Here is a 53,807-nt window from a genome sequence, read left to right as displayed (position 1 = left end):
GTTGCGGAACCGGTCGGCCCGCCTTTTGACGGGGACCGGGCCGAGCGGTACGGGCTGGTGAGGGGCCTGGCCGTGTACGACGGGGGGCGTTCACGGCCAGGCAACAGGGGTTCCAGCGCGCGGGCGCTCGGCCCGGCACTCTCTTCTACGCGCTGTGGCGTTCCCCCGTTCACCTCGTCAGCGACGAGGTATGTAAGGAGACCTCCGCGAAGGGCCCGGGGTTGTACGGAGGGGCCCACTCCGTCTGTCGGTGTACCGCGGTCGCCTTGATCCTGACTTTCGCATCAGTCAGGATCTCATCACTGGCCGGTTAAACCCTTGAACAACGGGGAAACCGAGCCTCTCGCCAGGACGGTCCGCGGTGGCGGGATTGCGTTTATCTCAACGCGTGCTTACGGTGGCTGCCATGCAGCAACAGCCCGGAAGCCGTGTCGCCGACTCAGGCGGCGATGTGGCCGAGCGTGTGCGGCAGGTGATCGCGAAGGCTGGGTGCAGCCAGCGGGAGTTCGCGCGGCGGATCGTCATGGACCCGTCCAAGCTCTCCCGGTCGCTGGGCGGCAGCCGACGGTTCACCGCCGCCGAGCTGGCCCGTATCGCCGACGCGGGCAGCGTCGACGCGGGCTGGCTGCTCGGCTCCGGGTCCGCGCCCTGCTCCGCGCCCGACTCCGGGTCCGGTGCGGGCGCCTCCCCCGAGCACGCGCCCGTGCCGGACACGCCGAACGCGTCGGACGCACCGGGCACACCCGTGCCGCGCGTACGGCGCACGGCGGCTCCCGGCGGCGGACGCCCGCTCCAGATCGTGCGCGAGACGGTACGGCTGATCGCCGAGCACGGCTTCCACGCCGTGCGCGTCTCGGACATCGCCGAGGCGTGCGAGACCAGCACCGCCGCCATCCACTACCACTTCCCCGGCCGCGCCGAACTCCTCGAAGCCGCCGTGCGCTGGTGCATGGACGAGGACACGGCGCGCCGTGCCGCGCGCATCGCCGAGGCGGGCAGCGCGGCCGACGAGATGCGGCAGCTCATCGAGTTGCAGACCCCGCACACCGCGCAGCAGCGCCGCCAGTGGCTCGTGTGGCTCGATCTGTGGGCCGAGGCGGCACGTTCGACGTCGATCGGGCAGCTTCACGTCGAGTACTACCGGCAGTGGCGCACGACGGTCGCCGACGTGATCCGGCGCGGCGTCGCACAGGGCGTGTTCCGCGACGTCGACCCGGAGTTCAGCGCCCTGCGCCTCACCTCGCTGATCGACGGGCTCGCCGCACAGGTGCTCGCCGCCGCACCGTCGCACGCCGGAGCCCCGGACTCCCCCGACTCCCCCGGCACCAGCCCCGAGGACATGCGCACCGCGCTGCTCGCGTACGTCGAAACCGAACTGTCCGCGTAGACCACCGCTCACCCCTACAGGTCCCGTTCCGTACGGAGGAATCGCCATGCCCATGAACGACTCGGTCATCATCACCGCCGCCCTCACCGGCGCCGGTGACACCGTCGGACGCAGCCCCCACGTCCCCGTGACCCCGGAGCAGATAGCCGCCTCGGCCGTGGACGCGGCGAACGCCGGTGCCGCCGTCGTCCACATCCACGTGCGCGACCCCGAGACGGGCGCGCCCGCGCGGGACCCGAGGCTGTACGCCGAGACCGTCGCGCGCATCAAGGAGACCGGCACCGACGTCGTCATCAACCTCACCGCCGGCATGGGCGGCGACCTCGTGCTCGACCCGGACCAGCCGCTGGAGAAGGGCGCGCTGGACGGCACGGACCTCGTCGGCGGCCTGGACCGGCTCCCGCACGTCGAGGAGCTGCTGCCCGACATCTGCACCCTGGACTGCGGCTCGCTGAACTTCGGCGACCAGCTCTACATCTCCACCACCGAGATGCTCCGCAAGGGCGCCCGTCGCATTCAGGAGCTGGGCGTACGGCCCGAACTGGAGATCTTCGACACCGGGCAGCTCTGGTTCGCCAAGCAGCTCCTCGACGAGGGCCTGCTGGACGACCCGACCGTCTTCCAGCTCTGCTGCGGCATCCCGTGGGGCGCCCCGGCCGACCCCGGTGTGCTCCAGGCGATGGTCAACATGCTGCCGCCCGGCGCGCAGTGGGCCAGCTTCGCGCTGGGCCGGATGCAGATGCCGTGGGTCGCGCAGTCCATCCTGCTCGGCGGCAACGCGCGCGTCGGCCTGGAGGACAACCTGTACCTCAGCAAGGGCGTCAAGGCCACGAACGGCCAGTTGGTGGAGCGTGCCGTGCAGATCACCGAGTCGCTCGGCGCGAAGGTCGCCACGCCGGACGAGGCACGCGAGCGCATGGGCCTCCGCAAGCGCTGACCTCCGCGCACCGCCCCGCACCACACGGAACCGCCCCCGCCCCACCCCCACGCAGTGAGGACCCCCTCCCCCATGAGCACCCCGACCCCCGCCCCCACCGCATCCGCTCCCGTGCCCGTCGCGCCCGAGGACGTGCGCCGTGTCGCCTGTGTCGGCGCTGGCGTCATCGGCGGCGGCTGGGTCGCGCACTTCCTGGCCCGTGGTTACGACGTCACCGCCTGGGACCCCGCGCCCGACGCCGAGGAGAAGCTGCACCGCCTGGTCGAGGCCGCCTGGCCCGCGCTGGAACAGCTCGGCCTCGCCGAGGGTGCCTCGCCCGAGCGGCTGACCGTCACGCCGACGCTCGAAGAGGCCGTCGCCGACGCGCAGTTCGTGCAGGAGAGCGCCCCCGAGAAGCTGGAACTGAAGCGGGACCTGCTGGCCCAGCTCGACGCGGCCACCCCGGCCGGGGTCGTCATCTCCTCCTCGACGTCCGGCTATCCGATGACGGACATGCAGACCGACGCGGCCGACCCGGGACGGCTGCTCGTCGGCCACCCGTTCAACCCGCCGTACCTGATCCCGCTGGTCGAGGTCGTCGGCGGCGAGAAGACGGACCCGGCGGCCGTCACGTGGGCGTCCCGCTTCTTCGAGGTCGCGGGCAAGTCGGTCATCACCATGGACCGCGAACTGCCCGGCTTCATCGCCAACCGCCTCCAGGAGGCCCTGTGGCGCGAGGCCCTGCACATGGTCGCCAACGGCGAGGCCACGGTGAAGGAGATCGACGACTCCATCACCGAGGGCCCCGGACTGCGCTGGGCGTTCATGGGCCCCTGCCTGACGTTCGCCCTCGCGGGCGGCGAGGGCGGCATGGGACATATGCTCGATCACTTCGGCCCGTCGCTGAAGTCGCCGTGGACGCGGCTCGAAGCGCCGGAGCTGGACGCGACGCTGCGTTCGGCGATGGTCGAGGGCTGCGACGAGGCGGCGGACGGGCGCACCATCGCGCAGCTCGTCGCCCAGCGGGACCAGGGCGTCATCGACGTGCTGCGTGCGACCGGCCGACTGCCCCAGCAGGCGAACGGAGACACCAAATGACCGATCTCACCGACAAGACCGAAAACGGCACCAGCACCGCCACGGCGGACGACGAGGGCGTCGGGACGACGGCCTCCGCGACGCTGACCGGCCCGATCCCGCTCTTCCGCACGACCGTGCGCCCCGAGTGGATCGACTACAACGGGCACATGAGCGAGGCGTTCTACGTCCTCGTCTTCGGGCACGCCACCGACGCGATGATGATCGAGACCGGGCTCGGCCCGCGCTACCGCGAGCAGACAGGGCGCTCCCTCTACACCGTCGAGGCGCACGTGCGGTATCTCCGCGAGGTGGCTGAGGGCGCCGAACTCACCCTGCGCACGCGGGTGCTCGGTGCCGGCGCCAAGAAGGTCCGCTTCGCGCACGAGATGTTCGTCGGCGAGCCGGGTGACGGCACGGAGCCGGTGGCCACGACGGAGCTGCTCGGCATCCATGTCGATCAGAACGCGGGCCGCGCCGTGCCGCTGCCCGACGAGGTCCGCGAGCGCTACGCCTCCCTCGTCGAGGATCCCCCTTCCTGGGCGGGCCGCGCGATCGCCCTCTGAAACGCAGGGTCGCCCCTTCACCGGTTGCACCCCTTCACGGGGTGCAACCGGTGAAGGCCACACGGGGCGCTCGGCCGTCGGCTCTCCGTGGCAGCGCTGGGCCCGTCCGGTACGGCACCGGTCCACAGCTGGGGACAACCGAAGTGGTCACCGGCCGTTAGTTGGCCACCGGGTGGGAGGGGACGTGGTGGGGTGTCCCCGCAAGTGGTGGCGACGAGTATGTACAGGCAGCCGAAAAGCCGACCCGCACTTGTCGCCGCCCGAGGAGACACCCCACCACGGCACCGACCCCCACCACACAGCAACCCCACACGGCCACCGGCACAAGCCAAGAACCACGCGGCGCCAGCCGCGAACGCACCGCAACCACACACCGCGCCGAAGCCACCAACCCGCACCCGAAAAACGCCGCACCCCGTGAAGCGGCGCAAAAACCAGCGCGGGACCCTACGGCACCCACCACACCGGCCAACCGTCCCGCGCAACCACCCCGTGAAGCGGGAACCCCCACATCGTCGGGTTGACGGCCGACACGGCCCGATCCCACAATGACCACATGATCCCGCACACCGCCACCGCCTTCGGACGCCTCAGCGTGCCGTGGCGGCGCGGGTGTGAGCGATCCGGTCGATAGCTGCGGACGCGGAAATTCCCGCGGCGCGTTCCACGTACGGCACAGCCGTACGCGACTCGCGTGCCCACCTTCCCGTAGCCACCACTCCCGTATCGCCGGAGGATCACCATGACCATCGCCACACCCACACCCACACCCGCGTCCGAGACCCCCGCGCCCACCCTGCGTGAGGCCCGCGTGCCCGAGGGCGGCATGTTCGAGGGGCGGCGCGTGCTGCGTCGCGTGCCCGAGGACTGGACCGAGCGCCCCTACGAGCACATCACCGTCGTCCCGCAGGGCCGCGTCATCGGCGCCGAGATCCGCGACGTCGACCTGACCGGACCGCTGGCCCCCGCCGTCTTCGAGGAGCTGAACCGCGCCTTCCTGGAGTGGAAGGTGCTGTTCTTCCGGGGCGCCGACCTCACCCCCGAGCAGCAGGCCGCCTTCGCCAAGCAGTGGGGCCCGCTGGAGACCAACCCGCTGCTGGCGCGCGGTTCCTCCGACGAGGTCGCCCGCTTCGACAAGGGCAGCAGCGCCGTCCCAACGTTCGAGAACGTCTGGCACGTGGACGTCACGTTCCGCGAGCGCCCCGCCATGGGCGCGGTGCTCCAGCTCCGCGAGGTCCCGCCGGTGGGCGGCGACACCATGTGGGCCGACATGGCCGCCGCGTACGACAACCTGCCCGACGAGGTGAAGGCGCGAATCGACGGCGCGACCGCCGTGCACGACTTCATCCCCGGCTTCCGGCGCTTCTACGGCGACGAGAAGCTGATACCGCTCCAGGACGAGTTCCCGCCCGTCGAGCACCCCGTCGTGCGCACCCACCCGGAGACGGGCCGCAAGCTGCTCTTCGTCAACACGTCCTTCACCACGCACATCGTGGGCATGGACCGTGAGGAGAGCGACCGGCTGCTGGCGTATCTGGTGCGGCAGGCGCACACGCCGGAGTTCCAGGTCAGGTTCTCCTGGCGGCAGGGCGACATCGCGTTCTGGGACAACCGTGCCACGCAGCACTACGCCGTCGACGACTACTTCCCGCACCGCCGCCTCGCCGAGCGCGTCGCCATCGCGGGCGACCGCCCCTTCTGAGCCCCGCGCGCACAGAGCGCACAGAGCGCACCGCGCGCCGACGCCCCGTGGGACACGGTTTCCGTGCCTCACGGGGCGTCCCGTTTCCGGTCTACGGCGCCGTCTCGCCGACGGTCCGCCCTGCCGCGTAAAGCTCCTCGATCCGCGCCGCGTAACGGTCCACCACCCGCGCCCTGCGCACCTTCAGCGTGGGCGTCAGGCTGCCTTCCTCGATGCTGAAGTCCTCGTCCAGGACGGCGAAGGAGCGGATGCGGGCCGGGCGCGCGACCTGCGCGTTCGCGTGCTCGACCGCCTCCTCCACGCGGGCCCGCACCTCGGCGGGTTCCATGCCCTCCGTCGTCTCCGGGTCGACGGTGATGAGCGCGACGGGGTACGGGCGCTTGTCGCCGATCATCACGGCGCGGGAGACGAAGCGGGACTGCTGGATGGCCAGCTCGACCTGTGAGGGTGTGAGGTTCTTGCCCGCCGAGGTGATGATCAGCTCCTTCTTGCGCCCCGTGATGCGCAGATAGCCGTCCTCGTCGAGTTCGCCGAGGTCACCGGTGTGCAGCCAGCCGTCGGCGTCCAGGGTCTCGGCCGTGGCCGCCTCGTTCGCGTGGTAGCCGGGGAAGACCATGGGCCCCCGCGCCAGCACCTCGCCGTCCTCGGCGATGCGGACCTCGCAGCCCGGTATCGGCCTGCCGACGGTGCCGTAGCGGACCGCGTCCTTGTGGTTGAGGGAGATGACGCCGCCCGACTCGGTCATCCCGTACCCCTCGAAGACGCCGATGCCGCAGGCGCGCAGGAAGTCCAGCACGTGCGGCGCGATGGGCGCCGCGCCCGTCAGCGCCCAGCGCAGGCGGCCCCCGAGCACGCCGCGTACGAGCGAGAAGAGCTGCGCGTCGGCCGCCTCGTACCGCTCCAGCAGTTCGCCGGTCGGCTCCTCGCCGCGCGCCCGCAGATCGGCGACCTCGACGCCCGTGCGCACGGCGGCCTCGAACCGCTCCTTGCCGTCCGGGCCCCGCGCCTCGGCGAGGGACTCCACCATGGAGTAGATCTTCTCGAAGAGCCGTGGCACGGACGGCAGATGGGTGGGCTGGACCTCGGCCAGTTCGCTGACGACGTTCTCGATCTTCCCGCCGAAGTACGCGATCTCGCTGCCCACGAGGACCGCGCGCCACTCGATGAGCTGGGCGAGGAGGTGGGCGAGCGGGAGGTAGAGGTAGGTGAGGGTGCCGGGGCCGCTTTCGGTGAGCTGATCGGTGCTGTCGTGCAGCGCGGTGATGTTGCCGTGCGTGAGCTTGCAGCCCTTGGGCATGCCGGTGGTGCCCGAGGTGTAGACGATGGAGCAGACGTCGTCGGGGCCGACGCTCTCGGCGCGCTTGAGCAGCTCCTCCTGGGAGCAGGGCTTGGGCAGTTCCGCCATCGCGGACATCAGGACGACGTGGCGCAGCGCGGGCAGCCCGCCCTCGCTGTCACCCGCCGCGTCCCGGAGCCGGGCGACCTTCGCCGCCTGCACCTCGTTCTCGCAGATGACGACGGAGGTGCCCGAGTCGCCCAGCACCCAGGTGACCTCCTCGTCCCCGGCCGTCGGGTAGACGGGCACGACGACCGCGCCGGTGGCGAAGGCCGCGAGGTGCACGTACGTCCACTCGGGGCGGGTCTCGGAGAGGATGGCGACGCGGTCGCCGTGTGCCACGCCCAGTCCTCCGATGAGGCCGCGTGCCACCTGGCGTACGTGTTCGCGCAGTTCGGTGAAGGTGACCGAGGTCCACGCGCGCTCCCCGTCGGCGTCGGCGTCGCTTCGGGAGCGGTAGCGGAGCGCGGGCAGCGAGCCGTGGTGTTCACCGGCCCACTCCGCCATGAGCGCCAGTGTGGCGGGACGGGTCGGACGCCCGGTCCCAGGGGCGGACGGGGCTGACAGGGTGGACGGGGCGGACGGGGCTGACGGGGCGGGCTGCTCGGACCGATCGGACCGTTCGGACATGCGGCGCCTCCTCGGGTCGTGCGGCGACGCTAGACGACGTTAGGCAGCCCGTCTTCGTACCGGGATGACAGGAAGCGTCAGCGGGACTGACCTCTCCGCTCAACGCGGTTACCGTGCGCCGTGTGAGCAGTCACAGTGTGCACAGCGCGCACAACGGGACAACGATCACCGTGCACCGCGTCCGTGCCGCCCTGCGCGGCGCCGAGCGGCTCGCCCTCGACACCGCGCCCCTGCTCCAGCGCGCCGGTATCTCCCCGCTGCTACTGCACGACGACGGCGCACGGGTGACGGCGGCCCAGTTCGCGCGGCTGGTGCGGGTGCTGTACACGGCCACCGGGGACGAGTTCCTGGGCCTCGCCCCGCGCCCCAGCAGGCTCGGCACCTTCGCGATGATGTGCTACGCGTCCATCGGCTGCGCCGATCTGGGCGGCGCGCTGCGCCGGGGCGTGCGCTTCTACGGGCTCTTCCCGCAGGGCCCCGACCTGGACGTGGAGACCGTGGACGGCACCGTGCGCTACACGGTCCGCAACCACTTCCCCGACGACCCCGACCACTTCCTCTCCGAGTGCCTCGTCGTCATCTGGCACCGGCTCTCCAGTTGGTTCGTCGGCCGCCGCATACCGCTGCTGTGGACGGAGTTCGCCTACGCGCCGCCCGCGCACCACGCGGAGTACGAGGCGATGTTCGGCTGCCTGCCCCGCTTCGGCGCCCCCGTGACGCGTGCCGCGATCGACGCGCGGTGGCTGCGGGCGCCCGTCGTGCAGGACGAGGCGTCGCTGGAGACGCTGCTGCGCCGCTCGCCCACCGACCTCCTCAGCCGCCGCACCTGGGACACGACGGTGGCCGAGCAGGTGCGGCACGCGCTGGTACGGGCGCTGCGCGAGGGCGTGCGGCTGCCGGAACTGGGCGCGGTCGCGGCACGGCTCGCCGTCAGCCCGGCCACCCTGCGGCGCCGGCTGCGCGCCGAGGGCACGTCGTTCCAGTCGCTGAAGGACGCGGTACGGCGCGACACCGCGCTGGCCTCCCTCGCCTCGGGGCACGAGCCGATCGCCCAACTCGCCCTGCGGCTCGGCTTCTCGGAGGACACGGCGTTCCACCGCGCCTTCCGCCGCTGGACGGGCACGACGCCGGGCGCGTTCCGCCATGAGGGGCCCGCGACGGCGGCGTTCGGGTGGGAAACGGACGGTACGGGGGGACTGGCCGGAGCGCGCGGGCACGATGCCCGAAATTGAGCGGTTCCGTCATACCGGCCTCTACTGACGCGTCAGTACGGTCCGCTCACCGGGACAGCACACCGGGACCAGTCCTTCGCACAGTCCGCACAGGGGGAGAGCCGCATGCAGTCGTCGTTCCACAGCACGTTCCACGTGGCGGGCGCCCGTCCGCGCCCGCGTACCCGTCGGCTGGGCGCGGTCACCGTCGCCGTGGCGCTCTCGGCCCTGACGCTCACGGGCAGCGCCTCGCCGGGCCATGACGGCGCATCCGACACGTCCGACGCACCCGGAGGAACCCACAACCGCCCCGGCCGCCTGGTCAGCGCGGAGCCGACCGCGTTCCGCCTCGCGCCCGGCGTGGACACCCGCACCAGCGCGTGGAAGGTCCACTACCGCTCCACCTCGGCCGACGGCAGACCCAACACCGTCTCGGGCACGGTCGTCGTCCCCGACGACGGCCGCACCGGGACCCGGCCCCTGCTCACGTACGCGGTCGGCACCGTCGGCATGGGCGACCAGTGCGCGCCCTCGGCCACCTTCCCGCAGGGCCGCACGGCGGAGGCGCTGCTCATCAACGGGGCGCTCGCGCGCGGCTGGGCCGTGGCCGTCACCGACTACGAGGGCCTGGGCACCCCCGGCACCCACACCTACACCGTAGGGCGTGCCGAGGGCACCGCCGTCCTCGACGCGGCCCGCGCGGCACAGCGCCTCCCCCAGGCGCGGAAGGCGGGCGTCACGGGGAAGTCGCCCGTCGGCATCATGGGCTACTCGCAGGGCGGCCAGGCCAGCGCCTGGGCGGCCGAACTGCACCGCTCCTACGCACCGGAGCTGCACGTCAAGGGCACCGCCTCGGGCGGCGTGCCCGCCGACCTGGCGAAGGTCGCCGAGTACAACGACGGCGACGCCGACGCGGGCCTCGTCCTCATGTCGGCGATCGGCCACGACGCGGCCTACCCGAGGCTGCGCCTGGACCGGTACCTGAACGCGGAGGGCAAGCGGCTCGCCGCCTACATGAAGGACCACTGCGTCGCCGAGAACACCGCCGCGGGCAAGGGCAGGACGGTGGACGACGTCACCGTCAGCGACCCCATGGACCGACGCGACTGGCAGCGCGCCATAGACCGGAGCCGCCTGGGAACCAGGGCCACCGGCGCACCGGTGTTCCTGTACCACGGGAGCGCCGACGAGGTCATCCCGTACCGCGTGGGCCAGGACCTGCGCGCCGCCTGGTGCGCCCGGGGCGTCCCCGTCGAGTGGCACGCCTACCCCCTCCTCAACCACGTGGCCGCCGCCATCACCGGCTCGGACCCCGCGATGACGTGGCTCGCAGACCGCTTCGCGGGGAAGACGGCGCAGGGCAACTGCGGGGGGTGAGCGCGGGCGTCGCGACGCGGGTTCGCGCGGCGGTGACCAAGGCGATGGTGGTGCCGGCCGCGGTCAGGGGCTCGATGTGACGCCTACCTCCGCCGACCGGAGCGGGTCGGGGCTTGGCCTTGCACCGCTCCTGGTGACTGGTGCGAGGGACTGGAACCTTGCGCTTGATCGGCGGCCATCTGATTAGTCAGCCCAGCATTCCGCGAAACGACCGACTGGTCGGGCTCCGAAGGATAGTTCCGAACATATGCCGCGTGCGCCTCGACTGCGGTGTTGTAGGCGACCTGGGCTCGGGGCTTGGACCGTAGATCAGCTGCCGTCTGTACATTTGCACGCTGAAACTCTTGGACCGCCGTGCGGTAGTAGCCTGCGACCAGCTGAGCTTGCCGCTCGCGTTCACTCACCTCGTTGATCGCCGTCGGCGAGGCCATTTGCTCCTGAAGTTGCCTCTTAACGGCAGTTACACTATCCCGCTCGTAGCGGGCCCCTTCGTAGGAATCCTGAACCTTTTGCAAGGGGGTCTGCCGCGACGCTGAAGGACCATGAGAGGGCATCGATGTCTGCACCTTTCCCTTTCGTTCTGGATTGACAGGCAACAACGGGCCCGCTCCGTGAACGGTTCAACGACCCTGACGAACCGTCACATCGAACCGTCACCCCGGGTACAGGCTCTCGATCTCCCTCGCGAAGTCCCGGATGATCGCCGAGCGCCGCAGCTTCAGCGACGGCGTCAGATGGCCGCGTGTCTCGGTGAAGTCGCCGGGGAGTATGACGAAGCGGCGGATGGACTCGGCGCGTGAGACGAGGGTGTTGGCCTCGTCGACGGCCTGTTGGATGTTGCGGCGCAGGTCCTCGTCCACCGTCAGATCGGCCATGCCCAGGTGCCGTTTCTTGTGCATCTGCTGCCAGTGCGCGAGTCCTTCGGGCTCCAGGGTGATCAGTGCGGTGATGTACGGGCGGTTGTCGCCGATGACCAGGCACTGGCTGACCAGGGGGTGCGCGCGCAGCCAGTCCTCCAGGGGTGCCGGGTAGAGGTTCTTGCCGCCCGAGGTGATGATGAGGTCCTTCTTGCGGCCCGTGATCGTCAGATAGCCGTCCTCGTCCAGCGCGCCGATGTCGCCCGTCGCGAACCAGCCGTCGGCCGTCGTGCCCGGCACCGCCGTCCTGGTGCGCGCGTCCCAGTACCCGGCGAAGAGCTGACCGCCCCGCAGCAGGATCTCGCCGTCGTCCGCGATCCGCACGGCCGCGCCCGGCATCGGCCAGCCGACCGTGCCAAGGCGGGGCCGCTGGGGCGGGGTGGTCGTGGAGGCCGCGGTCGTCTCGGTGAGGCCGTAGCCCTCGAAGACGGACATGCCCGCGCCCTCGTAGAACGCGGCGAGGCGGCGGCCCAGCGGGGAGCCGCCGCAGATGACGTAGCGGCAGCGTCCGCCGAGCGCGGCCCTGATGCGGCGGTAGATGAGCACGTCGTACAGCCCCCGCCCGGCCCGCAGCCAGGATCCTGGCCCCTTGCCGCGCCCGTGCTCCTGCGCCTCGACGGCCTTCCCGTACCGTCGCGCGATCCGCGCGCCCCGGTCGAAGGAGGAGCCGCGGCCCATCTTCTCGGCGGTGGCGCGGGCGGTGTTGTAGATCTTCTCCAGCACGTACGGGATGCCGAGCAGGAACGTGGGCTGGAAGCCCGCGAAGTCGGCGAGCAGGTCCTCGGTCTTGATGCTGGGCGCGTGCGCCATCCGCACCCGCGCGCGCATGCAGCCGACGTGCGCCATCCGCCCGAAGACGTGCGAGAGCGGCAGGTACAGCAGCGTGGAGGGCGGCTCCTCGCTGACGTGCTTGAAGACGGGGTGGAGGAGTTCGATGGCGTTGTCGACCTCGGCGAAGAAGTTGCCGTGGGTCAGCACACAGCCCTTGGGGCGGCCCGTGGTGCCGGATGTGTAGATGATGGTGGCGATATGACGGGGCGTCACCTGCGCGCGGCGCTCGTCGACAGCGGACGGCGGCACGTCGCGGCCCTCGGCCACGATGCGGTTCACGGCCCCGGTGTCCATCTGCCAGAGCAGTTCCAGCGAGGGGAGGTTGCCGCGCTCGGCGCTGAGCAGCCGCGTCTGCTCGACGTTCTCGACGACGCACGCGCGCACGTCCGCGTCCTGGAGGATGAAGCGGGCCTGCGTGGCGGAGGAGGTCGGGTACACCGGCACCGTGATGAGCCCGGCCGCCCAGGCGGCGAAGTCGAAGAGCGTCCACTCGTACGTCGTACGCGCCATGATCGCCAGCCGGTCACCGGCCCGCAGCCCGTGCGCGATCAGGCCCTGCGCCAGGGCCCGCACCTGCGCCTCGAACTCGCGGGCCGTCACGTCCCGCCACCGCCCGTCGGGCTCCTTGCGGCTGAGGACCGGCGCGGTGGGGTCCTCGACGGCGTTGGTGAAGGGGATGTCGCCGAGGGAGCCCGTCGTGACGGCGGGGACGAGCGGCGGTACGGAGACCTCCCGCACCATCCCGTCCTCGGTCACCTTCGAGGGCTCGACCACCGGGGGGAAGTTCGCCTCGGCCCGACGTGGCACCCTGACCCCCGGCGTCCCCCGGACGCTCCGGCCGCCCTGCTCGCCCTGTCCTCCCTGCCCGCCCACGCGCTCCCCGTCGGCTCCCCGGCCCCCCTGATCCCCCTGCGCTACGCGCTCCCCCCGCACTGCACGGTCCCCCTGATCTCCGTGGCCTTCGCGATCTTCACGACCTTCGCGACCTTCGTGGCTTACCTGGTGGTGGGACGACACGAGCGGCTCCTCTCCATGACGTACCTCGGTGCTCGGCTGCGTGCGCTCCGCTCCGGGCTCCCGCACACGTCCTGCCCAGGGCCCGCCGCGACGACGCCGTCAGGCCCTCTCCAGAATCGCGGTCACCCCCTGGCCGCCCGCGGCGCAGATGGAGATCAGCCCGCGTGCGCCCGGCTTCGCGCCCTCGCGTTCGGCGAGCAGCTTGGCGAGCGTCGCGACGATACGGGCGCCCGTCGCGGCGAAGGGGTGCCCGGTGGCGAGCGACGAGCCCGCGACGTTGAGGCGGTCGCGGTCGACGGGGTCCTCGCCCTGCTTCTCCCAGGACGCGAGCGTGGCCAGCACCTGAGAGGCGAACGCCTCGTGGATCTCGAACAGCTCGAAGTCGCTCATCTCCAGGCCGCTGCGCTCCAGCATCCGCGGCACGGTGTGCGCGGGCGCCATCAGCAGCCCGTCCTCGGCCGGTCCGCCGTTCACGAAGTCGACGGCGCCCGTCTCGTAGGCGGACAGATAGGCGAGCGGCTTCAGCCCGCGCTCCCTCGCCCACTCCTCGCTCGCGAGCAGCACGGTCGCGGCGCCGTCCGTCAGCGGGGTGGAGTTGCCCGCCGTCATCGTCGCGTCCGCAGGCCGGTCCTTGCCGAAGACGGGCTTCAGCTCGCCGAGCTTCGCCACCGACGTGCCGGGGCGCAGATTCTGGTCCCTGGCCAGCCCGTTGAAGGGGATCACCAGATCGTGCAGGAAGCCGCTGTCGTAGGCGGTGGCGAGGTTGCGGTGGCTGGCGGCGGCCAGCTCGTCCTGCTCCTGGCGCGTGATGCCCCACTCCCTGGCGGTGCGCGCGGCGTGCTCGCCCATGGACAGGCCGGTGCGGGGTTCGGCGTTGCGCGGGATGTCGGGCACGAGGTGGCGCGGGCGCATCCGGGCGATCTCGCGGGCGCGCTCCTTGAACGTCTTCGCCCTGCGCGCCGCCAGCAGCACGCGCCGCAGCTCGTCGTTGAGGCCGAGCGGCGCGTCGCTCGCGGTGTCGGCGCCGCCCGCGACGCCGGACTCGATCTGACCGAGGGCGATCTTGTTGGCGACGGCGATCACGGCCTGGAGCCCGGTGCCGCACGCCTGCTGGATGTCGTAGGCGGGGGTGCGCGCGTCGAGCCGTGAGCCGAGCACGGTCTCGCGGGCCAGGTTGAAGTCGCGGCTGTGCTTGAGCACGGCGCCCGCGACGAACTCGCCGACGGCCCGCTCGCCCTGGAGGTCGTAGCGCTCGACGAGCCCGTCGAGCGCGGCGGTGAGCATGTCCTGGTTCGAGCAGGTCGCGTAGGGGCCGTCAGCGCGCGCGAAGGGGATGCGGCTGCCGCCGACGACGGCTACACGGCGCGGGACCTTGGGACTTACCAGGCTGGTGGAACTCATCCTCGCCAGACTCCTGACCTGAAAGTAACCTTACTCGGAAGTAAATTTACGCGAGCCTGAGGAGTTGGGAAATGGCCGACCGTTACCTTCGCTGGACCAACACAGGGCCCGGCCGGTTCCTCTCCCGCCGACTCGGCCTCCCCCAGCCCACACCGCTCCACCGGTGGTCGGCGGAGAGGCCCGTGCTGGAGGGGGGCCCACTGCTGCACCTGACGGCCGCGCACTCGGCGTGCGGGACGGAGGAGCTGGCAACGGCGCTCGGCGGCAGCGGACTTGAGGTCCGCCGCGAAGCCGATCCCAAGACGCGCTGTGCCGCCGTCGTGCTCGACGCTACGGGGGTGCGCGCGGTTGCGGAACTCCGGGGGGTGTACGAGGGGCTGCACCCTGTCATGCGATCGCTCGCCACCTGCGCCCGCATCATCGTGCTCGGCGCCGTACCGGACCCGCAGGACCACCACCAGGCGGCGGCGCAGCAGGCGCTGGAGGGCTTCGTCCGCTCGCTCGGCAAGGAGACGGGCGGGGGCCGCACGGCGCAGCTCGTCCGGCTCGCGCCCGGCGCCACCGCGCGCTCCGCCGAGTCGACGCTGCGCTTCCTGCTCTCGCCCAAGTCGGCGTACGTCAGCGGCCAGGTCATCGAGATCCGCGGCGCTGAACCCGTCGAAGGCCCCGACTGGACGCGGCCCCTCGCGGGACGCACCGCGCTGGTGACGGGCTCGGCACGCGGCATCGGCGAGTCCGTCGCCGCGACGCTGGCGCGCGACGGCGCGAAGGTGGTGTGCCTCGACGTGCCGCAGGCCGGGGAGGACCTGGCGCGGGTCGCCGAGCGGCTGAAGGGGCAGGCGCTGCCCCTGGACATCACCGCCGACGACGCGGCCGAGCGGATCGCCGAGGCGCTGGGCGGTGAACCGCTCGACGTCCTCGTCCACAACGCGGGCATCACGCGCGACCGCAAGCTCGCCAACATGGGCGCGGACCGCTGGGACTCCGTCCTGGAGGTCAACCTCGACAGCGTGCTGCGCACCACCGACCGCCTCCTGAAGGCGGGCGCGCTGCGCGAGGGCACGGGGCGCGTGGTGGCGACGGCCTCCATCGCGGGCATCGCGGGCAACGTCGGCCAGACCAACTACGCGGCCAGCAAGGCGGGCATCGTCGGCCTTGTGCGGGCGCTGGCGCCGCGCGCTGCGGAGGAGTACGGGGTGACGGTGAACGCCGTCGCGCCCGGCTTCATCGAGACCAAGATGACGGCCGCCGTCCCGCTCTTCATCCGCGAGGCGGGCCGCCGCATGAACAGCCACTCCCAGGGCGGCCTCCCCATCGATGTCGCGGAGACCACGGCCTGGTTCGCGAGCCCCTTCTCGGGAGGCGTCAACGGCCAGGTGGTCCGCGTCTGCGGCCAGAGCCTCCTGGGCGCGTAGCGCGGAGCGCCCGGTGGAACGGGCGGACTCGGCGCCACGGCTGAGGCCCGTGGTCCCGCGCCCCGGCGCGGGGGCGAGCCTCGCGGGGCTCGCGCCTTCGCGGGACGGCGCGGGCCCGGACAAGGCGCACGCACAGGCACAGGCACGCACACGCACGGCGAACGGTCAGGACGACTTTTCACGTCAGGGATGAGGACATGATCACGACGCAGACTCGGACACAGCGGCTCAGCACCGCACCACGGCTGGGCCCACTGCTCGCGCGGGGCGCGGTCGTGTCGGTGGGCAAGCGCGGCCCGTACGACGGCGCCCGGCTCCCCGCCACACGCCTCGTGCTGCGCGAGGCCCCCGTCGACGCGGACGCACTGCGCGCGTACGCGCACGTGTGCCGCTTCGAGGCGGGCGGCACGCTGCCGCCCACCTACCCGCACATTCTCGGGTTCCCGCTCGCCATGCGGCTGATGGCCGACCGGGACTTCCCGTTCCCGCTGCTCGGGCTCGTCCACATGGACATCGAGCTGACCCAGTACAAGGCGCTCCCCGCCACCGCGCGCCCCGAGATCTCCGTACAGGCCGAGGGTCTCGAGCCGCACCGGAAGGGCAGCAGGTTCGGGATGGTCACCGAGGCACGTCTCGACGGGGAGACCGTGTGGCACTCGCGCAGCACGTACCTGTGCAGGCACCGCACCGGGGCGCGGCCCCCGGAGACGTCCAGCCGCGACGGGGCCGCACGCACCGCCGACGAACCGCTGCCCGTACGGGACACCTGGGAGCTGCCCGGCGACCTCGGCCGCCGCTACGCCGCCGCGTCCGGCGACCGCAACCCCATCCACCTGCACCCGCTCACCGCGAAGCTCTTCGGCTTCCCCCGGCACATCGCACACGGCATGTGGACGTTCGCGCGCTGCCTGGCCGAGGCGTTCCCCGAGCACGACGGCGGGGACGGGCGGCTGGGCGCGCGGGCCGAGTTCAAGGCACCGGTGCACCTGCCCACGGCCGTCGCCTACGGGGAGCGCGACGGCGCCTTCGAGCTGCGCGGCACCGGGGAGCGCGCCCGGCTCCACCTCACCGGGCGCGTGGGCCGGGAGTCCAGCGGGACCCCTTCATCAGGTTCTCCAGACCGGCCCAGCAGAAGTTCATGAGCGTGGCCGCGGTCTCCTTCGCCGTGGGGGCGTCGTCCGTACGGGCGTTGGCCCACTCGGCGAGGGACTCCGCGGCGCCCACGAGCGCGTGCGCGAGCCCGGAGACCTCGCGTTCGGCGAGGTCGCCGTCGCAGCCCGCGTCCTGCGCCGCCTGGCCCAGCAGCGAGCGCACCAGTTCCGTGATCTCCACGCGCATCGCGGCCACTTCGCTGGCGAAGGGCTCGCCCTGGGTACGGGCCCTGTGCAGCACCGTCCAGCCGTCGGGGCAGGCGGCGGTGTGCGCGAAGAAGGCGCACAGGCCGTCCCACAGCTGCTGGTCGGCGCTGGTGCCCCGCTCGCGCGTCCCGGCCCGCACGGCTTCGACGAGCGCCGCGCGCTCACGCCGTATGCAGGCCGTGAACAGCTCTTCCTTCGACTTCAGATAGAGGTAGACCAGCGGCTTGGAGACCCCCGCCGCCTCGGCGATGTCGTCCATGGACGCCGCCTGGTAGCCGTGCCGCGCGAACCCGGTGACGGCCGCGTCGAGCATCTGCTGCTCCCGCACCGCGCGCGGCATTCGCTTGTGCCCGCCCCTGCTCTTGGCCCCCGCTGTCCCCACTGCTGTGCCCCTCCGCCCCATGTCCTGCTCCCCGCTCAGGTTACGCGCCCTCGGCCGTACGCCCGTCGACAGCGAGCCACGGCGGGACGCCCGTACACACCGGTCCCCCGGCCTCCGAGGAGAGCCGGGGGACCGAGGCGTGGCCGAGGGGGGGCGGCTCAGCTCGTGGCCGCAGCGGGCTCGCGCACCGTCTTCTCACGGGGCCCGGAGTCCGAGTCCAGCTCGTCGAGGCTGAAGCTGCGCGCGTTGCGGAACGCGTCCACGTCGAGGATCTTCTCGCGGGCCGAGACGAGGACCGGGATCACGACCTGGCCCGCGACGTTCGTCGCCGTGCGCATCATGTCCAGGATCGGGTCGATGGCCAGCAGCAGCCCGACGCCGGCGAGCGGCAGGCCCAGCGTGGAGAGGGTCAGGGTCAGCATGACCGTGGCCCCCGTCAGGCCCGCCGTCGCGGCGGAACCGATCACGGAGACGAAGACGATCAGGAGGTACTCCTTGATGCCCATGTCGACGTGGAAGAACTCCCCCACGAAGATCGCCGCGATGGCGGGGTAGATCGAGGCGCAGCCGTCCATCTTCGTCGTCGAGCCGAACGGCACGGCGAAGGACGCGTACTCCTTGGGCACGCCGAGCCGCTCGGTGACCTTCTGGGTGAGCGGCATGGTGCCGACCGAGGAGCGCGACACGAACGCGAGCTGGATGGCGGGCCAGGCGCCCTTGAAGAACTGGAGCGGGTTGACCTTGGCGACGGTGGCGAGCAGCAGCGGGTAGACGCCGAAGAGGACGATCGCGCAGCCGACGTAGATGTCGGCGGTGAACGTCGCGTAGCTGCTGATCAGGTTCCAGCCGTAGTCCTTGATCGCGGTGCCGATCAGGCCGATGGTGCCGATCGGGGCGAGCCGGATGATCCACCACAGCGCCTTCTGGAGCAGCGCGAGCACGGACTCGCCGAGGCTGAGCAGCGGGGCGGCCTTCTCGCCGAGCTTGAGCGCGGCGATGCCGACGACGACCGCCATGAAGACGATCTGGAGCACCTTCAGCTCGGTGAAGGGCGTGATGATGTCGGTCGGGATGATCCCGGTCAGGAAGTCCAGCCAGGACCCGGCCTCCTCGGGCTTCGCGGCGTCCTTGGCGGAGATGCCGGTGCCGGAGCCCGGGTTCGTCAGCAGACCGATGACCAGGCCGATCGCGACCGCGATGAGGGAGGTCGCCATGAACCACAGCAGGGTGCGGGTGGCCAGGCGCGCGGCGTTGTGCACGTTGCGCAGGTTCGTGATCGAGATGGTGATCGCGAAGAAGACCAGCGGCGCGACGGCCAGCTTCAGCAACTGCACGAAGGTCTCGCCGACCTTGGTGAGCGTCGTGCCGAGCCAGGCGATGTCCCAGTTGCGGGCGACCCAGCCGAGCAGCACACCCAGCACGAGGCCGAGCAGGATCTGGGCCCAGAAGGGGACCTTGGGAAGGCGCCGGGCGCGTTCGCTGTCGCGTTCGGGCGCGGCGGCTGAGGACGAGGACGTGGACACGGACAGTCTCCGGTGTGTGTGGCTCTGGGGGCGGGGGTGGTGGGGAGGCGGTGCGCCGGAGAACGTACGGTCCGGCCGCAGCGGCGCGCTCAGCGACAGGTCGCCGACATACAGCGGCAGAGGTCGACGTGCAGCCGCTCCACGAGCACCGTCGCGCCCGTCCAGCGCGCCTGCTCGGAGGTCTGGACCACAGTCATCATGTCGCTCACGCTAACACTCGGTCTTTGCCTTGCCCAAAGGTTTCCTTTGAGCCTCGATACGCCCACGCACAACACCCCACCGGGGGAAGGTCATTCCCGGTGGGGTGTGCGGAAGCTGTGACGAGGATTACGGAGGCGGAAGACGGCGCTAGGCGACGCTGTCCTCTTGGCTCTGGTTCGCGGAGAGCTTGGTCTTCGCGCGGTCCACGCCGGAGACGATCTGCTCGGACATCCGCTGCCGCTGCTTGCGCAGCAGCACGAAGCTCAGCGGCGCCGAGATCACGAGCGCCAGCAGCACCACCCACAGCGGGTTCGACCGCCCCAGCCCCTTCGGCACGACGCCCACGTACGCGAGCACCGCGACGATGACGAGGCAGCCGACAAAGATGCCGAGCCGCATGGCGGTGTAGCGGAGCGTTGCGTGCGACGTGCTGCTGCTCACGGGAACCTTCTTCGGGCTACTCGGGGCTACTCAGGGCGTCTCGGACAGGGTCCGACGATTCCTCTTCCAGTCAAACACAGCCGACATCGCGATCTTCCGGGCCCCTCGCGGGCGGGCCCGGCGCGCCGCCGCCCGCTCAGTGCAGCGGCAGCAGCATCGTGACCTCGTCGCGGTAGTCGTCGTCGGAGACCTTGAGCGCACCGGGCACGCGCCCGACCTCCTTGTAGCCGCAGGAGGCGTAGAACCGCTCCAGACCGAGCCCGCCGCGCAGCGTGAGGTGAACCGCCTCGATGCCGTCCATGCCGCGCGCCGCCTCCTCGGCCGCCGCCATCAGTTCCCGCCCCTCGCCCCTGCCCTGCCGCGAAGGGCTCACCATCACGGTGTACAGCCACAGCCAGTGCTGCTTCAGGCGGTGCGTGTTGAAGGTCATGAAGACGGTCCCGGCGACGGCGCCCTCCTCGTCGTAGGCGGCCAGCAGCCGCGTACGGCCCTGCTCCATGGCGAGCAGATGCTTGAGCAGTTCGGGGCGCACGTCGTCGGCCGTCACCGGGGGGACAAAGCCGACGGCGCCGCCCGCGTTGGTCACGTCGGCCCACAGCGCGCACACGCCGTCGCGCAGCTCGGGCGTGACGGCCGGGTCGAGAACGAAGCGCAGACTCATACCGGGCACTGTAGGAGACGCCTACGACAGTCGTACGAACCGTCCGTACGGCGAACGGCACCGCGAACGGCACCGCGAACAACGGCACCGCGAACGGAGCGGGCTCAGATCCGGTGGGCCGTCGCCAGCCAGGCGGGCACGTCCGTACGGCTGCCGGGTGCGAGCCCCAGCGCCTCGGCGTGCTCGGCGGGCACGCGCCCCCCGTACGTCGTCACGCTGATCCCCTCCAGCCGCCAGCCCGCCGCCTCGGTGAACGCGTCACGCAGCACGCTCTCGGCGATGCGCGGCCCGAAACCCGGCTCCGTGTCGGCGAGGGCGAGGACATGGACCACCGCGCCCGGCCGCGTCACGGCGTGCAGGGAGCGCACGTACGCCGCGCGGTCCTCGGCGCCGAAGACGTGGAACAGGGCGCTGTCGACCACCGTGTCGAAGCGGGCCTCGCCCAGCTCCTCCGCGAGCCGCAGCGCGTCGGCGGCGGCGAACCTCGCTGCCACGCCCTGCCGCTCCGCGTTGGCGCGGGCCTGCTGGATCGCGTGCGGTGCGAAGTCGGCGCCGAGTACGTCGTAGCCGAGCCGGGTCAGCAGGATGGTGTGCTCACCCGTGCCGCAGCCGGGGTCGAGGACGGCGCCCCGGACCGCGCCCGAGCGCTCCAGCTCGACGACGGCGGGCTGCGGCTCACCGATCACCCAGGGCGGTACGCCGGTCTCGTAGGCGCTGTCGAAGGACGCGCGGGGAGGGACGGGGGGCGTGCCGGGCGTGCTGGACGGCATGTGTCTGCTCCTCGGGAAGGGGCCGCGGCACCTCCGTACGGTGCCGCGCGGACACGCTCCAGCATGAAACTTCGAGTGCGCTTCATGTCAATGCGCCACTCTCGGGGCGGGCCCGCGAGGGCCCGCCCTCGCGCCTCACACCCGCATGGGCTGCGGCGACTCGCGGCGGTCCGGGTCGGGACCCGGGTACTCGTTGATGATCTCGTAGCGCGTGTTGCGCTCGACGGGGCGGAAGCCCGCGTCGCGGATGAGGTCGAGCAGATCCTCGCGCGTCAGCTTGTCGGGGGTGCCGAAGTTGTCCGCGTCGTGCGTGATCTTGTACTCGACGACCGAGCCGTCCATGTCGTCCGCGCCGTGCTGGAGCGCGAGCTGGGCCGTCTGCACGCCGTGCATGACCCAGAAGACCTTCACGTGCGGCACGTTGTCGAACAGCAGCCGCGACACCGCGAACGTCTTGAGCGCCTCGGCACCGGACGCCATCGTCGTCCTCGCCTGGAGCTTGTTGCGGATCTTGCCGTCCTTCATGTCCACGAAGTCGTGCTGGTAGCGCAGCGGGATGAAGACCTGGAAGCCGCCCGTCTCGTCCTGCAACTCCCGCAGCCGCAGCACGTGGTCCACCCGGTGCCTGGGCTCCTCGATGTGCCCGTACAGCATCGTGCACGGGGTCTTGAGGCCCTTCTCGTGCGCCAGACGGTGGATGCGCGACCAGTCCTCCCAGTGGGTGTCGTGATCGACGATGTGCTGGCGGACCTCCCAGTCGAAGATCTCCGCGCCGCCGCCGGTCAGCGACTCCAGACCGGACTCGATCAGCACGTCCAGGATCTCGCTCGCGTCCAGACCCGAGATCTTCTCGAAGTGCTGGATCTCGGTCGCGGTGAACGCCTTCAGCGAGACCGTCTCCGGGAGCACCTCCTTCAGCGCGCTGAGCGAGCGCGGGTAGTAGCGCCACGGCAGCGTCGGGTGCAGGCCGTTGACGATGTGCAGCTCGGTGAGCTTGTCGCCCTCCATGGCCTTCGCCAGCCGCACGGCCTCCTCGATGCGCATGGTGTACGCGTCCTTCTCGCCCGGCTTCCGCTGGAACGAGCAGTACGCGCACGAGGCCGTGCACACGTTGGTCATGTTGAGGTGGCGGTTGATGTTGAAGTGAACGACGTCGCCGTTCTTGCGCGTACGCACTTCGTGGGCGAGCCCGCCCAGCCACGCCAGGTCGTCGGACTCGTAGAGGGCGATGCCGTCCTCACGGGTGAGCCGCTCACCGGAACGGACCTTCTCCTCCAGCTCGCGCTTGAGCCCACCGTCCATGCGTCGCCCCTCCTCGGATGTCTGCTTCGGGCCGCTCCCGACTGCTTCGAGCGCCTTGTCGAGCCTACTCCCCCACCTGCGGCGTCCCGGCCGCGGGCGGCGGCGCCCCCACTCCCGGCGTCACGCCTGCTCGGGGCGGGGCGCTACGCCTGCTCGGGCAGCTCGCCGACCCGGTTCTCCCACTTGGTGGAGAGCACGATCGTGGTCCGCGTGCGCGAGACGCCCTTGGTGCCGGAGAGACGGCGGATGATGCTCTCCAGACCGATCACGTCGGTGGCACGCACCTTGAGCATGTACGAGTCGTCGCCCGCGATGAACCAGCAGTCCTCCACCTCGTTCAGCTCCCGCAGCCGCGTCGCCACCTCCTCGTGGTCCGTCGCGTCCGAGAGCTGCACCCCGATCAGCGCGGTGACCCCCAGCCCGAGCGAGGTCGCGTCCACGGTGGCCCGGTAGCCCGTGATCACTCCGGCCGTCTCCAGGCGGTTGATGCGGTCCGTGACGCTGGGCCCCGAGAGGCCGACGAGGCGGCCCAGCTCGGCGTAGGAAGCCCTGCCGTTCTCGCGCAGCGCCTGAATGAGCTGCCTGTCCACCGCGTCCATAACGTCCTGGTGCCTTCCGTTCGTGTTCCGGTGTTCCGTGTCCCTGGGGCTCCCTGCATTCTCCGAGGACGAATTTAAGGCATGCCGTGCCAGGGATTGACGGCCGCGGTCCGCCCCGTACGCCACGTACGCTCGGTGCCGTGACCGATGCGACCGACCGTACGACCGAGCGCCGCCCCTGGATCGTCGGCGTGTCCGGTGCCTCCGGGACGCCGTACGCCGCCGCGGTGCTGCGGGCACTGCTGCACGCGGGAGAGGACGTGGACCTTGTCGTCAGCCGCGCCTCACGGCTGACGATCCTCGACGAGACGGGCCACCCCTTCCGCGACGCGCACGCCGACGAAGACCTCCGCCGCTGGCTCTCCCGCGGCGCGGACGGCACGCCCGACGCGTTCGCTCCCGAAGTCGCCGCGCTGCCTCTGTCCCGCGTACGGCACTGGGCCGCGGGGGACCTCGCGGCCGGGCCGTCCTCCGGCTCTTACCCGGCGAAGGGGATGCTCATCGTGCCCGCCAGCACGGCGTGTGTGGCGGGGGTGGCGCTCGGCCTCTCCAAGGACCTCCTCCAGCGGACCGCTTCCGTCACGCTCAAGGAGCGGCGGACGCTGGTGCTCGCGGTGCGGGAGACTCCGCTGAACGGGCAGACGTTGCGGCACCTCGTGTCGCTCGACGAGGCGGGGGCCGTGGTCATGCCCGCGTCGCCCGCGTTCTACGCCGGCGCGACGGGTATCCAGGACCTCGTCGACTTCGTCGCCGGCCGCGTCCTCGACTCCGCGGGCACCCCCCACAAGCTCTACGAGCGCTGGTCCGGCACGTTGGGGAAATGAAACGGGGGGTTGGCCCTTCACGCTGGTGTGCCCCTTCACGGGGTGCGGGGTGAAGCCCACACGGGGTGCCCGTTTCTCGCAGGGGGCGCCTGCTGTGGGTGCCCCTTGGGGGGTTCGTTCGCGTGTTGCGGGCCGGTGGCACGGGTTGTGCCCACCCGTCCCGCCCGCGGGACGATTGCCCACAACTTTTTGGTGTGCCGTCGCCGGTCGGGTGCGGGTGGTGGCTTCGGCGCGGCGTGTGGTTGCGGTGCGATGCGGCTGGCGCCGCGTGAGTCTGGGTTTCGACCGTGGTTGTGGGCGCGTGGGTGCAGGGTGTCCGGTGCCGCGCCGGGGTGTCTCCTCGGCGTGAAGCTTTCGTCGTCGCCTCTCGGCCGGTGACTTTCTCGACCTGCGGGGACACCCCACCGCGTCCCCGTCCCGCCGGTGGCCCACTGCCACTCCGGGTCGGCCAATCTCCACCCCCCTTCGCGGGGGTGCGCAGCCCCGGGGTGCCCCCTGGGGTTTCGTTGGCGTGCTGCGGGCCGGTGGGTGGGTTGTGCCCACCCGTTCCGCCCTGCGGAACGCCTGCCCACAACAGTGGTGCTGGTGGCCACCGGGTGGGAGGTGGTGTGGCGGGGTGTCCCCGCAGGGCGAGCAAGTCACCGGCCGAAAGCCGAAAGTGAGACCTTTACGCCCGAGGAGACACCCCGGCGCGGCGCCGACCCCCACCACACACGGGCCCCATATCCACGGTCCGAGCCATGAATCACGCGGCGCCAGCCGCGACGCACCGTCACCACACGCCGCGCCGAAGCCACCGGCAGGCAGCCGAACACGAAACCCGGGGGGCGCCCCACTGGCGACGGCGCCAAAACTGTTGTGGGCAATCGTCCCGCTGGCGGGACGGGTGGGCACAACCCGTGCCACCGGCCCGCAGCACGCGAACGAAACCCCAAGAGGGCGCCAGGCAAGGCGCACCCCTGCGAGAAACGGGCACCCCGTGTGGGCTTCACCCCGCACCCCGTGAAGGGGCACACCACGGTGAAGGGGCAACCCTGCGTTTCTTCGGGAACTGGCGTCGGGGAGGGGGCATGCTGTTGCATCGGGGGATGTCCGTCATCCGCTCACGTATGCGACTCGCCGCCGCAGCGACCTGCGTCACCCTCGCCACCACCGCCACCCTCTCCGCCTGCTCGACGACGGAGAAGCTGACGACCGGCCTCAAGGTCAAGTCCGCCTTCGAGAAGCTCGGCGACCAGCCCTCGGCCACGGTCATGGCCTCCGTCGACGGCACGACGAAGGACGCGTACACCTTCCTGGAGAAGGCACGGGGCGGCTCGCCCTCCTTCAAGGAGGCGCGGCTGCTGTCGCGCGCCGAGCTGACCCTCTCGGTGGGTTCGGGCGACACGGAGACCCCGCTCAAGGAGATGAAGACGTCAGACGCCGCCGACATGGCGGCGGCCCTCAATTTCGGGGGCCGGGACGTGTTCGGCGTCAAGTCCGTGCACGACAGGCTCTATCTGCGGGTGGCGCTCCAGACTCTCGTCGCCCAGACGGGAGGCTCGGCCGAGGCGCGCGCGGACGCCGCCGAGACCGTCGCGCTGGCCGACGACCTGCCTCTGTCGCTGCACTCGGCGCGCGACGCGCTGAAGGGCAAGTGGGTCCGGGTCGATCCGGACGCGTTCGACGACTTCGCGCGGGCCGCCGAGACCCTGTCCGAGCGCGCCAAGAACCGCGAGGCCGCCAAGGACGCCAAGAAGGGCAAGGGCGAGGACGCCCGGCGCGGAACCGGTCGGGCCGTGGCCGAGGAGGGCAGGCGGACCAGCCAGGGGGTCAAGGAGGCCACGGCCGTGGGCTCGGGTCTTGACGGGCAGTCGCAGCGGGAGTTCCTGCACGGGATGGAGAAGACGCTCGCCGAGCACGCGTCCTTCAAGGCCGCGGGCGAGCGCGGGGGCGCCGAGATCGTACGGATGACGCTGCCGGGCCGCGCGGCGGCCGACGACCTGTCCGCGGCGCTGAAGCCGCTGGGCGCCCAGGTGGACCCGGACGCGATCCCGGACGGCGACGTGACCGCGGAGCTGGAGCTGCGCCGCGGCCAGCTCACCGGCCTGACCATGGACCTGGGCCAGCTCACGGGCAACGGCGGCAAGGGCGAGGGCGCCGCCCACCTCCCGCTGCGCCTGGAGTTCGGCGGCGGCGCGGCGGTCTTCGTGGACGCGCCGGGCGGCGCGAAGGAGCTGAAGCCGCAGGATCTGCTGGCCGCGATCATGTATGGCGCTCTGGGCAGAACGGGTTCGTGAGTCCATCCTGGAACTCCGGAGGCCGCCGCTGACGTTCTTCCGGGGGGAGGCGCGATGGGGTACGGGAACGAGAAGACCGGTGCGAGCGGCACCGGCGCACGGTCCAATGCCAGATCGGCGGCGAAGCTGGTCCTGTTCTGGGTGGGGCTGCTCTGGGTCTTCGAGGCCATGGACCAGGCGACGGGCAACGCGCTGGACACGTTCGGCGTCGAGCCGCGCCGCTTGGACGAGCTGGTGGACGTGATCCCGGCCGCCTTCATGCACTTCGGCTTCGGCCATCTGATGGCGAACACGGTCCCGCTGCTCGTGCTCGGGTTCCTCGCCGCGCTGCGCGGCACGGGCCGCTTCCTCGCCGTCGCGCTCACGATCATCGTGGTCAGCGGCCTGGGCGTGTGGCTGATAGCCCCCTCGGGGAGCAACACCGCCGGGGCCTCCGGGCTCGTGTTCGGCCTCTTCGGCTATCTGCTGGTCCGCGGCTTCGTGGACCGCCGCATAACGGATGTGGCGCTCGGTGGCGTCGTCGCGCTCTTCTACGGTTCGATCCTGTGGGGCGTGCTGCCCACGAACGAGGGGGTCTCCTGGCAGGGCCACCTCTTCGGGCTGATAGGCGGCGTGCTGGCGGCGTTCATGACCTCCAGCACCCGTGCGGCGGGCGCCGCCAAGCCGAGCTGGCACTGACGGCCCCCTGCCCCGGGGGGGGGCTCCCTCGCAGGGGTCAGGCGCTCACACCGTCAGGCCGCGCACCACCAGGTCCAGCAGGGCGAAGACGAACAGCACTATGCCGATCACGCCGTTGACGGTGAAGAAGGCCCGGTTCAGCCGGGACAGGTCGCCTGGCCTGACGATGGAGTGCTCGTAGACAAAGGCGGCGATGACGATCACGAGCCCCGTCCAGTAGAAGAGCCCGGCCCCGGTCAGCGCGCCGAAGGCGGCCAGCAGGAGCACGGTGACCACGTGGCTGCCCCGCGCCCCGTACAGCGCGGCGGCGATGCCGTAGCGGGCCGGTACGGACATGACGCCGTGCGCGCGGTCGGCCGCGACGTCCTGGCAGCCGAAGATCAGGTCGAAGCCGCCGATCCAGATGCCGACGGCCAGGCCCAGCACCACCGCGTCCCACGACCAGGACCCGGTCACCGCGAGCCAGGCGCCCACGGGCCCGATGGCCTGCGCGAGCCCGAGGATGGCGTGCGGGAAGTGCGTGAAGCGCTTCCCGTACGGATAGACCACCATCGGCACGACGGCCAGCGGCGCGAGGGCGAGGCAGAGCGGGTTCAGCAGCGCCGCGGCGCCGAGGAAGACGACGACGGCCACCAGCGCGCCCGTCCACGCCGAGCGCACGGACACGGCGCCCGTGACCAGCTCGCGGCCCGCCGTGCGCGGGTTGCGGGCGTCGATCTCGCGGTCGATGATCCGGTTCGCCGCCATGGCGAAGGTCCGCAGGCCCACCATGGCGACGGTGACGAGCACGAGCTGCCACCAGTGGACGGTGCCGTCCTGGTGGAACATCGCCGTCAGCGCCGCGATGTAGGCGAAGGGGAGGGCGAAGACCGAGTGCTCGATCATCACCAGCCGCAGGAACGCCTTGACCTTGCTGCTGGGCACGGGCTCGGGCCCGAGGACGCCCTCGGCCGCTGACGAGGTCACAGGCCGTACTCCTTCCAGCGGCGGGTGACCTTCTCCGCCGTGTCCGCGTCGGACACGATCATGTGCGGCCAGCCGCCGTCGCGTGTGTAGCCCTCCTCGGGCAGTTTCTCCGTGGCGTCGATGCCCGCCTTGCCGCCCCAGAACTGCTGGTAGGAGGCGTGGTCGAGATGGTCGACGGGGCCCTCGACGACGGTGAGGTCACGGGCGTAGTCGACGTTGCCCAGGGCGCGCCAGGACACGTCGTGGAGATCGCGCACGTCGCAGTCGGAGTCCACGATCACGATGAGCTTCGTCAGCGACATCATGTGCGCGCCCCAGATCGCGTGCATGACCTTCTGTGCGTGCTTCGGGTACTTCTTGTCGATCGAGACGATCGCGCAGTTGTGGAAGCCGCCCGACTCCGGCAGGTGGTAGTCCACGATGTCCGGCACGATGATCTTGAGCAGGGGCAGGAAGAAGTGCTCGGTGGCCCGCCCCAGCGGCCCGTCCTCCGTCGGAGGCCGTCCCACGACGATCGACTGGAGCAGCGGCCTCCGGCGCGTCGTGACGCAGTCGATCGTCAGCGCGGGGAAGTCCTCCTGCGGCGTGTAGAAGCCGGTGTGGTCGCCGAAGGGGCCCTCGGGGAGCATCTTGCCGGGCTCCAGCCAGCCCTCCAGGACCACCTCGGCGTCCGCGGGCACCTGGAGCGGCACGGTCTTGCAGTCGACCATCTCGACGCGCTTGCCCTGGAGGAACCCCGCGAACAGGTACTCGTCGATGTCCCCGGGCAGCGGCGCCGTCGAGGAGTACGTCACGGCGGGCGGGCAGCCGAAGGCGATGGCGACGGGCAGCTTCTCACCGCGCCGCGCCGCGACCTGGTAGTGGTTGCGGCTGTCCTTGTGGATCTGCCAGTGCATGCCGATGGTGCGGCGGTCGTGGCGCTGGAGTCGGTAGAGGCCGAGGTTGCGGATGCCGGACTCGGGGTCCTTGGTGTGGGTGAGGCCCAGGTTGAAGAACGAGCCGCCGTCCTCGGGCCAGGTGAAGAGCGCGGGCAGCTTCTCCAGGTCCACCTCGTCGCCCTGGTACACGACCTCCTGGACGGGCCCTTCCTTGACCTTCTTCGGCGGCACGTGCGCGACGGAGCCGAGCTTGCCGAACGCCTCGCGCATGCCCATGAAGCCCTGGGGCAGCTCCGGCTTCAGCAGGCCGCCGATCTTCTCGGAGATCTCGCCGTACGAGCTGAGCCCGAGCGCCTTCAGCAGCCGCCTGTCGGTGCCGAAGACGTTCATCGCCAGCGGCATCGACGAGCCCTTCACGTTCTCGAAGAGCAGCGCGGGCCCACCGGCCTTCTGGACCCGGTCGACGATCTCCCCGACTTCGAGATACGGGTCCACCTCGGCCTTGATCCGCTTCAGGTCCCGGTCACGCTCCAGCGCCCGCAGCAGCGAGCGGAGATCGTCGTATGCCATACGCCCCAGTATCCGACATCCCGATTTCCGGCTCGCCCCCGGGCGTCGTCCCCGGGGGCCGGACGGCGGCCCGTCCCGGGCGCCGGGCGGCGGCTCGACGGCCGGAAGGTTGCGGCCGACCGTTAGGCTGGGCCCTGTACGGCGGCCTTCCGATCCGTTGTCCGCCGCGCCGCTTCAGCTCGCACCCAGGGGGCGTTCCGCATGCTCAGGTATCTCCCGTTCCTCCTCATCCTGGCGGTGTGGATCTACGCCTTCATCGACTGCCTGAACACGCCGGAGAAGGAGGTACGCAAGCTCCCGAAGGTCGTGTGGGTGATCATCATCCTGCTCTTCGGCCAGGTGCTGCTGGGCCCGATCGCGTGGTTCGCCGTCGGCCGCCCCCGTAAGAACGCCCCCTACGGCGCCACGAAGCCGCAGGAGCGCCGCTGGGTCGCGCCCGACGACAACCCGGACTTCCTCAAGTCTCTCGGCGACGACAAGACCAAGCGGGACCCCTCCCCGGCCCCGCAGGACGACGCGAAGCCGGCCCCGGCCCCCGACCCGGCTCCCTCGGACGCGTCCAGGGACCAGGACGACGACGCGCACCTGAAGCAGTGGGAGGACGACCTGCGCCGCCGCGAGGAGGAACTGCGCCGCCGCGAGAACGGCGGCGGCTCCGAGGAACCCCCGCGCTGATCCCGCGCTCCGTTGCCAGCGTGCCGCCCGGCACGGAGAGTGGTGTGGTGGCGCACATGGAGCGGGGCACGGCGAGGGAACTGCTGGAGACGGCCGTCGCGGAGGCGCGGGCCGGGCTGGCCGAGGGCGGCGTCCCCATCGGCGCCGCGCTCTACGGGGCCGACGGCACACTCCTGGGCCGCGGCCACAACCGCCGCGTCCAGGACGGCGACCCGTCGGCGCACGCGGAGACGGCGGCCTTCCGCGCCGCCGGACGCCGGCGCACGTACGCGGACACGACGATGGTCACCACGCTCTCGCCCTGCTGGTACTGCTGCGGCCTTGTGCGCCAGTTCGGCATCCCGCGAGTGGTCATCGGGGAGGCGCGGACCTTCCAGGGCGGGCACGACTGGCTGGCCGGGCTGGGCGTGGAAATCATGCTGCTGGACGACGCCGCGTGCGCGGAGCTGATGACCGGCTTCATCCGCGACAAGCCCGAGCTGTGGAACGAGGACATCGGCCGATGAGCGACCCGAGCAGCCCGCGCATCTCACGCGTGCCGACGATCGACCTGCGGCCCTGGCTCTCCGGCGACGACGAGGCACGCGCCACGACCGCCCGTACGGTGGACGAGGCCCTGCGCACCGCCGGGTTCCTGCTGGTGACGGGGCACGGGGTGGATCCGGGGCTGCGCGCGGGCATCCGCGCCGCCGCGCGGGAGTTCTTCACGCTGCCGGAGGAGACGAAGCGGCCGTACGCCGTACGCGTCGGCGGACGCGGCTGGCTCGGCCCCGGCGCCGAGGCCAACGGCTACGCGGAGGGCACCGAGACCCCGCCCGACCTCAAGGAGTCCTGGTCACTGGCCGCCGACACGGCCTCGGGCGACCCCGAGGTCGACGCGGAGTGGTTCCTGCCGAACGTCTGGCCCGCCGAGGTGCCCGGGCTGCGCGGGCTGGTGGAGGCGTACGTCGCGCGGATGCGGGCGCTGTCCGACGCGCTGCTGGAACTGCTCGGGGTGGCGCTCGGCCAGGAACGGGACTTCTTCACCCGGCACACCGGGCATCCCACGTGGGGCTTCAACATCAACTGGTATCCGGGCACGGAGCGGGTCGGCGTGCCCGCGCCGGGGCAGTTCCGCATCGGGCCGCACACGGACTTCGGCACGGTCACCGTGCTGGACCGGCAGCACGGCAAGGGCGGCCTCCAGATCTTCACGGACGAGGGCGGCTGGGAGGACGCGCCCTACGATCCCGACGCGTTCACGGTCAACATCGGCGACCTCATGGCCCGCTGGACGGGGGACCGGTGGCGGTCCGGGCGGCACCGGGTCCTTCCGCCGCCCGGGGACGCGCCCGGGGAGGAGCTGATGTCACTCGTGTACTTCTACGAGTGCGACCCGGGTACGTGTGTGGAACCCCTCCCCGCCCCCGTGGGCCACACGCCCTACGCCCCGGTCGACTCCCACACCTACCTCCGCACCAAGCTCACCTCCATCACCCTCCCCTGACGCCCATCCCTCACCGGACGCAGCCCGGTGCCCCCTGCGGTCTCGTTCACGTGCTGCGGCCCGGTGGCACGGGTTGTGCCCCCCTCTCCCCCAGCTACCGCTGGGAGGTGCCCCCTCGCCATGCGGAACGCCTGCCCACAACAGGGGTGGCGCCGGTCCACAGCATGGGAACAAGCGGAGGGGGCACCGGCTGGAGGTTGGCCACCGGGTGGGAGGTGGTGTGGCGGGGTGTCCCCGCAGGGCAGCGAGTCACCGGGCGGAGAGCCGACGACGATGCCGTATCGCCCGAGGAGACACCCCGGCGCGGCGCCGACCCCCACCACACAGCAACCCCACAACCACCGGCGCCAGCCAAGAATCACGCGGCGCCAGCCGCGTACTACCGCTCCATACGCCGCGCCGAAGCCACCGGCCAGGCAGCCGAACACGACGCCCAGCCACACGACGCCGCCCCGCCGGGCAACGGCACCCAAACGTTGTGGGCAATCGTCCCGCTGGCGAGGGGGCACCGCCCAGCGTTAGCTGGGGGAGGGTGGGCACAACCCGTGCCACCGGCCCGAGCATCGCTGACGAAACCCCAAGGGGCACCCACAGAGCGCACCCCAACAAGAACCGTGCACCCCGTGTGGCCATCACCCCGCACCCCGTGAAGGGGCACACCAGCGTGACGCGGCAACCCACCGTTTCCTTCCGCAGCCCCGCGAAGGGGCCGTCACGTTCTCTCCGCGTACGCAGCACGCAGCGCCGTCGCGTGGGCAGGGTCCGTCGGGTGGGCCGGGGTGCCCGCGAGGGCGTGGGCCAGGGCTTCGAAGCGCCGGTGCCAGCCCACCAGCGCGTCGAGCCGCCTCTCCCCCGACCCGGTGAAGTCGTTGCTGAACCGCACCAGCGTGTCGGCCTGTCCTCCAGAGGAGCGAAGCGCGAAGCGGACCGTCCCGTACACGTCCACGGTGTACTCCACGAGCCGCCCCTTCCTCCAGGCGGTGATCCTCCCGGGCGCGAGCACGGCGCCCCCGTCGTCGTCCCCCAGCCAGCGCAGCGCCACCGCGCCGCCGGGCCCGGGCTCGAACTGCCCCGTCGCCGCCAGCCACGACCGCAGCCCGCCGGGCGTGGCGACCGCGCGCCAGACGGCGTCCACAGGGTGGGGACAGCGCAGCTCGTAATGGAGCGTGTGGGCCTCTCCGCGGCTGGCGGAGGTGCCGTACGGGATGAAGCTCTGTGCGTCCATGCCCTCCACCTTCGCGCGCCCGCCCCCGCCCCGCGCGCCGGGGGTCACCGCAGCCCCGTCGCGGGCCCGGACACGCCGGAGGGGGAGGGCGCGTGCCCTCCCCCTCCGAACCGCTCAGGTCGTCGCCGTCACACGCCCGCGTACGAGTGCTTGCCGCCGAACATGAAGTTGACGCCGTAGTAGTTGAACAGGAAGCAGGCGAACGCGAGCAGCGCCAGGGTCGCCGCCTTGCGGCCCTTCCAGCCCGCCGTGGCGCGCGCGTGGAGGTAGCAGGCGTAGGCGACCCAGGTGATGAAGGACCAGACCTCCTTGGGGTCCCAGCCCCAGTAGCGGCCCCACGCGTCGCCGGCCCAGATCGCGCCCGCGACGATGGTGAAGGTCCAGAAGGGGAAGACGGCCGCGTTGATCCGGTAGGCGAACTTGTCCAGTGAGTTCGCCGAGGGCAGCCGCTCCATGACCGAGACGGCGAAGCTGCCGGGCGAGCCGCCGCGCATCAGCTTGACCTCGTAGGCGTCGCGGAAGAGGTAGAGGATCGTCGAGACGAAGCCGAGGTAGAAGAGCGCGCCGCAGATGATGGCCAGGGAGACGTGGATCCACAGCCAGTACGAGTGGAGCGCGGGCACGAGCTGGTCGCTCTCGGTGTAGAGGACCGTCACGGCGAGCCCGAGGTCGAGCAGGACGGTGGTGACCAGCGGCAGCCCGATCCAGCGGACCTTCTTCTTCGCGAGGAGGAAGCCGAGGTATCCGGCGACGGCGACCATGGAGAAGGCCGTCGAGAACTCGTACATGTTGCCCCACGGGGCGCGCTGCACGGACAGCGAGCGGGTGAGCACGCCGGCCGCGTGGAACAGGAACGCGAGCACGGTCAGGGAGACCGCGACGCGCCCGTAGAGGTCGCCCTGCTCGTCTCCGGCGGCGGCGCCGGGACCGTCGGGCAGGTCGCCGCGGCGGCCCGCTGCGGACCGGGTGACGACCTTGGGCCGCTCCAGGACGGCCGTGCCGCCGCCCTCCTCGGCCTTGGCCCCCGACCCGGCGGACCCTGCGGACCCCGCGCCCTCCGCCGGGGCGGACCTCGGCTTCAGCGCGGCGGCCGTACGCGCCACCTTGCTGCGGCTGCCGAACACCCACTCCGCGATGTAGGCGAGGAAGGCGAGGACGTAGACGGCCATCGCCGAATAGATCAGATAGTTGCTGATCTGAGCGAGACTCTCGTTCGTTTCAGCGGCGAGGATTGTCACTTGCCTGCTCCTTCGTCAGCAGATCCGGCAGACCCGCCGGACCCGGCGGTTCCGGCAGATCCAGCAGCTTCCGCTTCGGCTTCTGCTTCTGCTACCGCAGGCGCCTCGGCCTGCATGTCGACGGCGAGATCGCCGAGTTCCTCGGGCAGCGCGGCGGACTCGCTCCGGCCGAGCCCCGCCATCTCCACGACCGTACGCCCGTCAGCACCGGCCACGGCGCGCACCCACACCCGGCGGCGCTGGATGAACAGCGACCCGGCGAGGCCGCCGATGGCGGCGAGCGCGCCGCCCAGTGCCCAGCCGTTGCCGACCTGGTGGGAGACCTGGAAGTTGGCCCACTTCTTGACGCCCTCGAACTTGAGGGTGCCCGCGCCGTCCGGCAGCTTCATCGAGTCGCCGGGCTGCATCTTCTTGGCGAGCGGCGACCCGTCCTTGTTCTTGAACTGCTTCAGGTTCTTGGTGTCGAGCTGGTAGACGTTCTGCGCCGCGCCGTAGTCGAGCCCCAGGTCACCGTGGTAGGCGGTGAGGAAGAGCACCGGGTTGGACAGGGTCGGGGACTGGGAGAACATCGTGCCCGAGTCGGGCGCGAACGTCGGCACGAAGAAGCCCTGGAAGCCGAGCTGGTCCTTGCGGTTCTTCGCGTCCCGGTAGTCGGTGACCTTGACGACGCCGGACGAGGTGAGGTTGTTGTCCTGCTGGAGGAAGGCGACCGGGCCCCGGTAGGCGGTGTTGCCCTGCCCGTCCTTGACGGAGACGACGGGCGCGAAGCCGTTGGCCATCAGATAGACCTTGGACTCGCCCACGTTGAGCGGGTGGTTCACCTCGATCGAGGTCTTCTTCTCCTTGCCGTCCGCGCCCTCCCAGTAGGAGATGTCGGCGCGGTACGAGCGCGCTGTGCCCTTGTTGGGGCCGCTCTTCTCGTAGGTGGCGTGGAAGTCCTTGAGCGTGAAGCCGAAGGAGTCGAGGTCGTCGGCGGTGAACAGGGACCCGGACTTGAAGTCGTCGTACTGCGTGAGCGTGTTCGCGAAGCCGTCGCCCTGGATGATCAGCTTGTTGCCCTCGGACTTCCACAACTGCCCGGCCGCGAACGCCAGCAGCAGCACGATCAGCGCGATGTGGAAGAGCAGGTTGCCCGTCTCGCGCAGATAGCCCTTCTCGGAGGCGACGGCGTCACCGTCGGCGTGCACCCGGAACCGTTTGCGGCGCAGCAGTGTGCGGGCAGCGCCGAGCACGTCCTCGGGGGCCGCCTCGGTGTGCCACGTGGTGTACGCGGGCATCCGGTCCAGGCGGCTCGGGGCGCGCGGGGGGCGGCTGCGCAGTTGGCCGACGAACTGCCAGGTGCGCGGCACGATGCAGCCGACCAGCGAGACGAACAGCAGGATGTAGATCGCGGAGAACCACACCGAGGTGTAGACGTCGAAGAGCTGGAGCTTGTCGTAGATCGGCGCCAGGACGTCGTGCTTCTCGTGGAAGTTCTCGACCTTGACGCTGTCCACGGACGTCTGCGGAATGATCGAGCCGGGGATCGCCGCGAGGGAGAGCAGGAACAGCAGGAGCAGCGCGACCCGCATCGAGGTGAGCTGCCGCCAGAACCAGCGGAACCAGCCGAGCGCCTCGCGGCCCCACCAGACAGCGCCGCCTCTCGCGCCCGGCGCGCGGACGCCGCCGAAGGAGCCGGGGCGTGCGGTGCCCTGGTCCTCCTGGGGCGCCGTGGACAGCTGCGACCCGGCTTCGCCGAGGTCGGCGGCCTCCTCGGCGGGGCGTTCCCGGGTCCGCTGGGGTCCCGCGCCGGTGTTACTCATTGATCAGATCCCCACGGTGAAGTCGGACGACCAGACCTGAAGGTCGTACACGATCAGGTCCCAGATCCCGGTGACGAGCAGGACGCCCACGGCGACCAGCATGCCGCCGCCGATCCGCATCACCCACGCGTAGTGCCGCTTCACCCAGCCGAAGGCGCCGAGCGCGCGACGGAAGGCGAGGGCGGCGACGATGAAGGGGACACCAAGACCGAGGCAGTACGCCGTCGTCAGCAGCGCGCCCCGTCCTGCGCTCCCCTCGCTGATGGCGAGGGTCTGCACGGCGGCCAGTGTGGGCCCGATGCAGGGGGTCCAGCCGATGCCGAACAGCACCCCGAGCATGGGCGCGCCCGCGAGCCCGATGGCGGGTCTGCGGTGGATGCGGAATTCGCGGGACGTGAAGCGGGACAGCGGCCCCATCGCCCCCATGAAGGCGAGCCCCAGCAGGATCGTGAGGACGCCCAGCACCCGGGAGATGATCTCCTTGTGCTCCTGGAGCTGTGCGCCGAAACCGCCGAAGAGCGCGCCGCCGGAGACGAAGACCGCGGTGAAGCCGAGCACGAACAGCCCGGCGCCCGCGAACATCCGCCCGCGTCTGGCCTCGGCCAGGTCGGTGCCGCTGACGCCTGTGACGTACGAGAGGTAGCCGGGCACCAGCGGCAGCACGCACGGTGAGAAGAACGAGACGAGCCCGCCGAGGAGCGCCACGGGCAGCGCCAGCAGCAGCGCCCCGGAGAGGACGGTCTGGTTCATGCCGGTGCCGGCCGAGGCGAGGCCGACGGCGAACGCGCTCATGCGGAGGTCCTCATGCGGAGGTCACTTCTTCGGTCACTTCTTCGCGTTCTCGGCGATGAGCGGGTCCAGCGCGGAGCGCAGTTCCTTCTCGCTGAGTTCCTTGAGCGCGCGTACGGCGATCTTCCCGTTCCCGTCCAGGATGAGCGTGGACGGGATGGCCTGGGGGGAGAGGCTGTCGCGCGGGAACTTCAGGATCAGCTTGCCGCTGGGGTCGTAGAAGCTGGGGTATTCCACCCCGTAGTTGCGCTCGAACGCCTTGGCGTTGGCCTTGTCCAGGTCGCGGGTGTTGATCCCGAGGAACTGGACGTCCTTGCCCTCGGTGTCCTTGGCGACCGCGGCGAGGTTGGGTGCCTCGGCGCGGCAGGGCGCGCACCAGGAGCCCCAGACGTTGAGGACGACGACCTTGCCCTTGTAGTCGGAGAGCTTCAGGTCACCGCCGTCGACGCCCTTGCCTGAAATGTCCGGTGCGGTCTGGCGCTTGCCCTGGGCGACCTTGGTGATCTGGCCGGTGCCCTGGACGAACTTGGTGTCGCCCGAGGACGTGCCGGTCTCCCCCTTGCCGCATCCGGCCAGGACGAGAGCGCTGGCCACCGCCCCCGCGGTCAGCAGGGTCGCGCGGCGTCGGGAGGCGCGGGTCTGGCTCATGTGAAAAGTTTCGCATGGGCGTCCGAGGGATCTTCCGCGCCCCCCTCGTCCCTTCCGTAAAGGCCCGTAAAGGCTGCTCAGCCCTGGTCGCCCGCCGGGAGACGCGTGCTCAGGCGCCGAACCCCTTGGCGCCCTTGACCTGCTTCGCACCCGCGAGCAGATGCGGGGGCACCAGATCGCGCGCGGGTTCCGTGTAGCCGACGGCCACGATCCGGTTGCCGAGGAAGGTGAACCGGGTCAGCGAGGCGAGCGTGCACTGCCGTCTGCGCGGGTCGTGCCAGAGCCTGCGGCGCTCGACGAAGCTGCGCAGGGTCCAGATGGGGAGCTGATGGCTGACGACGACGGCCTCGTGCCCGCGCGCCGCGTCCCTGGCCGCCTCGAGCGCGCCCATCATCCGGACGACCTGGTGCACGTACGGCTCGCCCCAGGAGGGGCGGAACGGGTTGGTCAGATGCCTCCAGTTCCCCGGCTTGCGCAGGGCGCCGTCGCCCACGCCGAAGGTCTTGCCCTGGAAGATGTTGCCCGCCTCGATGAGCCGCTCGTCGGACGCGATGTCCAGCCCGTGCGTCTTGGCGATGGGCGCCGCCGTCTCCTGGGCCCGCTCCAGCGGCGAGGCCGCGACGTGGGTGATGTCACGCTCGGCCAGGTGCTCGGCGACCCGGTCGGCCATCTGACGGCCCAGCTCGGAGAGGTGGTAGCCGGGCAGCCGCCCGTAGAGGATGCCCTCGGGGTTCTCGACCTCGCCGTGCCGCATTACGTGCACGACGGTCACGGTCTTGTCGTCCACCGCCCCGTTCACCGTCCCGCCTGCCGGTTCGCCCGCCGTCTCGTCCGCGCCCTCCCGCCGCTTCGCCTCGCTCATGCCGTGGCCTCCGCCGCCGCGCGGGCAGCGCCGGGCAGCGCCGCCGCGACGCGCTCCAGTGCGCGCCCGTCGAGCGCCGTGGAGACGAACCAGCACTCGAAGGCGGACGGCGGCAGATACACGCCCGCCTCCAGCATCGCGTGGAAGAAGGGCGTGAAGCGGAAGGACTCCTGCGCCCTGGCCCCCTCGTAGTCGGTGACGGGCGCCTCGCTGAAGAAGACCGAGAACATGTTGCCCGCGACCTGCACCTGGTGTGCCACGCCCGCCTTGGACAGCGCCTCGGTGACCATCGTGCGCAGCTCCAGCGAGGTGGCGTCCAGCTTCGCGTACGCGCCCTCGTCCAGCAGCCGCAGCTGCGCGACCCCGGCGGCGGTGGCGACGGGATTACCGGAGAGGGTGCCCGCCTGGTAGACGGGGCCGACGGGCGCGAGGTGCTCCATCACGTCCCGGCGACCGCCGAAGGCGGCGGCGGGGAAGCCGCCGCCCATCACCTTGCCGAAGGTCATCAGGTCAGGGGTGACGCCGTCGATGCCGTACCAGCCGGTGCGGCTCACGCGGAAGCCCGTCATCACCTCGTCGGACACGTACAGCGCGCCGTTCTCGGTGCACAGCTCGCGCAGCCCCTGGTTGAAGCCGGGCAGCGGCGGGACGGCGCCCATGTTGCCGGGCGACGCCTCAGTGATCACGCAGGCGATCTCACCGGGGTTCGCGGCGAAGGCGGCGCGGACCGCGTCCAGATCGTTGTACGGCAGCACGATCGTCTCGCCCGCCTGCGCGCCCGTGACACCGGGGGTGTCCGGCAGCCCGAACGTGGCCACACCGGACCCGGCCGCTGCGAGCAGCGCGTCGACGTGCCCGTGGTAGCAGCCCGCGAACTTGATGACTTTGCCCCGGCCCGTGAACCCGCGCGCCAGCCGGATCGCCGACATGGTGGCCTCGGTCCCGGACGAGACCAGCCTGACCTGCTCGACGGGGGCGATACGGGCGACGATCTCCTCGGCCAGCTCCACCTCGCCCTCGCCGGGCGTACCGAAGGAGGTGCCGCGGCCCACGGCCTCCTGGACGGCGGCGATGACGGCGGGGTGGGAATGGCCGAGGATCATCGGCCCCCACGAGCAGACGAGGTCGACGTAGTCGCGGCCGTCCGCGTCCGTGAGGTACGGACCCTCACCTGAGACCATGAACCGGGGCGTACCGCCCACGGCACGGAAGGCGCGGACCGGAGAGTTCACGCCTCCGGGGGTCACGGCGGCGGCACGGTCGAAGAGCGACTGCGATACTGGGGCGTCGTACGAGTAAGTCACGTAAGCCATGGTGTCAGAGCCTCGTGCGCTTGTACGGCCCGGCGTTTCACGGGCCGTGTGGCGGGGAGGTCTCTGACACGATGATCGGGTTGCGCGGCGCGAGCCGCGAGTGGTCGGGTGGTGACATGCATCGCGGTGGCGGAGTCGGCGAGGGTACCGGGGACCTCGGACCGGAGCACGCGCGCGGGCGTCACCGAAGGAACGCGGCGGAGAGCGGGAGCAGCAAGGGTGGCGGCCGAGTGGGGGTGACCTACAAGTACTTCGGCGCGCCGGACGGCGCGACAGCCGCTCGGGTCCCGATTTCGATGCGCCCCGAGGAGCTCGGCGGTGACGAGCTGGGGCAGGGCATGTTCACCAAGATCAAGCCGGAGACGATGGCGGCGATGGTCCTCACGGGGATCGAGGGCATACCCCTGTACCGCGTCCCGCCGCTCGAACTCGTCGTGCTGCACCCGGACTACGCCGTGGTGAAGCTCCCCATGACGGTCGTCGATCCGCTGCGCGGCGTCGGCGACGAGACGGTGGGCGCGGCGGCGTTCATATGGTCCACGGTCCCGGACCGCGCGGGGCCGCAGGACGCGTTCAACGTCTACCAACTGCTGCACGAGTGGCAGGACTTCTCCGACCGCCTCCACCAGGCGGGCCACCAGCCGTACTGCCTGGTGTGGCCGTGAGCCGTGTGATCGGTACGGGTCGTGTGCCCGGCGCGGCTCGCGTGCCCGGCCGTGTGCGCGACGTGATCCGCGTACGCGACGTGCGCGACGTGATCCGCTTCGCGGGCCCGCGCCCGTAACCGCCGCGCCCCGCCGCTCCGGCTCAGCGCCCCTCGCCGCCCGCCCCGCTCCAGCCGCCCCACGCACCGCCCATGCGCCCAGGGCCGCCGCGCCCGCCCGTTCCGCCCCTTCCGCCCGCCTGATCCGCGTCATGGGCCGCCGAGGGGATGCCCCGGAGCGCGTCGTCGACCGAGGCGTGGGCGGGGAAGGCGCTCGTGAGACCGGCGTAGGCGAAGAGCCGGACGGCCGCCGGTGCCGCGTAGACCAGCCGCAGCCAGCCCTCGCGCCGCCGCACCCGGCCCCTGACGCGGCACAGCAGGCCGAGGCCCGCGCAGTCCAGGAAGGTGACGGGGCGCAGATCGATGATCAGCCGCGGCACGGCGGGACGCACCAGGGCCGCGTGGAGATCGTGCTCCAGCAGGGGGAGAGTGGCGATGTCGAGTTCACCGGCGGCTTTCACCAGCCAGTACGCATCGTGGTGAGGACCGGCGTGATGGAGGATGGCGGTCATGGGCAAGGCTCCTGGCCTGAATGCCGAACGTGGTCGCGGTGCGGCGCGCAGACGGCCGGGGGCTGGGGCCTGAGGTTTTGCAGGCTACGGGACCTGCGCTGACGACCCCAGCGCAGAGACGATTCAGCGCATAACACCGCATGTCATTTCCTCCGTATGGGTGAAGACCGAGGTGATGAGCGCACCTCACCCCGTTCTCTGTGCGTGGAACGCGCGGGACACCGGCGAGGTCCGGACCCGTGGCCTGCTCACCTGCCACAACTCCCGCGTTGTTGACACTCAGTTGAATAACTATCGGCTCCCTCGGCCCGTCCGTAGCGTCACCGCCGTCATTGGCCGGCGTAAGCGCACCCATCGCGAAGGGATGAGCATTGGTGAGGGCGAGGAGCAGAAGAGGGAAATGGCTGGCGGTGCTCGGCGCGGCAGCCGTGCTGGGCGGCGGGCTGAGCGCGACGGGGGTGACCGCGAACGCCCAGGAGGCCCCGCGGGCGAACGCCTCGGACGCGACGGGCGCGGCGGATACGACGAGCGCGGCGACCGCGGCCCAGAGCTGCGAGGCGAGCGACGACCAGATCTACACACCGCCCCAGAACGTCCCCGGCACGCCCGGTGAGGTCATCTCCTGCCGCCAGGTCACGCTGCCCCACGTGCCCGGCAACATCGACATGACGGCCTGGAAGGTCCAGTACGCCTCGAAGGACAACGCGGGCAGGCCGGTCGCCGTCTCCGGCACCGTCGCCGTGCCCAGGGCGGCCTGGAAGGGGCCCGGCACCCGTCCCGTCGTGGCCTTCAACCCCGGCACCCTGGGCCTGGGCCAGCAGTGCGCGTTCTCCAAGCAGCTCGCTGGCCAGTTCCAGGACATGTACGAGGGCGACAACATCGCCGCCTCCCTCAAGGCCGGTTACGCGGTGGCCGCCACCGACGGCGCCGGGTACCTCAAGGGCAGGACGCACCCGTACGTCGCGGGCACCGACGCGGGCCACGCGCTGCTCGACATCGCGCGGGCCGCGCCCAACGTCCCCGGCAGCGGGCTGGACAAGAAGACCAAGGTCGGCCTCTGGGGCTACTCGGAGGGCGGCTCGGCCAGCCTGTGGGCGGTGCAGCTCGCCAAGGCGTACGCGCCCGAGCTGAACATCGTCGGCGACGCGTCCGGCGGCGTGCCAGGGGATCTGAAGGTGGTCGCGAAGGCGCTCAACGGCCAGGCGTTCGCGGGCTTCCTGGCCGACGCGGTGATCGGGCTCGCCGCCGCGTATCCGGCCATGCCCTTCGACGGGCTGCTGAACCAGCAGGGCAGGGACGCGGTGGCGAAGGCCAAGTCCGTCTGCCTCGTGGGCACGCTGACCGGGTTCCCGTTCCAGAAGCTGGAGAACTTCACGACCGAGGGCTACACCCTGGACGAGATCTACGCGCTCAAGGGGACCGACGGGAAGACGTGGGGCGAGGTCGTCGACGCGCAGAAGCTCGGTGTCGGCGTCGGCCCCGCGGGCTCGGGCGCGAAGCACGAGATCGGCTTCCCCGTCCTCCAGTACCGGGGTCTGGCCGACGAGGTGATCCCCACCGAGACGGAGGACGCGACGCGGGCCGCGTACTGCCAGGCGAAGATCCCCACCACGTGGAAGCTCTACCCGGGCGAGCATCTGCTGGCCGACAACCAGGCCGTGAACGACGTCGTCGCCTGGCTCGGCGACCGCTTCGCGGGCAAGACCGCACCCGACGACTGCTGAGCGCGCGGCGCGACGGGCCCCTCCCACGGGAGGGGCCTTTCGCATGCGGGCCCGTGCGGGCCCCTTCCCCGCGCGCGCCGCCCCGCCGGACTCGTCAGAGTTCCGCTTCCGGCCCCTCCGCCGTCAGATAGCGCTGGATCGTCGGCGCCAGCCAGGCCACGACCTCGTCGTGGGTCAGCGCCACGGCGGGCGGCAGCCGCATCACGTAGCGGACCAGCGCCAGGCCCAGGATCTGCGAGGCGGCGAGCGCGGCGCGGCGCACGGCGGCCTCCTTGTCCCGTTCCGGGGAGAGCGCCACGAACAGCGGCTCCACCTGGTCCTGGAAGACGGACCGCAGCCGCTCCCTGCCCGCGTCGTTGGTGACACCGACGCGGAGCATCGCGTTCAGCGTCTCGTCGACCTCCCAGCGGCTCAGGAAGTGCCGCACCACCCGCTCGCCCGCCTCCTCGCGCGCCACCGTGGAGGCGTCGGGCAGGCCCAGCTCGACGGCGGAGGCGGCGGCGAAGAGGCCCTCCTTGTTGCCGTAGTAGCGCATCACCATCGACGGGTCGATGCCCGCGTCGCGGGCGATGGCGCGGATGGTGGCGCGGTCGTAGCCGTCGGCGGCGAAGCGGTCGCGGGCCGCATCGAGGATCGCGGCGCGGGTGGCGTCGGAGCGGCGGGGCGGCGCGGGGGCGGGCTCCGGGGCGGGGGGCGGGGTGGGGGTGGCCGGATCTGGATCCATGCCAACAACAGTAGGCCAACACCTGTTGACGCGCCATGCACGCGCTCCTACTCTTGCCAACAAGCGTTGACCAACACTTGTTGACCCAGATCCTGATCCCGACCTCGACCCCGCGGCCCACCAGGCGGCGCGGCCGATCCGAGGAGGCAGCCATGAACCGCACCCCTGAGCCCGAGCGGCACGACGGCTCGCGCAGCTCACACGGCACGCGCGACACGTACGACGTGCTCGTCGTCGGCGCGGGGCCGACCGGCCTGCTGCTCGCCGGTGACCTGGCGGAGGCGGGGCACGCCGTCGGCCTCGTCGAGCGGCGTGCGGACACCATCAGCAACCTCTCCCGCGCCCTCGTCGTGCACGCCCGCACCATGGAGCAGTTCGACGCGCGCGGCCTCGCCGACGAACTGGCCGAGCGGGGCCACCCCATCGAGAAGCTGCGGCTCTTCGGCCACGCCACGCTCGACCCGACGCGCCTGCACTCGCGCTTCCCCTATGTGCTGGTCACCCCGCAGTACGAGGTGGAACAGCTCCTGGAGCGCCGGGCCCGCAAGGCGGGCGTCACCTTCCTGTACGGGACGCGGATGCGCGGGCTGCGTCAGAACGGCGAGGGCGTCGAGGTGGACGTCCTCACCGGCGCGGAAGCGGAAGCCGATGCCGACGCCGACGCCCGTGCCGGCGTGCTGCGCGCCCGCTATCTCGTCGGCACCGACGGGGTCCACAGCTCCGTCCGCGAGGCCATCGGCCTCCCCTTCCCCGGCAGGTCGGCGCTGCGCTCCATCGTCCTCGCCGACGTCAGGCTCGCCCAGGCCCCTGACTCCCCGTTCGCCGTCAACGCTTCCAGGGACGCCTTCGCCGTCATCGGCACCTTCGGCGACGGCTGGCACCGCGTCATCGGCTGGAGCCGCGACCGCCAGTTCCCCGACAGCGCGCCCGTCGACATGGAGGAGGTACGCGCCATCGCCCGTGGCGCCTTCGGCACGGACTACGGCATGCACGACGCGCGCTGGATGTCCCGCTTCCACAGCGACGAACGGCAGGCGCCCGCGTACCGCGTCGGGCGCGTCTTCCTCGCGGGCGACGCGGCGCACGTCCACTCCCCCGCCGGTGGCATGGGCATGAACACGGGGCTCCAGGACGCCGCCAACCTCGGCTGGAAGCTGGCGGCCGTGCTCGGCGGGCACGCCGGGGACGCGCTGCTGGACACGTACGAGGGTGAGCGCCACCCCGTCGGCGCCCTCGTCCTGCGCACCAGCGGCGCCGTTCTCCGGCTCGCCCTGGCGGGCTCGGGTCCGGGCCGCGCGGTCCGCTCGACGGTGGCCGGGCTGATCAACCGCGTGCGCCCGCTCGCCGACCGTGGCATCCGCACCGTCTCCGGCATCGGCATCGACTACCCGGCGCCGCGCGGCTCCCACCCCCTGACCGGCAGGCGCGTGCCCGACCTCGCGCTGGCCGAAGGGCGCCTGTACGAGCTGCTGCGCGGCGGCCGGTTCGTCCTGGTCACCCCGGAACGGCGCCACGGGCCGGACGGCGCGGACACCGGGGCGGCGGACACCGGGGCGGCGGACGGCTACGGCGACCGCGTCCTGCGGACGACGCTGCGCGCCGCCTCGCCCCGCAACACCGGCCGCACCCTGCTCATCCGCCCCGACGGCCATGTCGCCTGGGCCGCCGACCACCCCGAGCAGGGCGGGCTGCGCCAGGCGCTCGCCACCTGGGCGGGCACGGCCGCGTAACCTGCGGGCATGCTGTTCGCCAGGTCCGCCACCCTGTTCCTGCTCGCGGCCCTGCTGGAGATCGGCGGCGCCTGGCTCGTCTGGCAGGGCGTACGGGAACACCGTGGCTGGGCCTGGATCGGCGCGGGCGTCCTGGCCCTCGGCGCCTACGGCTTCGTCGCCACCCTCCAGCCCGACGCCCACTTCGGCCGCATCCTCGCGGCGTACGGGGGCGTCTTCGTCGCCGGTTCCCTGGCCTGGGCGATGGCTGTCGACGGCTTCCGCCCGGACCGCTGGGACGTGACGGGAGCACTGGTCTGCCTCGCGGGAGTGGCCCTCATCATGTACGCGCCGCGCGGGAGTTGAGGGCGGGGCACGGCAATCAGGGGCAGGGGCGACGGGGAGGGTGGAGGGGCCGGACCCCTCCACCCTCCCCGTCCCGCTCCCTCTCAGCCCTTCACGCAGACGACCTGCTTCAGCTTCGCCACGACCTCCACGAGATCGCGCTGCTGGTCGATCACCTTCTCGATCGGCTTGTACGCGCCCGGGATCTCGTCCACGACACCCGCGTCCTTGCGGCACTCCACCCCGCGCGTCTGCTCCTCCAGATCGCGCGCGGAGAAGCGCTTCTTCGCGGCGTTGCGGCTCATCTTCCGGCCCGCGCCGTGCGAGGCGGACTGGAAGGAGTCGGCGTTGCCGAGGCCCTTCACGATGTACGAGCCGGTGCCCATCGAGCCGGGGATGATGCCGAACTCGCCGCTGCCCGCGCGGATCGCGCCCTTGCGGGTGACGAGCATGTCCGTCCCCTCGTAACGCTCCTCCGCCACGTAGTTGTGGTGGCAGGAGATGACCTCCTCGAAGACCGGCTTCGCCTTCTTGAACTCCTTGCGTACGACGTCCTGGAGCAGCCCCATCATCACGGCGCGGTTGTGCTTCGCGTACTCCTGCGCCCAGAACAGGTCGTGCCGGTAGGCCGCCATCTGCGGGGTGTCCGCGACGAAGACGGCGAGATCGCGGTCGACCAGGCCCTGGTTGTGCGGGAGCTTGCGCGCCTCGCCGATGTGGAACTCGGCCAGTTCCTTGCCGATGTTCCGGGAGCCGGAGTGGAGCATCAGCCAGACGGCACCCGCGGAATCCGTACAAACTTCAATGAAGTGATTCCCGGAGCCCAGGGACCCCATCTGCTTGGCCGCCCGCTCCTCACGGAACTTGACGGCCTCGGCCACGCCCTGGAAGCGCACCCAGAAGCCGTCCCAGTGAGCGGTCTGGAAGCCGTGCAGACGGCCCGGGTCGACGGGCTCGTCGTGCATGCCCCTGCCCACAGGGATGGTCTGCTCGATCTTCGAGCGGAGCCTGGACAGATCGCCGGGGAGGTCGTTCGCGGTGAGGGAGGTCTTGACCGCCGACATGCCGCAGCCGATGTCCACCCCGACGGCGGCGGGACAGACCGCGCCCCGCATCGCGATGACCGAGCCGACCGTCGCTCCCTTGCCGTAGTGCACGTCCGGCATCACCGCGAGGCCCTTGATCCAGGGCAGCGTGGTGACATTGCGGAGCTGCTGCATGGCGCCGTCCTCGACCGTGGACGGGTCCGCCCACATCCGGATCGGGACCCGGGCCCCGGCTACCTCCGTGTACGCCATACTCGCTCATCTCCCCCGTCAACCACGAACAAAGCACAAGAAGCCACGCCGTTCACCGGCAAACGGAAAAGACGGACTTCGCGCAACATAGGCACCGGCGGACCGGACGGCCGCGTGGTGCGTGCGGTAGACATTGTGTTCCGTCGCCCCCTGGCGGCGACAACACGTTTTCGACTGGAGCCGGAGGCCGGGCAGTGCAGCGGAGGGCAAGGACATGTGTCACCAGCGCCGCGTTGGCCCTCACCTTGGCCGGGGGGCTCACGGCCTGCACGGGCTCCTCCGGTGAGGACGGCGGCGACGACACCAAGCCGGGCGGGGCCAGCACCTCCACCGCCGCCGCGCCCCCGGGCAAGTACCGCACCCTCCCCGAGCCCTGCGGCGCCGTGGACACGAGCACGCTGAAGAAGCTGCTGCCAGGCGCCGAGGGCGAGGAGACCGGCAGCGGCGACGCGAACCCCAGCGCCTCCCCGTACGAGGGCGAGCCGACGGTGACGTACGACACCGACCGCCGCGTCGGCTGCCGCTGGAAGAGCGCGACGACGCTGGGCACCCGGCATCTCACCGTCAACATGGAGCGCGTGGTCTCCTACGACCCGGCCATAAGCGACGACGAGCAGGCCGAGATGCTCTACGACGAGAAGGCGGCCAAGGCCGACATCCCGGCCTCCGGCTCCCCCTCGGCCGAGTCGGACGCCGACAGCGGCAGCGACGGCGACGGCTCCGGGGAGGACTCCGGCGCGGACAGTGAGAAGTCCGACAGCGGATCGGCCTCCCCCTCCCCCCCCTCTTCGTCCTCCTCCCACAAGAGCACGGACCCGGACGCGGACAAGAGCGAGGACGAGGAGCGGACCGCCGAGGACGAGGACGCGGGCTCCCCCTCCCCCGGCGACGACCTCTCCCCCCGCGTCCTCACCGGCATCGGCGACACCGCGTACATCGACGACCAGCTCGACACGGCGGACTCGGGCGTGCACCGGGACATCACGCTCGTCTTCCGCACGGCGAACGTGATCGCCACCGTCGAGTACGACCAGTGGGTGACCGACAAGCGCCGCCTGCCCGACAGCGCCGAGCTTCAGGAAAAGGCCCAGAGTGTCGCACGAGAGCTTGCCGAGCACTTCAGCGACAACTGACACACACTGTGGGGGGCGCCACGAATCGCCCGCAATGGGCCATCGGCCGCGTAGCGTGCACGTACCGTGCCGTCCGGGAGGATCCCGCCCCCACACTCACGAACACAGAGCACCGAGCACAGAGCACCGAGCACTCAGAGCCGCACGAAGCTCTGCCGACAGCCTGGAAGCGAAGGAACCATGCACGTCGAAGGAACCATGCACCGAAAATCCCCGCGAAGCGCGCCGCGTCTCGCACGGACGCTCGCCTGCGCAGCAGTGGCTCTCCCCGTCCTGCTGGTCGCCGGCTGCTCCTCGGACTCCGACAGCGGCGAGGAGTCGGCCAGTCCGTCGGCCTCCAAGAGCGAGGCGCCCAGCGCGGCCCCCGCGAAGTACAAGGAGCTGCCGGACGCGTGCAAGACCCTCTCCAAGGACACGGTCAAGGAGCTGACGCCCAAGACCGACAACGAGGCGGGCAAGCGGATCGGCACCGGTGACACCAGCGACTCGGGCAGTTGCCTGTGGAGCGGGCTGGACAAGTACGACTACCGGCAGCTCACGGTCTCGATGAAGCGGTTCGACTCGGACACGGCGCGCGGCACGGGCAACAAGCTCGCCGAGGGTCATATGCAGCAGCAGATCGACGAGGTGAAGGACAACAAGGACAACAAGGGCGTCAAGTCGGCCAACGTCGACGGCGTCGGCGACGCCGCCACGTCCCTCACCTACGAGCTGAAGAAGAAGGACGACAAGGGCAAGTCCGAGGAGTTCCGCGAGGAGCGGCTGGTCGCGCGCACCGCGAACGTCGTCGTGGTCGTGGACTACGAGGGCGCCGGTTTCGAGGACGGCAAGACGCCCAGCGCCGACGACCTGAAGAAGAAGGCGGAGAAGGCGGCCAAGGAAGTCATCAAGTCCATCAAGTGACGGACCGTCCGCCCTCCGCCCGAACTGCTCGAACGGTACGGCCCCGGAGCCCGGCGCCCCTCTTCCGGGAGGGGAGCCGGGCTCCGGGCGCGTGACGGCTTGACGCGTGTGCGAGTCTGGTGCGCCGCCAGTTTCCGAGGGTGGGGGACAAACCCAGTGCAGGCCGTACAGCTCACACGAACACACCGCATACTCATCGGGGTGGTCGTCGCCGGTGCCGTGGTCATCGCCGCGATCGGCTTCGCCGGGTCGTACGCAGCGGTGCGCGATCTGGCCGAGAAGAAGGGCTTCGGGAACTTCGCGCCCTTCTTCCCCATCGGGATCGACGCGGGCATCGTCGTCCTGCTCGCCCTGGATCTGCTGCTGACCTGGATCCGCATCCCCTTCCCGCTGCTGCGCCAGACGGCCTGGCTGCTGACGGCGGCCACCATCGCCTTCAACGGCGCCGCCGCGTGGCCCGATCCGCTGGGCGTCGGGATGCACGCGGTGATCCCGGTCCTGTTCGTCGTCGCCGTCGAGGCGGCACGGCACGCGATCGGCCGCATCGCCGACATCACGGCCGACCGCCACATGGAGGGCGTCCGCGTCTCGCGCTGGCTGCTCGCCTTCCCCTCCACCTTCCGGCTGTGGCGGCGCATGAAGCTGTGGGAGCTGCGCAGCTACGACGAGGTCATCCGCATGGAGCAGGACCGCCTCGTCTACGAGGCGCGGCTGCGCGCCCGTTACGGGCGGACCTGGCGGCGCAAGGCCCCGGTGGAGTCGCTGATGCCGCTGAAGCTGGCCCGCTACGGGATACCGCTCGCGGAGACGGCGCCCTCCGGGCTGGCCGCTGCGGGGATCACCGTCGAACAGCGGGCGGTGCAGGGCGGCTACGGGAGCGGGTCCAGGCCGGAGCTGACCGGGCCCGCGCGGGGCGCTGACGTTGAACCGGACACGGAGACGGGCCCTGCGGGGGGCGTGCCGGAGCACATACCGGGCCAGGGCCCTGACCTGACGAAGGACCAGGGCCGGGCTCAGGGCCGGGACCGGTTCGAGGCGCAGGCCCAGGACGGGTCACAGGCCCAGGACCAGGGCCAGGACCGGTTCCAGGGCCAGGACCAGGCCCAACCCCACCCCCAGGACCCGCGCCTGACGCAGGACCAGCCGCAGCCGCAGGGCCAGGAGCCCGCCGGGGACGCGCCAGCACCGGTGTACGCGGCGGCCGACGGCGGTCCGGGCGGCGCCCAGGTCACCGTCCCCGTCGGCCCCGGCAGGCGCCGCGCGCTCGGCAACGCCAGCGCCCCCGTCAACGGCGGTTCCGGCGCCACCGCGTACGTACCGCCGCAGCGGGCGCAGTCCCAGGAGCCGGGCGCCGTACCGGAACCCGAGCCGCCCTCGGCCGCGCAGGCCCCAGCACCCGCACCGGCACCGGCACCGGCACCGGCACCCGCTCCCGCACCCGCTCCCGCACCCGAGCCGTACGTCGAGCCGGACGCCGACCCGGTCAACATCCCCGACGGCATGCCCCGCGAGGACTTCTACTTCGCCGTCTACCGCGAGTTCGTCGCCGCACAGGGCAGCTTCCCGACGGCCCGGCAGCTCTCACGCGTCCTCCACGACAGCCACGGCGTCGCCAACGCGGACGGCAGCCTGCTGAGCGAGGGCTACCTGCGCGGCTACCTCCGCGAATTCCGCGAGCGCTACAACACCGAGATGGGCCTCGCGGGCTGACCCGCGAGACCCCCGTCCGTCCTCAGCCCCCGAGCAGCTTCCGCACCCGGTCAGCGCCGACGGCCAGCAGCAGCGTGGGCAGCCTGGGCCCGGTGTCGCCGCCGACCAGCAGCTTGTAGAGCAGCGCGAAGAAGGAGCGCTGCGCCGTCTTCAGCTCCGGGGTGGGCTTGGCATCCGGGTCGAACCCGGCGCGTACCTTCGGCACCCCGTAGACGAGCTGGGTCAGCCCGTCCAGCGACCAGTGGTCCTCCAGGCCCTCCAGCAGCAGCCGCAGCGACTCGCGCTGCTCCTCGTCGAGCGAGCCCAGCAGCTCGGCGTCCGGCTCCTCGCGCACCCGCGTGCGCTGCTCCTCGGGCACCTGGGTGGCGATCCAGCGCTGCGCGCGGTCGAGCCGCGGCCTGACCTCCTCCAGCGAGCCGACCGGGTGCTCAGGGTCCAGCTCGCTCAGGATGCGCAGGGTCTGCTCGTCGTTGCCCGCGGTGATGTCCGCGACGGAGGCGAGGGTGCGGTACGGGAGCGGGCGCGGCGTCGTCGGCAGCGGGCCAGCGGCCGTGGTGGCGGCGCGCAGGTGCGCGGCGACGTCGGCGGGCTGGGCCTTGCCGTCGCCGATCTTCTTGTGGAGGGCGTCCCACTCGTCGTAGGTGCGCTGGATCTCCTGGTCGAAGGCGACCTTGAAGGACTGGTTCGGCTTGCGGCGCGCGTAGAGCCAGCGCAGCAGCGGGGCCTCCATGATCTGGAGCGCGTCGGCCGGGGTGGGCACGCCGCCCTTGGAGGAGGACATCTTGGCCATGCCGCTGATGCCGACGAAGGCGTACATCGGGCCGATGGGCTGGAGCCCGCCGAAGATCTCCTTCACGAGCTGGCCGCCGACCACGAAGGACGAGCCGGGCGACTGGTGGTCGACGCCGGAGGGCTCGAAGACGACGCCCTCGTACGCCCAGCGCATCGGCCAGTCGACCTTCCACACGAGCTTGCCGTGGTCGAAGGAGTCGAGCAGCACGGTCTCGCCGTGGCCGCACTGGCAGGTGTAGGACAGCTCGGTGGTCTCGTCGTCGTACGAGGTGACGGTGGTGACGTCGCGCTCACAGACGGTGCAGTACGGCTTGTACGGGTAGTACTCGCCGCCCGCCGCGCCCGCGCCGTCCTCCTCGCCCGCCGCGCCGGAGCCCTCGGCGGCCTCGATCTCGGCCTCGTCCAGCGGCTTCTGCTGCTTCTGCTGAGGCTTCTTGCCCGCGGTCTTGTCCTTGGTGCGGTACCGGCCCAGGACCTCGTCGATACGGGCGCGCTCGCGCATCGCGAAGAGGATCTGCTCGCGGTAGGTGCCCGAGGTGTACTGCTCCGTCTGGCTGATGCCGTGGTACTCCACGCCCAGCTCGTCCAGCGAGGCGGCCATGGCCGCCCTGAAGTGCTCGGCCCAGTTCCCGTGCGCGCTGCCGCGCGGCGCGGGGACGGAGGTGAGGGGCTTGCCGATGTGCTCGTTCCAGGACTCGTCGACGCCCTCGACCCCGGCGGGGACCTTGCGGAAGCGGTCGTAGTCGTCCCAGGAGAGCAGGTGCACGCAGGGGATGCCGCGCCGCTTGATCTCGTCGGCGACCAGGTGCGGGACCATCACCTCGCGCAGGTTGCCCAGGTGGATGGGGCCCGAGGGGGAGAGCCCGGAGGCGCAGACGACCGCTTTGCCCGGGGCGCGACGCTCCGCCTCGGCGATGACGTCATCGGCGATACGGGAGACCCAGTCGGCCTCGGGGGTGGTCTGAACCACGTCCGGCACTTCCTTCTCTCTACGCTCCTGATAAGGCGGCCCCATTCTCCCATCCCGAAAACCGGTGGCGGTGCCGTGGGATACTGGCGGCATCCCAAGACGCCCCTACGGAACGGTTAGCTCTCCATGGCCTCGGTCCCTTCTCTCGCCGCCACGGTCCACCAGCGCGTCGTGGACGCCCTCTCGGCTGCCCTGCCGGAGGCTGCTTCCGCTGATCCGTTGCTGCGCCGAAGCGACCGGGCCGACTTCCAGGCGAACGGTCTGCTGGCCCTCGCCAAGAAGCTCAAGGGCAACCCGCGCGAGCTGGCCGCCAAGGTCGTGGACGCGCTGCCGTCGGGCGGGGAGAACGAGGCGATCAAGGACATCGAGGTCTCTGGCCCCGGCTTCCTGAACATCACCGTGGCCGACGCGGCGATCCTGCGCACCCTCGCCGCGCGCTACGAGGACGAGCGGCTCGGCGTGCCCGTCGCGGAGAACCCGGGCACGACGGTGATCGACTACTCCCAGCCGAACGTGGCCAAGGAGATGCACGTCGGACACCTGCGGTCCACGGTCATCGGCGACGCGATCGTGCAGATCCTGGAGCACCAGGGCGAGACCGTGATCCGGCGCCACCACATCGGCGACTGGGGCACGCAGTTCGGGATGCTGATCCAGTACCTGATCGAGCATCCGCACGAGCTGGACCACGCCTCCGACGCCGCCGCCGGGGACGAGGGCGAGGCCGCCATGGCCCGGCTGAACCGGCTCTACAAGGCGTCACGCGCCGTCTTCGACTCCGACGAGGAGTTCAAGGGCCGCGCCCGGGACCGGGTCGTGCTGCTCCAGGCCGGTGACGAGGAGACGCTCGCCCTCTGGCACAAGATCGTGGACGAGTCGAAGACCTACTTCCAGGGGGTCTACGAAAAGCTGGACGTCGAGATCCGGGACGAGGACGTCGTCGGCGAGAGCGCCTACAACGACGACCTCATGAACGTCGTCAAGGAGCTGGAGGAGTCCGGTATCGCCGTCCGCTCGGACGGCGCGCTGTGCGTCTTCTTCGACGACGTCAAGGGCCAGGACGGCACCCCGACCCCGCTGATCGTCCAGAAGTCCAACGGCGGCTTCGGCTACGCGGCCACGGACCTCGCCGCCATCCGGGACCGCGTGGGCACGCTGCACGCGGACACGCTGCTCTACGTGGTGGACGCGCGGCAGGCGCTGCACTTCCGGATGGTCTTCGAGACGGCGCAGCGGGCCGGATGGCTCCCTGAGGGCGCGGCCAGGCAGCTCCCGTTCGGCACGGTGCTGGGCAAGGACGGCAAGCCGTTCAAGACCCGTGAGGGCGAGACGGTCCGGCTGGTGGATCTGCTGGACGAGGCGATCGGCCGTGCGACGGCGGTGGTGCGGGAGAAGAGCGAGAAGCTCGGCCTCACCGAGGAGGAGATCACCGCCAACGGCGAGCAGGTCGGCATCGGGGCCGTGAAGTACGCGGACCTCTCGAACTCGATGACCCGGGACTACGTCTTCGATCTCGACCGCATGGTCTCCCTCCAGGGCGACACCAGCGTCTATCTCCAGTACGCCTACGCCCGGACGCGCTCGATCCTCCGCAAGGCGGCCGAGCAGGGCGCGGGCGGCCCGGTGCCGCACCCCGAGCTGGCGCTGGCACCGGCCGAGCGGGCGCTCGGGCTGCACCTGGACGAGTTCGGCGAGACCCTCGCGCAGGTCGCCGAGACGTACGAGCCGCACAAGCTGGCCGCCTACCTCTACGGCCTGGCGACGCTGTTCACCGGCTTCTACGACCAGTGCCCGGTGCTGAAGGCGCCGGACGCGGCCACCGTCGAGAACCGCCTCTTCCTGACCGACCTGACCGCGCGCACCCTCCACCAGGGCATGGCGCTGCTGGGCATCAGGACGCCCGAGCGCCTCTGACGCACGCGGCACGTAGCCGCCACCAACCACCGCCGCGGCGGCCCGGACGTGTAGGTC

Annotated in this window: 46 protein-coding genes; 23 read left to right on the top strand and 23 right to left on the bottom strand. The window is 71.4% G+C overall.

Annotation, left to right across the window (positions count from 1 at the left end; translation table 11 throughout):
* Window positions 1-406 precede the first annotated feature (406 nt).
* From ACWGJ2_RS32975 to ACWGJ2_RS32955, 5 genes are all read left to right on the top strand, one after another.
* On the top strand, window positions 407-1,387 hold the full coding sequence (locus ACWGJ2_RS32975; RefSeq protein ID WP_453349983.1) for a TetR family transcriptional regulator C-terminal domain-containing protein: 981 nt from the start codon (window positions 407-409) through the stop codon (window positions 1,385-1,387).
* A gap of 46 nt (window positions 1,388-1,433) precedes the next feature.
* Window positions 1,434-2,324 carry a 3-keto-5-aminohexanoate cleavage protein gene (locus ACWGJ2_RS32970; RefSeq protein ID WP_453349982.1) on the top strand — a complete coding sequence of 297 codons (891 nt, stop codon included), beginning with the start codon at window positions 1,434-1,436 and terminating at the stop codon, window positions 2,322-2,324.
* A 72-nt stretch (window positions 2,325-2,396) separates the two neighbouring features.
* Window positions 2,397-3,401: a 3-hydroxyacyl-CoA dehydrogenase NAD-binding domain-containing protein gene (locus ACWGJ2_RS32965; RefSeq protein WP_453349981.1), complete on the top strand. Its 1,005-nt coding sequence runs from the start codon at window positions 2,397-2,399 to the stop codon at window positions 3,399-3,401.
* A gap of 83 nt (window positions 3,402-3,484) precedes the next feature.
* The gene (locus ACWGJ2_RS32960; RefSeq protein WP_453349991.1) at window positions 3,485-3,946 is read left to right on the top strand and encodes a thioesterase family protein; all 462 of its coding nucleotides are present in this window, start codon (window positions 3,485-3,487) and stop codon (window positions 3,944-3,946) included.
* An 826-nt stretch (window positions 3,947-4,772) separates the two neighbouring features.
* Window positions 4,773-5,648 (top strand): TauD/TfdA dioxygenase family protein, encoded by an 876-nt coding sequence (locus tag ACWGJ2_RS32955; protein ID WP_453349990.1) that lies wholly within the window; start codon window positions 4,773-4,775, stop codon window positions 5,646-5,648.
* 91 nt (window positions 5,649-5,739) lie between these two features.
* On the opposite strand, the gene ACWGJ2_RS32950 is transcribed toward ACWGJ2_RS32955, so the two are convergent.
* Window positions 5,740-7,491, bottom strand: a complete 1,752-nt coding sequence (locus ACWGJ2_RS32950; RefSeq protein WP_453349980.1) for an AMP-dependent synthetase/ligase — start codon at window positions 7,489-7,491, stop codon at window positions 5,740-5,742.
* A 245-nt stretch (window positions 7,492-7,736) separates the two neighbouring features.
* On the opposite strand from ACWGJ2_RS32950, the gene ACWGJ2_RS32945 reads away from it, so the two are divergent.
* Window positions 7,737-8,846, top strand: a complete 1,110-nt coding sequence (locus ACWGJ2_RS32945; protein WP_453349979.1) for an AraC family transcriptional regulator — start codon at window positions 7,737-7,739, stop codon at window positions 8,844-8,846.
* A gap of 105 nt (window positions 8,847-8,951) precedes the next feature.
* Complete coding sequence (locus ACWGJ2_RS32940) at window positions 8,952-10,202, top strand: lipase family protein (RefSeq protein WP_453349978.1); 1,251 nt, start codon at window positions 8,952-8,954, stop codon at window positions 10,200-10,202.
* A 653-nt stretch (window positions 10,203-10,855) separates the two neighbouring features.
* Here ACWGJ2_RS32940 and ACWGJ2_RS32935 read toward each other — a convergent pair.
* Both ACWGJ2_RS32935 and ACWGJ2_RS32930 read right to left on the bottom strand, forming a co-directional pair.
* A complete protein-coding gene (locus tag ACWGJ2_RS32935) occupies window positions 10,856-12,691 on the bottom strand; it encodes an AMP-dependent synthetase/ligase (RefSeq protein ID WP_453349989.1) in 1,836 nt (611 codons plus the stop codon).
* Between the two features lie 375 nt (window positions 12,692-13,066).
* Window positions 13,067-14,368: an acetyl-CoA C-acetyltransferase gene (locus ACWGJ2_RS32930; RefSeq protein ID WP_453349977.1), complete on the bottom strand. Its 1,302-nt coding sequence runs from the start codon at window positions 14,366-14,368 to the stop codon at window positions 13,067-13,069.
* A gap of 71 nt (window positions 14,369-14,439) precedes the next feature.
* On the opposite strand from ACWGJ2_RS32930, the gene ACWGJ2_RS32925 reads away from it, so the two are divergent.
* Window positions 14,440-15,783, top strand: coding sequence for a 3-oxoacyl-ACP reductase (locus ACWGJ2_RS32925; protein WP_453349976.1), 1,344 nt, complete (start codon window positions 14,440-14,442; stop codon window positions 15,781-15,783).
* A 197-nt stretch (window positions 15,784-15,980) separates the two neighbouring features.
* On the top strand, window positions 15,981-16,925 hold the full coding sequence (locus ACWGJ2_RS32920; protein ID WP_453349975.1) for a MaoC/PaaZ C-terminal domain-containing protein: 945 nt from the start codon (window positions 15,981-15,983) through the stop codon (window positions 16,923-16,925).
* Here the strand turns inward: ACWGJ2_RS32920 and ACWGJ2_RS32915 are convergent.
* The 7 genes from ACWGJ2_RS32915 to ACWGJ2_RS32885 form a co-directional block, all read right to left on the bottom strand.
* Window positions 16,849-17,544 (bottom strand): TetR/AcrR family transcriptional regulator, encoded by a 696-nt coding sequence (locus tag ACWGJ2_RS32915; protein ID WP_453349974.1) that lies wholly within the window; start codon window positions 17,542-17,544, stop codon window positions 16,849-16,851. The two genes, ACWGJ2_RS32920 and ACWGJ2_RS32915, sit on opposite strands and share 77 nt — an antisense overlap.
* 137 nt (window positions 17,545-17,681) lie before the next feature.
* A complete protein-coding gene (locus ACWGJ2_RS32910) occupies window positions 17,682-19,046 on the bottom strand; it encodes a dicarboxylate/amino acid:cation symporter (protein WP_453349973.1) in 1,365 nt (454 codons plus the stop codon).
* Window positions 19,047-19,394: 348 nt separating this feature from the next.
* Window positions 19,395-19,688: a DUF4229 domain-containing protein gene (locus tag ACWGJ2_RS32905; RefSeq protein WP_453349972.1), complete on the bottom strand. Its 294-nt coding sequence runs from the start codon at window positions 19,686-19,688 to the stop codon at window positions 19,395-19,397.
* Between the two features lie 136 nt (window positions 19,689-19,824).
* Window positions 19,825-20,349 (bottom strand): N-acetyltransferase family protein, encoded by a 525-nt coding sequence (locus tag ACWGJ2_RS32900; protein WP_453349971.1) that lies wholly within the window; start codon window positions 20,347-20,349, stop codon window positions 19,825-19,827.
* Window positions 20,350-20,453: 104 nt separating this feature from the next.
* Window positions 20,454-21,119: a class I SAM-dependent methyltransferase gene (locus tag ACWGJ2_RS32895; protein ID WP_453349970.1), complete on the bottom strand. Its 666-nt coding sequence runs from the start codon at window positions 21,117-21,119 to the stop codon at window positions 20,454-20,456.
* 135 nt (window positions 21,120-21,254) lie between these two features.
* Entirely contained in the window at window positions 21,255-22,421 is a 1,167-nt protein-coding gene (gene mqnE / locus ACWGJ2_RS32890) for an aminofutalosine synthase MqnE (protein ID WP_453349969.1), read from the bottom strand.
* A gap of 143 nt (window positions 22,422-22,564) precedes the next feature.
* Window positions 22,565-23,020, bottom strand: a complete 456-nt coding sequence (locus tag ACWGJ2_RS32885) for an Lrp/AsnC family transcriptional regulator (RefSeq protein ID WP_453349968.1) — start codon at window positions 23,018-23,020, stop codon at window positions 22,565-22,567.
* Between the two features lie 140 nt (window positions 23,021-23,160).
* Between ACWGJ2_RS32885 and ACWGJ2_RS32880 the strand changes: the two genes are divergently transcribed.
* The 3 genes from ACWGJ2_RS32880 to ACWGJ2_RS32870 all read left to right on the top strand — a co-directional run bounded on the left by ACWGJ2_RS32880 (window position 23,161) and on the right by ACWGJ2_RS32870 (window position 26,801).
* The gene (locus ACWGJ2_RS32880) at window positions 23,161-23,844 is read left to right on the top strand and encodes a UbiX family flavin prenyltransferase (protein WP_453349967.1); all 684 of its coding nucleotides are present in this window, start codon (window positions 23,161-23,163) and stop codon (window positions 23,842-23,844) included.
* Between the two features lie 1,070 nt (window positions 23,845-24,914).
* Complete coding sequence (locus tag ACWGJ2_RS32875; RefSeq protein ID WP_453349966.1) at window positions 24,915-26,123, top strand: hypothetical protein; 1,209 nt, start codon at window positions 24,915-24,917, stop codon at window positions 26,121-26,123.
* A 54-nt stretch (window positions 26,124-26,177) separates the two neighbouring features.
* Window positions 26,178-26,801 (top strand): rhomboid family intramembrane serine protease, encoded by a 624-nt coding sequence (locus tag ACWGJ2_RS32870; RefSeq protein ID WP_453349965.1) that lies wholly within the window; start codon window positions 26,178-26,180, stop codon window positions 26,799-26,801.
* A gap of 45 nt (window positions 26,802-26,846) precedes the next feature.
* Here ACWGJ2_RS32870 and mqnP read toward each other — a convergent pair whose 3' ends face one another.
* Both mqnP and ACWGJ2_RS32860 read right to left on the bottom strand, forming a co-directional pair.
* Window positions 26,847-27,767 (bottom strand): menaquinone biosynthesis prenyltransferase MqnP, encoded by a 921-nt coding sequence (gene mqnP, locus ACWGJ2_RS32865; RefSeq protein WP_453349964.1) that lies wholly within the window; start codon window positions 27,765-27,767, stop codon window positions 26,847-26,849.
* On the bottom strand, window positions 27,764-29,215 hold the full coding sequence (locus ACWGJ2_RS32860) for a menaquinone biosynthesis decarboxylase (RefSeq protein ID WP_453349963.1): 1,452 nt from the start codon (window positions 29,213-29,215) through the stop codon (window positions 27,764-27,766). Before ACWGJ2_RS32860 ends, mqnP begins: the two co-directional genes overlap by 4 nt.
* A 201-nt stretch (window positions 29,216-29,416) precedes the next feature.
* Here ACWGJ2_RS32860 and ACWGJ2_RS32855 point away from each other — a divergent pair, with 201 nt between their 5' ends.
* Genes ACWGJ2_RS32855 through ACWGJ2_RS32845 form a run of 3 tightly spaced genes read left to right on the top strand, consistent with a single transcriptional unit; the run spans window position 29,417 to window position 31,376 of the window.
* On the top strand, window positions 29,417-29,890 hold the full coding sequence (locus ACWGJ2_RS32855) for a PLD nuclease N-terminal domain-containing protein (RefSeq protein WP_453349962.1): 474 nt from the start codon (window positions 29,417-29,419) through the stop codon (window positions 29,888-29,890).
* Between the two features lie 56 nt (window positions 29,891-29,946).
* A complete protein-coding gene (locus ACWGJ2_RS32850; protein WP_453349988.1) occupies window positions 29,947-30,396 on the top strand; it encodes a nucleoside deaminase in 450 nt (149 codons plus the stop codon).
* The gene (locus ACWGJ2_RS32845; RefSeq protein WP_453349961.1) at window positions 30,393-31,376 is read left to right on the top strand and encodes an isopenicillin N synthase family dioxygenase; all 984 of its coding nucleotides are present in this window, start codon (window positions 30,393-30,395) and stop codon (window positions 31,374-31,376) included. The genes ACWGJ2_RS32850 and ACWGJ2_RS32845 overlap by 4 nt, the downstream gene beginning before the upstream one ends.
* A 712-nt stretch (window positions 31,377-32,088) precedes the next feature.
* Here ACWGJ2_RS32845 and ACWGJ2_RS32840 read toward each other — a convergent pair.
* The 7 genes from ACWGJ2_RS32840 to hemL all read right to left on the bottom strand — a co-directional run bounded on the left by ACWGJ2_RS32840 (window position 32,089) and on the right by hemL (window position 39,253).
* Window positions 32,089-32,601 carry an SRPBCC domain-containing protein gene (locus tag ACWGJ2_RS32840; RefSeq protein ID WP_453349960.1) on the bottom strand — a complete coding sequence of 171 codons (513 nt, stop codon included), beginning with the start codon at window positions 32,599-32,601 and terminating at the stop codon, window positions 32,089-32,091.
* 128 nt (window positions 32,602-32,729) lie between these two features.
* Window positions 32,730-33,770 (bottom strand): c-type cytochrome biogenesis protein CcsB, encoded by a 1,041-nt coding sequence (ccsB, locus tag ACWGJ2_RS32835; protein ID WP_453349987.1) that lies wholly within the window; start codon window positions 33,768-33,770, stop codon window positions 32,730-32,732.
* Window positions 33,771-33,835: 65 nt separating this feature from the next.
* A complete protein-coding gene (gene resB, locus ACWGJ2_RS32830) occupies window positions 33,836-35,641 on the bottom strand; it encodes a cytochrome c biogenesis protein ResB (protein WP_453349959.1) in 1,806 nt (601 codons plus the stop codon).
* A 3-nt stretch (window positions 35,642-35,644) separates the two neighbouring features.
* On the bottom strand, window positions 35,645-36,433 hold the full coding sequence (locus ACWGJ2_RS32825) for a cytochrome c biogenesis CcdA family protein (RefSeq protein WP_453349958.1): 789 nt from the start codon (window positions 36,431-36,433) through the stop codon (window positions 35,645-35,647).
* Window positions 36,434-36,466: 33 nt separating this feature from the next.
* Window positions 36,467-37,078: a redoxin domain-containing protein gene (locus ACWGJ2_RS32820; protein ID WP_453349957.1), complete on the bottom strand. Its 612-nt coding sequence runs from the start codon at window positions 37,076-37,078 to the stop codon at window positions 36,467-36,469.
* Between the two features lie 109 nt (window positions 37,079-37,187).
* Window positions 37,188-37,832, bottom strand: coding sequence for a histidine phosphatase family protein (locus tag ACWGJ2_RS32815; protein ID WP_453349986.1), 645 nt, complete (start codon window positions 37,830-37,832; stop codon window positions 37,188-37,190).
* Window positions 37,833-37,936: 104 nt separating this feature from the next.
* On the bottom strand, window positions 37,937-39,253 hold the full coding sequence (gene hemL, locus ACWGJ2_RS32810; RefSeq protein ID WP_453349956.1) for a glutamate-1-semialdehyde 2,1-aminomutase: 1,317 nt from the start codon (window positions 39,251-39,253) through the stop codon (window positions 37,937-37,939).
* Between the two features lie 116 nt (window positions 39,254-39,369).
* Between hemL and ACWGJ2_RS32805 the strand changes: the two genes are divergently transcribed.
* Window positions 39,370-39,918 (top strand): hypothetical protein, encoded by a 549-nt coding sequence (locus tag ACWGJ2_RS32805; RefSeq protein WP_453349985.1) that lies wholly within the window; start codon window positions 39,370-39,372, stop codon window positions 39,916-39,918.
* A gap of 142 nt (window positions 39,919-40,060) precedes the next feature.
* Here the strand turns inward: ACWGJ2_RS32805 and ACWGJ2_RS32800 are convergent, their stop codons facing one another.
* A complete protein-coding gene (locus ACWGJ2_RS32800; protein ID WP_453349955.1) occupies window positions 40,061-40,528 on the bottom strand; it encodes an anti-sigma factor antagonist in 468 nt (155 codons plus the stop codon).
* Between the two features lie 458 nt (window positions 40,529-40,986).
* On the opposite strand from ACWGJ2_RS32800, the gene ACWGJ2_RS32795 reads away from it, so the two are divergent.
* On the top strand, window positions 40,987-42,252 hold the full coding sequence (locus ACWGJ2_RS32795) for a lipase family protein (RefSeq protein WP_453349984.1): 1,266 nt from the start codon (window positions 40,987-40,989) through the stop codon (window positions 42,250-42,252).
* 94 nt (window positions 42,253-42,346) lie between these two features.
* Here ACWGJ2_RS32795 and ACWGJ2_RS32790 read toward each other — a convergent pair whose 3' ends face one another.
* Window positions 42,347-42,976 carry a TetR/AcrR family transcriptional regulator gene (locus ACWGJ2_RS32790; protein ID WP_453349954.1) on the bottom strand — a complete coding sequence of 210 codons (630 nt, stop codon included), beginning with the start codon at window positions 42,974-42,976 and terminating at the stop codon, window positions 42,347-42,349.
* A 152-nt stretch (window positions 42,977-43,128) separates the two neighbouring features.
* Between ACWGJ2_RS32790 and ACWGJ2_RS32785 the strand changes: the two genes are divergently transcribed.
* Window positions 43,129-44,706 carry an FAD-dependent monooxygenase gene (locus ACWGJ2_RS32785; protein ID WP_453349953.1) on the top strand — a complete coding sequence of 526 codons (1,578 nt, stop codon included), beginning with the start codon at window positions 43,129-43,131 and terminating at the stop codon, window positions 44,704-44,706.
* Window positions 44,707-44,715: 9 nt separating this feature from the next.
* Window positions 44,716-45,051, top strand: coding sequence for a YnfA family protein (locus ACWGJ2_RS32780; RefSeq protein ID WP_453349952.1), 336 nt, complete (start codon window positions 44,716-44,718; stop codon window positions 45,049-45,051).
* An 83-nt stretch (window positions 45,052-45,134) separates the two neighbouring features.
* Here the strand turns inward: ACWGJ2_RS32780 and ACWGJ2_RS32775 are convergent, their stop codons facing one another.
* Window positions 45,135-46,328 (bottom strand): RtcB family protein, encoded by a 1,194-nt coding sequence (locus ACWGJ2_RS32775; RefSeq protein ID WP_453349951.1) that lies wholly within the window; start codon window positions 46,326-46,328, stop codon window positions 45,135-45,137.
* A 233-nt stretch (window positions 46,329-46,561) separates the two neighbouring features.
* Here ACWGJ2_RS32775 and ACWGJ2_RS32770 point away from each other — a divergent pair, with 233 nt between their 5' ends.
* The 3 genes from ACWGJ2_RS32770 (at window position 46,562) to ACWGJ2_RS32760 (ending at window position 50,074) form a co-directional block, all read left to right on the top strand.
* A complete protein-coding gene (locus ACWGJ2_RS32770; protein ID WP_453349950.1) occupies window positions 46,562-47,461 on the top strand; it encodes a hypothetical protein in 900 nt (299 codons plus the stop codon).
* A 258-nt stretch (window positions 47,462-47,719) separates the two neighbouring features.
* On the top strand, window positions 47,720-48,364 hold the full coding sequence (locus ACWGJ2_RS32765; RefSeq protein WP_453349949.1) for a DUF3558 family protein: 645 nt from the start codon (window positions 47,720-47,722) through the stop codon (window positions 48,362-48,364).
* 201 nt (window positions 48,365-48,565) lie between these two features.
* Window positions 48,566-50,074 carry a DUF2637 domain-containing protein gene (locus tag ACWGJ2_RS32760; protein WP_453349948.1) on the top strand — a complete coding sequence of 503 codons (1,509 nt, stop codon included), beginning with the start codon at window positions 48,566-48,568 and terminating at the stop codon, window positions 50,072-50,074.
* Window positions 50,075-50,096: 22 nt separating this feature from the next.
* On the opposite strand, the gene lysS is transcribed toward ACWGJ2_RS32760, so the two are convergent.
* Window positions 50,097-51,881: a lysine--tRNA ligase gene (gene lysS, locus ACWGJ2_RS32755; RefSeq protein ID WP_453349947.1), complete on the bottom strand. Its 1,785-nt coding sequence runs from the start codon at window positions 51,879-51,881 to the stop codon at window positions 50,097-50,099.
* An 81-nt stretch (window positions 51,882-51,962) separates the two neighbouring features.
* Here lysS and argS point away from each other — a divergent pair, with 81 nt between their 5' ends.
* Window positions 51,963-53,750 (top strand): arginine--tRNA ligase, encoded by a 1,788-nt coding sequence (gene argS / locus ACWGJ2_RS32750; protein ID WP_453349946.1) that lies wholly within the window; start codon window positions 51,963-51,965, stop codon window positions 53,748-53,750.
* Window positions 53,751-53,807 lie beyond the last annotated feature (57 nt).

It is taken from the genome of Streptomyces sp. NPDC054796 (assembly GCF_053611545.1).
This window is presented reverse-complemented; position numbering and strand designations above follow the sequence as displayed.

Bases quoted from the DNA above. Each gene is read 5' to 3' on its own strand.
- ACWGJ2_RS32975 (WP_453349983.1), top strand. From the start codon at position 407: ATGCAGCAACAGCCCGGAAGCCGTGTCGCCGACTCAGGCGGCGATGTG.
- ACWGJ2_RS32970 (WP_453349982.1), top strand. From the start codon at position 1,434: ATGCCCATGAACGACTCGGTCATCATCACCGCCGCCCTCACCGGCGCC.
- ACWGJ2_RS32965 (WP_453349981.1), top strand. From the start codon at position 2,397: ATGAGCACCCCGACCCCCGCCCCCACCGCATCCGCTCCCGTGCCCGTC.
- ACWGJ2_RS32955 (WP_453349990.1), top strand. From the start codon at position 4,773: ATGTTCGAGGGGCGGCGCGTGCTGCGTCGCGTGCCCGAGGACTGGACC.
- ACWGJ2_RS32950 (WP_453349980.1), bottom strand. From the start codon at position 7,491: ATGGCGGAGTGGGCCGGTGAACACCACGGCTCGCTGCCCGCGCTCCGC.
- ACWGJ2_RS32940 (WP_453349978.1), top strand. From the start codon at position 8,952: ATGCAGTCGTCGTTCCACAGCACGTTCCACGTGGCGGGCGCCCGTCCG.
- ACWGJ2_RS32935 (WP_453349989.1), bottom strand. From the start codon at position 12,691: ATGGTGCGGGAGGTCTCCGTACCGCCGCTCGTCCCCGCCGTCACGACG.
- ACWGJ2_RS32930 (WP_453349977.1), bottom strand. From the start codon at position 14,368: ATGAGTTCCACCAGCCTGGTAAGTCCCAAGGTCCCGCGCCGTGTAGCC.
- ACWGJ2_RS32925 (WP_453349976.1), top strand. From the start codon at position 14,440: ATGGCCGACCGTTACCTTCGCTGGACCAACACAGGGCCCGGCCGGTTC.
- ACWGJ2_RS32920 (WP_453349975.1), top strand. From the start codon at position 15,981: ATGATCACGACGCAGACTCGGACACAGCGGCTCAGCACCGCACCACGG.
- ACWGJ2_RS32915 (WP_453349974.1), bottom strand. From the start codon at position 17,544: ATGGGGCGGAGGGGCACAGCAGTGGGGACAGCGGGGGCCAAGAGCAGG.
- ACWGJ2_RS32900 (WP_453349971.1), bottom strand. From the start codon at position 20,349: ATGAGTCTGCGCTTCGTTCTCGACCCGGCCGTCACGCCCGAGCTGCGC.
- ACWGJ2_RS32895 (WP_453349970.1), bottom strand. From the start codon at position 21,119: ATGCCGTCCAGCACGCCCGGCACGCCCCCCGTCCCTCCCCGCGCGTCC.
- mqnE (WP_453349969.1), bottom strand. From the start codon at position 22,421: ATGGACGGTGGGCTCAAGCGCGAGCTGGAGGAGAAGGTCCGTTCCGGT.
- ACWGJ2_RS32885 (WP_453349968.1), bottom strand. From the start codon at position 23,020: ATGGACGCGGTGGACAGGCAGCTCATTCAGGCGCTGCGCGAGAACGGC.
- ACWGJ2_RS32875 (WP_453349966.1), top strand. From the start codon at position 24,915: ATGCTGTTGCATCGGGGGATGTCCGTCATCCGCTCACGTATGCGACTC.
- ACWGJ2_RS32870 (WP_453349965.1), top strand. From the start codon at position 26,178: ATGGGGTACGGGAACGAGAAGACCGGTGCGAGCGGCACCGGCGCACGG.
- ACWGJ2_RS32860 (WP_453349963.1), bottom strand. From the start codon at position 29,215: ATGGCATACGACGATCTCCGCTCGCTGCTGCGGGCGCTGGAGCGTGAC.
- ACWGJ2_RS32855 (WP_453349962.1), top strand. From the start codon at position 29,417: ATGCTCAGGTATCTCCCGTTCCTCCTCATCCTGGCGGTGTGGATCTAC.
- ACWGJ2_RS32850 (WP_453349988.1), top strand. From the start codon at position 29,947: ATGGAGCGGGGCACGGCGAGGGAACTGCTGGAGACGGCCGTCGCGGAG.
- ACWGJ2_RS32845 (WP_453349961.1), top strand. From the start codon at position 30,393: ATGAGCGACCCGAGCAGCCCGCGCATCTCACGCGTGCCGACGATCGAC.
- ACWGJ2_RS32840 (WP_453349960.1), bottom strand. From the start codon at position 32,601: ATGGACGCACAGAGCTTCATCCCGTACGGCACCTCCGCCAGCCGCGGA.
- ccsB (WP_453349987.1), bottom strand. From the start codon at position 33,770: ATGGCCGTCTACGTCCTCGCCTTCCTCGCCTACATCGCGGAGTGGGTG.
- resB (WP_453349959.1), bottom strand. From the start codon at position 35,641: ATGAGTAACACCGGCGCGGGACCCCAGCGGACCCGGGAACGCCCCGCC.
- ACWGJ2_RS32825 (WP_453349958.1), bottom strand. From the start codon at position 36,433: ATGAGCGCGTTCGCCGTCGGCCTCGCCTCGGCCGGCACCGGCATGAAC.
- ACWGJ2_RS32820 (WP_453349957.1), bottom strand. From the start codon at position 37,078: ATGAGCCAGACCCGCGCCTCCCGACGCCGCGCGACCCTGCTGACCGCG.
- ACWGJ2_RS32815 (WP_453349986.1), bottom strand. From the start codon at position 37,832: ATGCGGCACGGCGAGGTCGAGAACCCCGAGGGCATCCTCTACGGGCGG.
- hemL (WP_453349956.1), bottom strand. From the start codon at position 39,253: ATGGCTTACGTGACTTACTCGTACGACGCCCCAGTATCGCAGTCGCTC.
- ACWGJ2_RS32805 (WP_453349985.1), top strand. From the start codon at position 39,370: ATGCATCGCGGTGGCGGAGTCGGCGAGGGTACCGGGGACCTCGGACCG.
- ACWGJ2_RS32800 (WP_453349955.1), bottom strand. From the start codon at position 40,528: ATGACCGCCATCCTCCATCACGCCGGTCCTCACCACGATGCGTACTGG.
- ACWGJ2_RS32790 (WP_453349954.1), bottom strand. From the start codon at position 42,976: ATGGATCCAGATCCGGCCACCCCCACCCCGCCCCCCGCCCCGGAGCCC.
- ACWGJ2_RS32785 (WP_453349953.1), top strand. From the start codon at position 43,129: ATGAACCGCACCCCTGAGCCCGAGCGGCACGACGGCTCGCGCAGCTCA.
- ACWGJ2_RS32780 (WP_453349952.1), top strand. From the start codon at position 44,716: ATGCTGTTCGCCAGGTCCGCCACCCTGTTCCTGCTCGCGGCCCTGCTG.
- ACWGJ2_RS32775 (WP_453349951.1), bottom strand. From the start codon at position 46,328: ATGGCGTACACGGAGGTAGCCGGGGCCCGGGTCCCGATCCGGATGTGG.
- lysS (WP_453349947.1), bottom strand. From the start codon at position 51,881: ATGGGGCCGCCTTATCAGGAGCGTAGAGAGAAGGAAGTGCCGGACGTG.
- argS (WP_453349946.1), top strand. From the start codon at position 51,963: ATGGCCTCGGTCCCTTCTCTCGCCGCCACGGTCCACCAGCGCGTCGTG.